Consider the following 57,671-nt stretch of genomic DNA (forward strand, 5'->3'; position numbering starts at 1 on the left):
AAGCTTCGTACCTTTAACTGCACGATCTACTGCTGCTTGAATATCACCCACACTATCTATAGCCTCTGAGCTGTAAGGATTCTCGGTGAATACCACGTCCAATGTCATCACCTTACGGTCATCAGATAAGTACGTGTCAAATACCTGCTTTATACCTTCAGCTTTAAGTGCCTCAGCCGGTACGAAGAATCCGCTCAGCTCTTCATCCTTAGCCGCTTGAATCTGATTCAAGTATTCTTGTGCCGAGCCCAGACCGCTTGTAATTTGCTTCAATCCATCAGCACTATCGCTTAGTCCAGTGGTTAAGGCTCCAATCTGACCTGTCAATTCACCAAAACCATCTGCAAGCTGCTTCTGTCCGCCTTGCAATTGATCAAGACCACTTGTGATAGATGGAATCTTTTCTACGATCTGTCCTTGACCTGCTGCCGCCTGATCGAGTCCAGATTGCAGCTGACCGATTCCAGCTACAAGCTTAGCTAAACCTTGTGCGAGCGCGGTTTGCCCAGCCGCAGCTTTGGCATAACCGGCATTCGCCTCATTTAAGCCAGTAGCTGCACCTTTAAGCTGTTCTGAAACCTGACCAAGACCGGCTGCTAGCTGCGCTGCACCCGTACTACTTTGTGCTACTGTACCTTTGATCGTCAAATAATTTACATCCTGAACAATTTCCGGATAACTGCTCTCTAGGCCAGCGAAGGAACCGTCCAGTCCTTTTAATGCCTCTGCAACACCTTGTAGCTGCTTCGGAAGCTGTCCGAGTCCTTCATCCAGCTGGGTTAAGCCTCCACCGATTTTTTTATAACCCTCAAGTAACTTCGCATTTGCATCTGCTAACTGTTTAGCACTTGTTGCTGCCTGCTGAAGACCGGCTTTGATCTCTCCTGCACCCGCTGAGCCACTCTTAATCCCGCTCTCAATCTGGGTGAGCCCAGCGCCTAAAGCAACAATTCCGTCTTTGAGATCAGCTGTGCCCTCTGTCAGCTTAGCACTCCCTGCAACAGCTTCTGTAAGTTTAGGGGCATTATCGCTAAGCTGTTTACTAGCTTCAGACAAGCCGGTCTGAATCTTGGTCAGACCTTCGTTACTCTGGTCCAGTCCATCAGAAAGAGTACCTACCTGATTCGGAATCAAGAAATCACTAATCAGCTCACCTGTTGGACGTGACATACTTCGAACAGATTTTACACTATCCACTTTTTCCAGCTCGCGGCTAATTTTCTCCGCAAGTCCCAGATATTCTGAATTGTCCATACGATCATCATTCTTGATAACGATCTTGCCAGGCATCGATTCACCTGGTCCGAAGCTCTCCGAAATAATATTAAAACCTTTTACCGAAGCATATTCCGAGCCAATTTCCTCCAAGCTGTTAAAGGACAGCTTACCGCTATAGGTGACTAGGAATGGGGATACGATTACTGCAACGATTAGAAGTGCGGCCCACGGTCTTTTTAAAGAAAAAGAACCTGCCCATCCCCAAATACGGCTCTCACTATGCTCCAGCTTGCCACGGGAGGGCCAGAATAGCTTTTTGCCTAGAACAGCCATAAAGAACGGAACAATCGTCACAAGTGCCAATAGCATAACTGCAATACCAACTGCAACAGCTACTGCTGAACGATAAAGAATAAATTTCGATAACCCAATTGCTACAAAACCTACAAACACCGCTAAGCCCGAATAGAACACCGTTCCTCCAGCTTTTCGATAAGTTGCAATGATTGCACTTTTAGTATCTTCTGCGGTCATTAATTCTTCTTTAAAGCGACTGATCAGCAGAATACAATAATCCGTACCGATCCCGAACATGACCGCAACCATAAAGATTTGAGTAAACGTTGATAAAGGAAAATCATAACGATCCACCAAAAAAGCCACGACAGATTGGGATACAATATAGCTGATACCCACGGTCAGCAGCGGTACAAAAGGCGCTACGAACGAACGAAACACGACGAATAGAATAAGTAGGATAAAGACAACTGTAATATACTCCGACTTCTTTAGCCCTGCTTCTGAGCTAGCAATCATATCCTCTGTAATCAGACCTTCACTGGTCAAATAATGATCTGCTTTAACACCTGAGAGCATCTCATCCACTTTATCTGGCAGAGCAGTAACAGCCTCTCCTTCACCTTTTACGGACAACGCCACCATAATAGTCTTGCCATCTTTGGCAATTAGTGTATCTTTAAGCTCACTTTGTGAAAAAGGATCGGTGATGGAATCTAACTGCAAAGCTTCCTTATTCGCAGCCAGCTTCTCAACGCCTTGTTGAATACTTGCTGTTTCTTCCGCTCCGATTCCCTTCGGGTTATTGAACACAAGGGCTACTTGATGGAGTGATTCGCCTCCCTTGTCACTTGACGCTTCCTTCATGATTTCTGCTGCTCTTGATGAAGGGTATCCCTCTGGAACGGTAACCTGCCCCTTCTCACGGACAAGATCAGAGAAAGACGGGGCCGTCATCACTAGCACCACCGCTACAGCGAGCCAGATTGCGATAACCGCCCATCTTGCTTTTAGAATCGTCTTCATTGGCTCTTCCCTCCATTATCATTCTGAATTAGACTTGCCAGTTTCTCAAACATCATGATGAACGTCTCAATATCCTTCTTTTCAAAATGAAACAAATACGGGGCCACTACTTCATGTACTTGCGACTCAGCGGCTTCAAATACTCTTTTACCATGCTCTGACATCGATAAATACACCTGACGACGATCATTCTCGTCACGAGTTCGCTCAATAATGCCTGCTTGCACCAGTCTGTTGATTATTGCTGTAATGGAGCTTTTACCCACGCAAAAAGTTTCTGCTAGATATGTAGAGGTACATTGTTCCTGAGCATTAATCAGACGCAGAATTTGATACTGATCATTCGTTGTATCTGCAGCAATGCTATCTTTAATTCTTGCGGCTACTTGTCGAGTCACCATCATATAAGCATCCATATAACGGTTAATCCAATGCTGAACTTCATCTTCCAAAGCTTCCTACCTCCAAATATAGTTCAACTGTAGAATAGTTTCATTGTCAAACTATAATCCCATTTATTTCAAAAGTCAACTTTACAATTCTAAGGAACTATTTAAGGTGTACCCAACAAAAAAACAGGCCGAGATTTCATCTCGACCTGCCATTGTATGTCTTTTAAAAACTGTTTATTCCTCATCCTCGATCTCTTCTACTTCATAAACACATCTCAGCGTTTCAATGCCTGCTGCATTTTCGCCGAGGCTGTACACCATGAACCCAAGACTACGGTAGAAATCTGCAGCAATCTCATCCTCTGTTTCAGCTACCAGATAACGCGGCTGACGCGTAGTAAGCAGCTCCAGAATCATCCCCCGTGCATAACCTTTTCCTCTGTTCTCTGGTAATACAGCAATATGCCGAATATCCAAGGAACCATCTTCTGTTTCTTCAAAGCCTACAAGACCAAGCAGTAATTCTTCCTCTTCCCAGCCATATAACTTTAACCCGGCTTGTTCGCTATACTCAGACGAAGTCTGCTGTAGAGCATTCGGATCATCTATCACCGCATAGGTCAACAGCTCATTCACCTCAGGTGTACCAATGAGGGGTTTAAGATCAATCAACATTCTTCACATTTCTCCTTCTTTATTCCTTTTAAAGCTAATCACTCGAAACAATCCGTAGCCTGTCCACACACCCAGCATGTTTAATAGTAAATCATCAATATCGAAGCTTCCCACATGCAGCAGCATTTGCAAGCACTCCAAAAGCAGTATGCAAGGGACAGCATATAGCGAGATCCTAAGCCAAGAAACCGGATGTATCTTTACTAATGGCGAAAGAAAACCAAATGGAATAAAAACTACAACATTTCCTAGCAGATTTACTAGCCGATTGATAAGTGATAAACCGTTATCCAAGTTGAAATAAAGTGACACCGTGCGAAATGGAACCAGATTATACTGAAGAGGACCTCCGGTATGTACCTCACGTCCAAATCCGATAAACATCCAATAGATAACAGTAGCACTATACAGAGTTAGCACTCCCCGTGTCAATCCTTTTAGCGGCCATGAACGGTAGGTTTCTTTATGTCTGCGGTTAATCAATTCTTAGGTTGAGCTTCAATAATTTCGATAGTTCCATCAAGTTTACCTACGATCGCCATCGCTGCAATCCCAATAAATAAACCGTGATCTACAACACCCGGGATGTTTTGGATGGTCAGTGCAAGCTTCGGTGCAGCTTCTATCGCTTCAAATCGGCAGTCCGCAATGTAATTGCCATTATCCGTCTTGTACAACTCTTCTCCGCTGCGACGCAATTCAGGTTGGCAACCCAGTTTGGCAAGCTCTGCCACAGTCCATTCCCACGCGAAAGGAACGATTTCCACCGGCAACGGAAATTTGCCTAGCGTGTTTACAACTTTACCTTCATCCGCAATCACAATCATTCGGGTACTATTACTAGCTACAATCTTCTCACGAAGCAAAGCGCCGCCGCCGCCTTTAATTAGTTGCAGACTGCTGTCTAGCTCGTCCGCTCCGTCAATGGTTAAGTCCAGACTATCAATATCACCAAAAGCTACCAGTGGAATTCCCAGCTCTCGTGCTTGCTCTTCGGAAGCGCGTGAAGTAGCTACTGCGGTAATTTTCAAGCCTTCACTGACGCGTTCACCGAGCTTGCGGATTGCCCAGTAGGCAGTTGATCCCGTACCCAAACCTACCTTCATTCCATCTTCTACATATTCCACTGCTTTTTCAGCTGCTAGTTGTTTAACGTTGATACTCATTTTAATACCCCCATGTTATCCATTATAAAGTTTTATAGTATTTTGCCGTAACAGAGACTATCCGGATCACCTATGTAGGGTCCAAATAAATCAATCGGTTGGTAGCCATGCTTGACGTAAAGCGCAATCGCTTCTGGCTGCTTAATTCCGGTCTCCAATCGGATCTCCTTAAACCCCGCCGCTAATGCTTGTTCTTCAAGGAATAACAGCATATTTGTAGCTATGCCCATTTTACGATAACTAGAATCTACATAAAAGCGCTTCAACTCCATCGTTGCGATCTCTATTCCGATATAATCCAGTGGACGAAGCCCACCACAGCCCACTGGTTTTCCGTTTAAGTAGGCTACTACGAAAGTCATTTCTTTTACTTTGGGATCCTCGAAATCAACAACATAGATCGTCTCATGCGGATAACGCATCTTCAGTTCTTCATCCAGAAACGTAATAAGTTCTCTTAAATCAGCGTTCTCTGGATCAACTACTTCAAAATTCACTTCTGTTACGGGCGACACTCTATTTCCCTCTTTTCTTGTATCCAAATTCGTATTATCCTTCTTGCAGCCAAAAAAATCAATATTCTTCATTCTGTCTTATGTATATTGTAATTTCACTACATCCTCTAAATTTAGGATCATCTCTTTTTCAGCGTGGTTAGCAGCCCTATGTAAGTAAGCTTTATGCTCAATGAAAGCATCTGAGGGGGCTGCCAATTTAATGTGCTCCAGCACACTGCGTTCGACATCAGCGAGAACTAGATTTCCTCTACCCGCACTTACTCTACAAAGATTAATGATTGCTAAAGGCTTATTCACAACTGCCTGCCCGCTGGTCTCCACAAAAACTGTGTATTGAACTAAAGGAATTACGTCTGGATCTTCCACACTAGCAGCGCAAGATTGGTCAAAGATAGAATACATTAGTGAAGGATTGCGTGATAAAGTTCCTAATTTTTTCTGATTAGATACCAATTTGCTGTTCTGGTAGGCCAAGAATCCGGCAACTGACAACACGAGCACAAGCAAAATAACTAATATCGAGTACATTTCATCACGTCCCACCCAATACTCCATAATAACAATACCGATTATATATTATCATGGATAACTGCATAGACCAATCCTATATTATCAACACTATAACAAGTGTAAGTGATATTCAATCTATAAAGTTATTTTGAAATATTCAAAATAACAGTTGAAACTTCGTTTGACATGTCTCATAATGAAAATATGAATATTGTTTGTCAATCCATATGGAAATCAAGGGAGGAAACTTAAAATGAAGTTTTTCTTGGACACCGGAAATATTGAAGAGATCAAACGTATTACTCGCCTCGGATTAGTGGATGGCGTAACGACTAACCCGTCGCTCATCGCTAAAGAAGGAAGATTGTTTAAAGATGTTATCAAAGAAATCGTAGCAATCGTTCCAGGTCCTGTAAGTGCAGAAGTAATCGGACTTACAGCAGAAGAAATGCTTAAAGAAGCATACGAAATTGCTGAGTGGGCTCCAAACGTTGTCATTAAACTCCCTATGACTGAAGATGGCTTGGAAGCTTGTTATGAGCTTACAAAAAAAGGTATCAAAACTAACGTAACGCTTGTCTTCTCAGCGGCTCAAGGCTTGATGGCTGCAAAAGCAGGCGCAACTTATATTTCTCCTTTCGTAGGACGTCTGGATGATATCGGTGTTGACGGAATGAAGCTGATCAAGGATCTGAAGACCATCCTAACTAACTACGGTTTGACTTCAGAAATTATTGCAGCATCCATCCGTAACATTGCGCATGTTGAGCAAGCCGCTCTTGCTGGTGCTCACATTGCTACCATCCCAGGTTCGCTCCTGCCTACCCTCTGGAAGCATCCGCTGACAGATAACGGTATCGAACGCTTCCTGAAGGATTGGGAATCCGTACCACAAGCATAAGATTGTCTTTCATTCTTTTATCAAAGGGCTATCCCGCAAGCTACGGCAACGTAGCTTAAGGATAGCTCTTTTTTCCATCTAAAGTCCTTGCAGAAGTCTGACGAACACGCTTTGACAAGAGGTGCGGATTTACCTGCTCCGTTTCTTTCACACCAGATTCTCCCTTGCTCCCCTTGCTTGGCGTTACTGCAAATAAGGTCAGCAATCCACCAATTGCGCCGACTGTAGCCATTAAAGCGAATAATACCCAATGACCACTGCTTAACAGCAGCGATACCACTGGCGGTCCTGCGGCTACCCCTATAAACCTCATACTGCTATAGAGAGCGGTTATCGTGCCACTATTCTCTTTCTCAATTCCCTCTGTGATTAAAGCATCCATACAAGGAAGCACAATCCCGATTCCAACACAACCTAAGCCCATAAACCCGACTAAGAAATAAATACCTTTATTGAACCCCGCAAAGATCATTGCTGCAGTTAGTAACACCATACCTCCAAAGCCCAGCCATTTCATTAGCGTTTTGTTCTGACCAATGATCTTTCCTGTTCCATATGAAGACAGACATAACAAGGCTAATGGTATTGCCAGCACAAATCCCTTCATTGCCCCATGCATATTAAATTTAGTTTCCAGCATTTCCGATAAATAGAATTGAACGCCAAAGGTTACAAACATACAGATACCGCCTATGGCAAAAATAGCATACAACCATCGTCCCTTTTCACGCAAAATGCTCCCAATTCCGGATAAAAATTCTTTTATACCCTGTTTCTCAGGTTGTTCCTTCGCTTCCGGCTTTCGAACCAGAAAAAGAACTAAAGCAAATGAAATTAGACATAGAACAGGAATAGCGATAAAAGGTGCAAACCAGAGCCATATTCCAAGATAAGCTCCAAGGATCGGACTGAGTACTTTACCAAAGGTATTTGAGGTTTCAATAATTCCCAGACTTTTGCTTACATCCTCTTCTTCCTTGAATAAATCACCAACGAAGGGCAGCACAATAGGAAAAGCACCAGCCGCACCTATCCCTTGTAACAAACGTCCGGCCAGAATGACCCAATAGGCGCTAACGCCCTTCATAAACCAAGCCGCCACCACGCAGACGACTCCACCTATAGCAGCAATGATCAGACTCGGAAGAATCACCTTTTTTCGTCCATAAGCGTCAGACAGGTACCCTGCAATAGGAATCATCACGATAGCCATCAATCCATAAACAGTAATCAGCATACTCACCTGAAAAGAGCTAATGCCTAGTTCTTTAGAAATCTGCGGCAAAATAGGAAGCAGCATGGAGTTACCGAGGGTCATAATTAGTGGAATGGATGCCAGTGCAAGCAGATCCCATTTTCTTTCCTTCATGAACTGACCACCTTTGTCATTGTTTGCGACGACTCTCTATATTGTGGTTTGTTCATCCCTCTTTATTCATACATATAAAAAGACCGTCCCCTCGCCAATGCGAAAGGACGATCTTATGATCAGAAGATGGTGCTTTACAGCGAATTTGTAATCATGGTCTTCGCTTTTACAGATGGAAGAAACCGGTTTGGTTCTCCTAGGCTAAAAATATGCAGTAAGTGCATCGCTCGAGTGCAAGCTGTATAGAACAGTTTACGCTCGCTTTCTCTGCCATATCGTTCAGCTGAACCATCATAAATGATGACAGCATCAAACTCCACACCTTTAGCTAAGTAAGCAGGTAACACCAATGTTCCCTTCTGGAAATTCGGCGTTTCCTTCGTAACAAGTCTTACTGGCAGCCTACTATGTAGTTCATCATGAACTCTTGCGCTTTCTTCTGCTGTTTTACAAATGACAGCCACATAATGATACCCCTTGGATTGCAAATTCCGGATATCCATTTCAACTGCATTCAGAAGCTCATCCTCGCTAGACACCACACTTAGCTGAGGTTCTTCTCCTCGTCGATTAAACGGCACAATTCTTTCCCCTCCAGGAATCATTGAACGCGTAAATTCTACAATTTCAAAAGTGGAGCGATAGCTTCGGGTTAACGAGATCACTTCTGTATTCTCTTCCCCATAAATGCTTACCAAACTAGACAAATCACCGAGCACCTCACCTTGTGCATAGATCGCCTGATTCAAGTCACCCAATACGGTCATTTTTGCCCTTGGAAATAAACGGCGCATGAACTCTAATTGGAAAGGTGAGTAGTCTTGTACTTCATCCACAATCACATGACGAATTAGCGTATTGGTACGGAAGCCTTGGCTTAACTCCTTCAAATATAGGAATGGTGTAGCATCTTCGTAGGCAAGCTCGTTCACTGCGATTGATTTTAGTGTTTGTTCACAGATCTCATCCCATATTTCCGGCAGAGAATGAACACCATTCAGACGTTCCATAAGCTCACGATCAGTAAACAGCGTACTGTACAACCCCTTAACATCCACAAAACGACCTCGTTTAGTCCATCCGCGCAGCGGTTTTAAGCGTTGGCTGACTACATACCGGGATAACACTTCTTTTTCAGTATCAAAATCATCAAAACTATCCTGCGTGGCTTTCTTCTTACGTCGCAACATCTGATATGCACGATGGTAATCACTGGAGTCCAATAACTCAATTTGATCTTCAACCCATGAAGCATTTCTTTCCTCATGGCTAAAATCAGCGATCTTCTTCAGTAACCAGCGTGTCATTAAGTCTACACGGTTCGCAAGCTTAATGGCGGGATCATAGGCATAGAAATGACGTTCCATTTCTTCTTTACTGACTACCGCTCTACCTTGAAACATTAAAGGCTTGAACAGCATGCCTTCATGTTCCAGCATCGTAGCATACCGACGAATCACATCGAGAAAAGGTACAGATGATTTATAAGCGATTCCTTCTCTGCGTATACCCACTTCAGGGCCATCAGGGGCATTCAATAGATTTTCCGTCTGACTAAAGACATCTTCCAGCTGGAATTCATGTCCTAAACGATGCTCAAGATACATCTGAAAAGTGGTTTGTTGCATATTTTCTTCACCTAGCTCTGGGAGCACAGTTGAAACATAGCTATTAAACAGCGGGTTCGGCGAGAACAACAACATCTGGTCTGCTTGCAGAACTTCACGGTATTTATACAAAAGATAAGCAACCCGCTGCAATGCTGCAGAGGTTTTCCCGCTTCCTGCGGCACCCTGAACGACCAGCATTCGGCTTTTGTCGTTGCGGATAATCGCATTTTGCTCTTTCTGGATGGTAGCTACAATACTCTTCATTCGATCATCGGCACTATGGCTAAGCACTTGCTGCAAAAGCTCGTCGCCGATCGTTACCCCAGTATCAAACATAACTTCAATAACACCATCAGAAATCACAAACTGACGTTTAAGATTCATTGTACCGGAAACAAGTCCACCAGGTGTCTCATAAGCTGTTGGGCCAGGAGCTCCGTCATAATATAAACTCGATATAGGCGCCCGCCAGTCATAGATCAAGAAGGTGCCATCATCCTCCATCAAGGATCCAATTCCCAGATAAATCTTTTCCGTTTCTCCATTTGGTGCTTCTGTAAAGTCAATACGCCCAAAGTAAGGAGAGACGAGTAGCTTTTTATATTTTTTTAGAGCCTTGCTCGACTGTAAATGATGGCGTTCACGTTCATTCAAGATTTGGGATTGTTGGCGCAGACTTGTTGAAGTTTCCCCTAAATCATCTGGACTACTGAAGTTTACTGTTACCTCTTCCCAGAAGTCTTTCCGCATATCCACCACATCACTGCGATGGAGTCCGAGCTCCTCAGATAATCGCCGGATATGGGCAGACAAAAGCTTAGTCAATCCGTCAACCCGCTGCTGTTCCTCTTTCCATTCAATTTCATGATTCTCCACTACATTTCATCCCCTTTGGAAGGTTGATATTTCAAGTGAGGATACTCTTAATAGATGAATCCTTAAGCTTATATGTTGCACATCACAAGGTTATGTTTTAAGCTTCGCGATCCGTTTCTTTTTCCTCAGTCGCTATACGGTTCATCTGATCTGCCACTTTATCAAGCCGTTCTAATTGATATCCGTAATCGTAAATAGCTGCGGCTACAACATACAATCGTAGTTGACCTATTTTCTCCGCATTATACCCCAGGATCGTTGAATTCAAAAATCCATCATTCTCGTCTCCCAAGGGTTCCGATTCATTAGTGTTTGGTTTTAGTTTATCTTCAAATTTCAGCAAGATCAGTTGATGATATTTGATTAACTGCTCCAAATGACTGTCAAACAATGCATCTGTCTCTTCACTTCGATCCGCTTGAAAATAATGCCGATCCACAGCCTCAAGAACATCGAAGCCCTTTTGCAAAGAAGATAACAGGTTCTTATAGACAACCATTTGTCTAGTCTGACTGTACTTCGCCCTCTTTAGCTGTTTCTGCTCTTCCTCAAACAAAGCGTACTTATCCGCTAAAGATTTAATAGATGACTCCAGTGCAAGTTTTTCATCACGAAACACACTTTCCTTCATCTCATGAGATACAGCCGTTCTTAGCAGCAAGGAAAGACTGGCAAAGACGTTCTCAATTTGCTTGATGTACTGTTTCCGTGGTTTCGGAGGAACTACTATAATATTGATTAGAAATGCAGAAACAATCCCTGTCAATGTTAATAAGAACCGATTCAGCGCGAACTGCCATTCACCAGAAGCCTCCATCACTGTTATAACGGTGACCAGTGTCAGGCTAATAGTATCCGCCCGGTTAATTTTCATACTGATCATAATGACAAGAATGCAGACCAACCCAACCGCAATTGGACTATTGGATAACAGCATTCCTCCCAGAAGAGCGAGTACCGCGCCCATTGTAGTCGTTGTCAGCTGATCAAGAAAATAACGCCAAGAGCGATAAATAGATGGCTGCATAGCGAAAATTGCTGCAATCGCAGCGCCCACAGAAGATGGAAAATGTAGCAGTTCGGCTAAATACAAGGCAAGCGTGACTGCCATTCCTGTTTTAAATATGCGAGCTCCAAAAGCCAAAAATATCCCCCCTAAAAATTGGCCCACTCTGCAATATGGACATCTACGAATCCCTCATTCCTCTAATTACCCAAGCCTAATGTTGATGAATTTTATGATCATTTAAGCTCTCACTTATGATTCTTTCAGCTTTCAGGGAATACTAATTCAAGTAAGTACCTATCACATATAACATACGAGGTGAGTGAATGAATAACAACATCAAAAAATTAGTGACCATCACAGCTGTTCTTTTCCTCAGTCTGTCTCCAGCACTTGCTCCTACTCGGAGCGTGTCAGCTGAGAATGTAACCTCCACTGCACCTGATTATGGGCCTTCGGAAAAAGGTCATAGACCCCCACCAGGGAAAGACGGGAAATTCAGAGCCGGCGGACATTTCATTATTTTCGAAACAGCCAAGCTGCTTGAGATGGATCGTACGGAGCTAATCAATAGCCTAAAAACAGGCAAAACCCTCCCCGAGCTTGCCCTTGAGAAGAAAGGCTGGACAGAAGATCAATATATTCAAAAGCTCAGCGAATCCGCAAGTAAGCGGCTGGATCAAGCCATCAGCGAGGGACGTCTAACAAAAGACGAAGCTCAAAAGCTAAAGGCTGGACTTCCTTCTATGCTGAAGAAAAAAATAAGTAAAATGGGTCATTTCCAAGATCATAAATCTTCGGAACATCATGTGATGAACCCTCAAGCAAAAACGCCTTCGGTGTCCTATTTAGGACGGTAAGCGTTTATGCGAGAAATATAAGGATAATGTATAGCGTGAAACATATATATTCTTATATTTTAAAATATCCCCACAAAAACGGGTATCTTCATTTCTTATGAGGATATCCGTTTTTTATAGGCTTCAAATAGACTGATGGATAACATCAGCCACGCGCCACTTGCAGCATAACCACCAATTACGTCGCTAGGATAATGAACTCCCAGGTAAATACGACTCCAGCCAATGCCCACAGTCATGAATACCGCAAACGTTATTAACAGAATTCTTTCACTTCTTCGCGGCAAATGACGCCACAGTAAATAGGCAATTACCCCATAGAGGGAGAAGGCTGCCATGGAATGTCCACTTGGGAAACTATAACCGAGCTCTTGGACAATACGATTGAAATTTGGACGCTCCCTTTGAAACCATAACTTCATAAGTGTATTCAATAGCTGTGAGCCTAGTCCAACCCATAGGAACAGAATTAGCTCAAGCCGATGTTTCAGCAGAAAATACAGCAGTGCCATCGTGCCGATAGATATGCCAATCGCTACCTTAGAGGAACCAATCAGAGATAGTCCTTTGGCGAATGTGGTCAGTCCAGGTGATTCAGCGGATTGAACAAAATGAATCAAATAATTATCAAATGATGATACCTTATTCATATGAACTAGGATCGCAATAACGACGAAACAAGCAGCAAACCCTATAAAATAACGAAAACCTCTAGACCAGTTCTGATAATAAAGCATAAATACCTCCGTGTCTAATTTTGTGCCTGTCGATCACATTTCCTGAGAAGCTATAACCCGTGCTATAATTATAGAGAAATAAATATACAAAAAGATGGAGTGCTGCCAAAGTGGAGAGTCTAAAATTGCAGGAACGTTTGTTGAATCAGTTTATTTCCACAAAGGTGCCCGTGACGATTTTTACAACAAATGGTGTAAAAATGCAAGGCGTCGTAACCTCGTATGATGCATTCACAATCACTTTACAGGGTCAAGGTGATGGCAGACAGAATGTGCTCTTCAAATCTGCAGTATCCACTATTGTACCTCTTAAGCCCGTCTCACTCAAATAGTTCACACATTCATTAAACTTCTTCATCCTATTTTCAATAATAAAGGGAACACCGGACTACATCTCCGGTGTTCCCTTTATTATTTTCTTAAATTGTCTTATTCACTCTTCAAAACGAGTTTCTTTTATACTGGGAAAATCACAGGCTTCACACACACCGGCTTGGATACATCAGCAGTATTCCCAGTAAATACGAGACGACCACTGGTTTCTTCAATAGAGAACACAACCAGGTTATTAGCGTCACGATTTGCAACAATAAGATAAGCCCCATCCGGAGTTAATGAGAAGTGTCGTGGATGCCCTCCACGAGTAGATACATATTCAATTAGTGTAAGCTTGGCAGTAGCGTTATCCACTGCAAACACTGCGATGTTATCAGCTCCACGGTTAGAAGCGTAAAGATATCTTCCATCTACTGAAGTAGCAATTTCAGCGCAAGTATTCTCTTCCTTAAAATCTTCAGGCAAGGTTGAAACTGTATCTACCGTGTGAAGAGTCCCTGTAGCACTGTCATATGTAAACGATGTTATCGTGGAATCCACCTCGTTTATAACATAAGCAGACTTTCCATCTGGATGAAATGTAAAATGACGAGGTCCGGCCCCTGGATGAAGCGCAGTATCTCCGTGAACTTCTAGTTTTTTCAAGTCTCTATTGATTCTATAGGACCGAATAATATCAAGCCCAAGATCAGAAACAAACAGATACTGTCCGTCCGGACTGAAAATAGCCGAATGGGGATGCGGGCGATCCTGACGTTCAGGATGATGACCATGACCGGAATGAATCGCAACATCCGCCAGTTGATTAGCAACTTTTTCTTCATCTAATGTGATCAAGCCTACACTGCCACCATGATAACTACATACAACAATGTATTCATCGCTCAGATCTCTTGAAATATGGCATGTGGTCGTTTGACCATTACCTGAAGCAGGCATTGAGGCTATTCGATTCAATTCGCTCAATTTCCCACGCTTAGCATCGATAGCAAAGGTAACGACTTCTCCCTCTTTTCCACCTTCACCATTTGGCTTTTCTCCTATGGCATATAAACGCAGGGCTGTAGCATCTACATTAACAAAGGTGGGGTTAGTTAGACCCTGAACCGAGTCGATTAATTTTAACGTACCTCCTGCTTCGCCATCGAATTCAAATACCTGCACACCGCTTTCCGTGGCACTTGCATAGGAACCCGTAAACAGCAATAACTTAGTCTGCTTTTCCATCTCTACATCCTCCTCCAAAGTATTGCTATTATATAATTTACAATTTTTAAACGTTAAAGACAAACTATAAAGTAAAAAGTGTGACAAATAGTTCAAAAATAAGGCTTTCCAATGATTAGGGATTGTGCTATAATGAAAGCGCTAACATTAGTCTTTTATTAAGTATAAAGGGGGAACATGAATGAGTAGCATCCTGCTGGAAGCCAGAAATGTATACGAGGACTTCGAGGTGGAAACAGACATTCTGTTCTTTAAGGTCGGGGACCATGATTTGGTCATTTTTCACGGCAGAAACTACAACATAAAAAAGAGAATGACTGCCGAGCAATTAAAACGATTGTTATCCAATTCTACTTACTATCATGTGTACGGTGGCTGTTATGTCAATCTAAACAAGATCAGTTCTATCGAAGACGACTGCATTTATTTCGGAGAAAAGGGCCTATTCGCTAAAAACGTACGGGTCCCAAGACGGAAACAAGAAAGTATTCGTCATCTATTGAAAGGACTGAAGTAAACATCTTATTCCCATAAGCCGGAAGGGCATGTTACCGATGCCATTTCCGGCTTTTTGCTTTTTATTAATAGAAACTTAAAAAGATCCTATCTTTTTTTATACTTTCTTAAGGTTTAGGATCTGGATTTCTGTTAAAGTTGTAAATAGACAAGCAACACCTATATTGAAGGGAGTCATTACTAATAATGGACAAAAAAGATCTGAATGGAAATGAGAACTTAGAAAACAACGGTACTCCGGAAGAAGAATTGAACACTACCGAGAATACCAATGAAGTAAATGAAGTGGAGGTCGTAGCTGCTGAAGAACCTGTGAATACAACAAAAGAGGAAGAAAGTGTTCCAGTAATGAACAAAGTCGGCAGCAACAATAATACGACGCCACCTGCTCCACCAGTTTCTCCTAAAGGTAACAAGGGCTGGATGATTGCCTCTGTGGTTCTGGCTGCGGCACTCATCATTGTATTGATTAAGCCTCCATTCCAAAAGGACGACAGCAGCACAGCTGTTGCTAGCGTTAACGGAACTAACATTACTAAAGAACAACTTTATGATAAATTGATCGAAGCAGGCGGAGAAAGCACACTGCAAGCTATGATTACTACTGAACTCGTTGATCAAGAAGCTAAAAAAGCCAACGTAACCGTTACTGATGAAGACATCAATGCTGAATTAGAAGACCTTAAGGCACAATTCGGCGGAGAAGCTGCATTTAATGCTGCATTGCAACAAAGCTCAATGACCGTTGATGACTTGAAGAAGCAAATGCCGCTACAAGTTAAACTGCGTAAGATTCTTGAGCCGCAAGTGACTGTAACGGATCAAGAAATCAAAGACTACTATGAAGCAAATAAAGCTACTTTCAATGAAGAAGAACAAGTTCGCGCTTCCCACATTCTCGTTGAGACTAAAGAAGAAGCAGATGCAATTCTGAAGCAATTGAAAGATGGAGCTGATTTCGCTGAACTAGCAAAAGAAAAATCTTCAGACACTGGTTCCAAAGCTAATGGCGGAGATCTAGACTTCTTCAAACGTGGAGATATGGTAGCTGAATTCTCCGATGTAGCCTTTAAACTTAAAGTTGGGGAAACAAGCGGTGCTGTGAAATCCGATTACGGTTATCACATTATTAAAGTTACCGACCACAAAGACGCTAAAAACTACACCATGGAAGAAAAGAAAGATGAAATCAAAAAGACGCTTGTGTCTCAGAAGGTTTCCACTCTTTCCACCACTTGGTTGTCAGATACAACTGCAAAAGCAAAAATCACAAATTCACTTACGGATGCCAAAAAAGAAGCAACAGCTTCTCCTGAGCCATCTGCAAGCGCAGAAGCAGGAACTGAATCTGCTAAATAATATGACTGTAAAAAGCAGGACAAGCGTTAAGCGACGCTGTCCTGCTTTTTTTGTACCTCTATTTTCGAACTTTTAATTAATGTCCTTTTTTACGGACCTGCTTATCACGATTCTCTCCCCACTCTTTCGCTTGTGCGGTAGCAATAGAAATCGCCCTTCCCTCTTCATATCCATCTTCTAGCAGTGCATTAGCAATATCAATCGCCTTATTACGAATAGGTGCAGTAAAGTTTTTGAGTGAATCTGGATAATCTTTTTTGTTCCACGGCATACAAAAAACCTCCTTAACCTGACTATATAATTAATTAGCCTGGTCTAGGAGGTTTTAAACACTCTCTTAAGCTTATTTAAAGACTTTAACGCGATCTTCAACCGGTTGGAATTGTTTCTCACCTGCTGGAGTTACTGTCTTACCAAATGGCAATTGAGCAATCAGTTTCCAGTCTTGCGGGATGCCCCAAGCTTCTTTCACTTCGTCATCAATTAGTGGGTTATAGTGCTGCAGGGATGCACCTAAACCCGCTTCAGAAAGTGCAGTCCATACTACGAATTGCAGAATGCCTGAAGATTGGTTAGACCAAACTGGGAAGTTCTCGGCATACAAGGCGAAGTTTTCTTGAAGGTTCTTCACTACCGCTTGATCTTCAAAGAACAATACGGAACCGTAACCTGCTTTGAAAGATGCTAATTTTTGTGCTGTTCCTTCAAATTGTTCAGCTGGAACGATTTTGCGCAAAGTTTCTGTCGTGATATCCCATAATTTATCATGCTGTTCACCTAAAAGAACAACCGCTCTGGAGCTTTGGGAGTTGAATGAAGTTGGGCTATGCAAAACCGCTTGCTCAACGATTTCAATAATTTGAGCATCGGCTACAGTGGATTCTTTACTGATGGCATAGATGGAACGTCTTCCTTTAACTGCTTCAAGAAAATTGTTAGACATAAAATAACTACCTCCATTTATTTAAGTAACTTACTTTTGTACATCTTATCACCTTTTTTCTGAAAACACAACATCTATTCACAACTTATTTTGTCGGATATACAATTAGCCTCGGTTAGTAACATCTCCCCTTCACTTTTCCGATATACATTTCGGCTAAAAATAAGCTACAATAGTGCAGCAAAAGTACAGAAGGAAGGTTATATAAATGAATTTTTCAACAGATAAAGTTCTTATTCTACATAAAAAAACAGTCATATTCTCTTGTGTAGTGCTCTTTTTCCTTAGCTTGGCACTTACTGGCTGTAAAGACACAAAATCGTCTAATTTAAACGCTGTGGAACTTGATCAAGCTGAGCTTAAACCTGTATCTTTCTGGGTCGCCACAGACACTCACTTTTTGGATAAGGATCTTCAGGATGGTGGGCAGGCTTTTCAGACCTATGTCACTGGAGGCGATGGAAAAATGCTGCCCTACAGTGATGAAATGGCTGAAGCTTTGGTCTATGACGCTGAACAGAAAAAACCTGCGTTTATCATCCTCAGTGGCGATTTAACTAATAATGGAGAACGCAGCAGCCATCAAAAGTTAACCGAAAATTTAAAACGAATTGAACAACAAGGAACCTCTGTATATGTCATTCCAGGCAATCACGACTTATTTAATCCTTGGGCTAGATCCTTCAGTGGCGATAAACAGCTCCTTACGGATTCAATTACAGATAAGGATTTCGTCAAAATGTATGCGGATTTCGGCTACAAAGAAGCTGTATCACGTGATAAGGAATCACTAAGCTATATCGTCAAGGCAGCCCCCAACTTATGGATTCTCATGATAGACAGCAGCCAATACCTTAATAATAAAAAATACGGTTTCCCTCAGACCGATGGGCGTATTGCTTCCTCTACGCTTTCATGGATGGATGAATCCGTTAAGCTTGCAGCCAAAGAGCACGCTTCTGTGATCACGGTGATGCATCATAATTTATTAAGTCACACTTCTATGTCTGTTTCAGGCTTCAAGCTTAATAACAGCCAGGAAGCTATAAAATCCTTACGGAAGAATGGACTTAATCTAGTTCTCTCAGGACATATTCATATGCAGGACATTCAAGTAGATCCAGCAGACACGAATGAAGATACAGCATCCTCTGAACAAATGCCAATCTATGATATCGCTACGAGTGCGATGGCCGTCAATCCGCATCAATATGGAGCCATGACCTTCGATCCCGTCTCGCGAACCGTAAATTATAAAGCAACGTCTTTGAACGTAGAAGGTTGGGCTGAAGCTAATCAGATTACAGATCACAATCTCTTAAACTTCAAGGCTTATGCCGAAGAAGCCTTTGCTACTAACTCCTATGACAAAGCTATGGATAGTCTTAAGGAAAGCCCTTTAACGGAGTCTGAAAAAGAATCCATGGCGAAGGTAATGTCCAAGCTGAATGTACGATACTTCGCAGGAACTGCAGGTACCTTTGCTAAGGATATAAAAGCGTTGCCGGGCTACAAGCTTTGGGAGGAACAGCAGGACGGTTTCTTAGGAGGGTATGTCCAAAGTATGGCTGAAGAAAAAGCGCTAAGTAATGTCGACCTAGAAGTGGTTTTAACGAAGCAATGAAAAGATGCCATATTTCATATAAAAAACCCAGCTTCACCCGCATTTCTGCGAAGTTAGAAGCTGGGTTTGTTTGTGTTATTTAGCCAATGAGGATCGAACTAACTATTTACGTGTAATAGTAATCCAACCATCTTCATCTACATACACAGTAGCATGAAGTGCTTCAGCAAGCAGACGCAGCGATACATAGGCATCACCATATTCGTCAACAAATACAGGCTCTGCAAGCTTCACTTTTTCACCGTTAATTACTGCTTCGGAAGAACCGATTTTGAATACCAGCTTATCACCGTACACACCATCAGTTACGATAATAGCACGATTGACTGTATCCCATTCCACAATAGCATCTAAATCTTCTGCAAAATACCGAAGAGGAATGTACGTCGTATTATTGTCAACGATCGGATAATAATATTCGTCGTCTGGTTCGATGACAATCGTTCTCTTGGTGATACCAAGATCGTCTTTCAATATACGATAGACGTTAGAATTTGGATCAAAATTGTTCAAAGTCTCTCCAGGAGTCAGGTCACCAGAAGAAACATCAAGTGCTCCTTCAGTACTGATTGGATCTGCCGTTACAGCACCACCAATGTTCCAAATCTGACTGGAAGCCTTAAGAGAGAAGCTCTTTAATGGCATATCTTCAGTACCTGGAAGCGCCACTTTCAGATCAACATTCTGTTTACGAACATGTAGTCCACTGTCTACAAAAATGTCGACAGCAAGCTTCGTATCCTTACTCAGAACCGTTTTAAGCTCAGGGGTAGCTTTGTAAAGACTGTCTAGTTGATTGTCATAAACCAGCAGTAACGCATCCACAGCCAATTTTGCTGCATCATGTAGTACAGTTACAACAGCTTCTTTATCACCCAGAGGAATGACTCCAATACCTGGAATTTCATAATCACCGGAGGCTTTTTCGTCCATAGCTTTAATCACAGGATATAGATAGTCATATAGACCACCAACCAATTCTGTAAAGCCTTCCGTATCTTTAGAGATCGATTTCAGGAATCCTTTTAACAATGCCGGAAGCTCATCACCCGTCACTTCGGTATGTAACTTCGTCATATTCACCTGCTGGCCATACACAGCCTCACTAACGGGTGTTACGCTAATTGCGCTTGGATTAGGAAGATTCTTCACCACAAACTTCGTTAGCAGCTTACTAAGATCTTCAGCTTTAGTCAGATCCAATCCAACTTCAGCAAAGACCTCATCATAGCCTTGAACCGGGAAGTAAAACGGTTGTTTTGCTCCTTCAACCGTAAAGACTAAAGTTTTTTTGTCCATAAACAATGAGAATGGAATATTCAATTGTTTATAGCCGATCGTTCCATTGGCAGATACATTACCATTCTCTTGTAACTTTGCATTGCTAATACTCAGGGAAAAAGAATTTATGAGATCGACCATTTCCTTATCTTCTGCGCTAATTCCTTCTGAAGGTTCAGCGTTCATAGAAAACGTCATGCTGGATTCTGATGATTTAACATCGACATCCCCGATCAATGCCTTATTAACATCGAAACCTCCAACCGATTGACAACCGGCCAGAACAAGCAGCAGTGCGACAAAAGGAATAAACCATTTTGCCCTAGCTTTCATTCTCCTCATAGCAAGTCTCCTTTTTTAAGATTTTTTGAAATCAATCCATTATCTCAGCAAAGGCAACATTTGTAAATCAAAGTATTGCTTATTGTAAAAACACTATAGATTCAACAAAGTTCGCCATTCGATAGAAACCCATTCATTGTATATTACGCCTTTAAATAATGCTAAAATCAGTAAATGCGCAGGATAAAAAGACCACCACACCCAGCGTGGTACCCGGTGACGCTCTAAATATCCCCAAAGTGCAGGCGCCAAAGCAATCAACAGCGTTGGTAAAATACTAAGCATTTGCACAACCCAATAATTATAAAACATGTAGAATAGATTAAGTGCCAAATGTGCTACAACAAGCCAATATGACTTCGTATAACGGAATATCAATACTAGCAGCAGGCCGTACGCATTATAATCTATCGGGAAATAATCCATTAACGCGATAGCTGCAATGACGACTGGTATTCCAAGCCATGGAGTAGGTAGTTTATCTAAAATAACCAATACGGTTGCGGATAACAAAAGCGTAAACACCACGTTCCATCCACCAGGATTAATCGCTAAATTGTATGGGATCTGAGCAATAATAGCGATAATGAGCAGTCGGAACAAGTATTTCGGTCTGGATGATGTATGGATATGCCCCTGCACAAGCCCGTAACAATAGATTGGAAAGGCTATTCTTCCTACATATCTCCAAGCAATATCCTCTGGAAAAAAGATATAGCCAATATGGTCGATTAGCATCGTCAGCATGGCGAGAATCTGCATATCAAACCTCCTTAAAATAAGTTGATATCATACATTCGCCAATGAATACTTCATCTCCTTCGCCTGTACACAAATGATGACTGCAATAAAAGAGAACTGAATTTCTGGTTTCTTGCCTCTTGACTTTATGGGGTGCAATTGAGTACTATGAACGAGCAACATCATATGGCAATGATCAAAGACATGATTTCCTATACGAACTGTCCAGAGAGAGAGGTCTAGGCTGAAAGCTTCTCCAGTACACGATTGTGAAGTTACCCCTTTGTAGCCGTGACGCTGAATCCGCCGATCTAAATTTTGCGGTAGTATGTGGCACCGACTTATCCACGTTAAAGGATACCAATGAGGTCCTATCCTTGTGATAGGTCGAATTAGGGTGGAACCACGAGCTGAACGCACTCGTCCCTTTCTGGGAGAGATGCGTTTTTTTGCGTTCACCACTAACAATTTTTGAGAAATGGAGGCTAACAATCATGGAGATCAAGGTAACACTGCAAAACGGAACAATTAGAGAGGTACTGCAAGGAACGACGATTAAAGAAGCAGCAGGTGCCATAAGTACCAGTCTGAGAAAAAATGCTGTAGCTGGAATAATCGATGGAAGATCCGTTGATCTAAACCAAACGATCGAACATGATTGCCAGCTCGAAATTGTTACGTTGGATAGCAAAGAAGGCCTGGAAATTTATAGACACAGTACAGCACATATCATGGCGCAGGCCATAAAACGTATATATGGAGATAAGGGTGTTCAGCTCGGCATAGGTCCAGTAATCGAAGATGGCTTCTATTACGACATTGATATTGAGACACCTCTATCCACGGATGATCTTGTAGCAATTGAACAAGAGATGGCGAGAATTATTCAAGAGAATCACCCGATTGTCCGCCGTGTCGTTCCCCGCGCTGAAGCAATCAAGCTTTTTGAAGCGATGAATGAGCCCTTAAAGCTGGAGCTTATCCGTGATCTACCGGAAGACACAGTATTATCTATTTATGATCAAGGTGAATTCTCGGATCTCTGTCGAGGCCCACATCTTCCCTCAACTGGCTTGGTCAAGGCTTTTAAGCTGTTGAATGTAGCAGGTGCCTACTGGCGTGGAGATTCGAATAATAAAATGCTGCAACGTATTTACGGAACTGCTTTTCCTAAGAAAGCTCAACTTGAAGAGCACTTACTCTTTCTTGAAGAAGCTAAAAAACGTGATCACCGTAAGCTCGGCAAGGAACTGGAATTGTTTATGTTCTCTGAAGAAGCTCCAGGTATGCCATTCTATCTTCCCAAGGGGATGACTATCCGCACAGAGCTTGAGAATTTCGCACGTGAATTACAAAGACAGAGAGATTACGATGAAGTTCGTACACCACTGATGATGAACAATCGGCTTTGGGAGCAATCCGGACACTGGGATCACTACAAAGACAATATGTATTTCACCAATGTAGACGAAACAAAATTCGCACTCAAACCGATGAACTGCCCAGGTCATATGATGATCTACAAAAATAACCTACATTCTTACCGAGAGTTGCCTATCCGAATTGCCGAATTTGGTCAAGTACATCGCCATGAGTTCTCTGGGGCACTTAACGGGATGATGCGTGTTCGTACTTTTTGTCAGGATGATGCCCATATCTTCGTATTACCAGAGCAAATTGAAGATGAAATAAGCCGGGTAATCTCACTGATTGACCATATTTATCAAGTGTTTGGCTTTGAGTACAAGATTGAATTATCTACTCGCCCGGCAGATTATATGGGATCAGAAGAACTATGGGATCTAGCTGAACAATCATTACAAAGTGTATTAGACAATCTCGGGATCGAGTATCGTGTGAATGAAGGTGATGGCGCATTCTACGGACCAAAGATTGATTTTCATATTTTAGATGCGCTAAAACGAAGCTGGCAATGTGGAACCATCCAACTAGATTGGCAAATGCCAGAGAAATTCGATCTTACTTACATCGGGGAAGATAACCTTAAGCACCGCCCAGTCGTAATCCATCGCGCTGTTTATGGGTCGATTGATCGTTTTATGGGGATTATTACGGAGCATTATGCCGGCGCATTCCCGCTATGGCTAGCACCCGTTCAAGCGAAGTTATTGCCCGTCTCTGAGAACTACGTTGCTTATGCATTTCAGGTGAAACAATCCTTAGAACAAGCTGGCATTCGTGTAGAGGTTGATATCCGAAATGAGAAGCTAGGTTACAAAATTCGTGAAGCCCAACTTGAAAAATCACCCTATATGCTCGTTCTCGGTGAGAATGAGAAAAACTCTGGCAGTGTTTCTGTAAGAAAACGTGGTGAGGGTGATCTTGGTTCAAAGAGTATACAAGAGATTATTGAACAGATTAATAAAGAAATAGTTAGCAAGTAAAAACGCCTTCGGCGTCCTTATAAGGACGGTAAGCGTTTTAGCGAGAAATATAAGAATAATTTATACGTGTAGCATATAAATTCTTATATTTTAAAAAATAAAGTTCTGCTTCAAATTAAACGTTAAAGGGCTGTCTATCGTAGAAATCTACGAACAAGACAGCCCTTTCTTTGATCACTTATTAGTATTCACAGGGACACTATTTCACGTACAGACGACTGCTTTCATCCCAATACTCGCCTGGTTTGAGACTGAATAAGCCGATCTCATCTGCTGGCAGATCTACCATTGGTGCATTAACCAAGTTGATTTGCGGCTCTGGGCAGAAGAACTGCTCAGAAGCACCATTATTCCAGATCATCCACTGCTTGTATGAAGTCCCGACGTCATAAACTAAAGTGACTCCAGCTTTGCTGTCGGTAAGCTCCATCCGGTTACGTCCATTCTGAGCTACAGCAGTGTAATGGTTGTCCATCGAAGCGAAATAAGGATTCACACCTTCATCACGAAGCTGAGCTTCACCTGGCTCCAGCTCTTGGAATTTACCAGTCGGCAGCATACGGTCATTCAATTCCCAGCGATTACCGATGGTCGCTTTTACAAGGTAGTCTTGTGGTGTGCTACCTGGTGCGAATGGTGCATTAATCGCGGTATGGAATGCCAACAAGCAAGGCATCTCTTCATCACCATCATTATGGACTTGTACCTGTTGAGATAAGCCACCTTCACCAAGGGTATAACGTAGTTTCATTGTGTATTTAAACGGCAAGTATTGATAAGAAGGATGGTTCTCATCCACTTTGATGAATACGGTTACGAAGCTTTCGGTCTTACCGCTACCGAACTCTTCCACTTCCCAAGCTGCCGTATGTAAAAATCCATGTAAATGGTTGCCTGTTGCGACTTCATTTACCGGGAGTTGATAAGTTTGACCATTCCAAGGAAATTTGCCATCTTCATAACGATTCGGAGGAAATAATACAGGAATACCATGGATGCCTGGACTTGCTTTGAAGGCTTCCATTTCCTCAGCTCCCGGTTCATGCAAGAAACGGTAACCGTTTTCGGTATCACGGAAACAGATCAAGTTGCCACCGATGCCTGGTAGGATAGCTGCCTCATAACGGCCAGCTTTCAACCAGATGGCTGCTTCTCCTTCATATTGTCCTTCATAGGCTGTGATAGACATAATAATGTGTTCTCCCTTCCAGTGTCTGATAATTGTCTCTACTTGATAGATTACCACATCTGGTCATGACGTGACATGCCCTTTTTTACAGCTGTTCCACTTCAACGCTCATGACATGATCAATTTTCTTCACATCATAATAGATCTCTGTTGCGTAATCTTTATCCGGCGCTGAGATCACCATATCGATCATTTGTCTTCCATCTTCCAAATCCTTAATTTTCATTCTGCGGATCGCCCGGGATGGACTTCTAGTACTTCGTTGGGTACTAACCTGGGGTCTCTCAATTTTTTGGATCACTTCAGTAAGTACAAAATTAGCCTCCATGATGATCCTCACCGAAACTTCATGCTTGTTAAGCACTTCAGGACCAATCGAACGAATTAAATGAGGAACCAAATTCACCGCAAACATTAGAAGAATAACCGCATATGCTGCTTCAATATAGAATCCTGCTCCCACAGCTATACCAATCCCCGAAGCTGTCCAGATGAGTGCTGCCGAGGTCAAGCCTGATATCGCATCACCGCCTCTACGCAGGATAACACCAGCCCCCAAGAACCCTATCCCACTGACAATTTGAGCAGCGAGGCGCATCGGATCCATATTTGGATGCTCAGGACCTGCAAACTTATCAAAGGCATGAATAGACACTACGGTTACAAGACAAGAGGCAATACTAATGACCATACTGGTCCGAATCCCCAGCGGTTTCTGCTTGATCTGTCGGTCAATCCCGATGAACAGCCCGAACAGCATGGCCACTAGCAGCTTAATTAATGATTCAATATGAAAATCCATAGTTCATTCTCCTTTCTCCACAGATACTCCATTATAACGGAAAACGGAGATTATGATTAGCTTTATTTTACAGCAAAAAAACGGCACTCCTATCCTCCATGTATATGCGCAGACAGCTTATAAAATCCGCATAACGAAGAGGATAGAATCCGTTTTGGTGAAAGATTATTTAACCATGAAGCAACGATTCTGCACCGTCACAATAAATCTCAGTTCCTGTAATATGATCGGAATCCTCGGAGGCCAGAAAAAGTGCCAGCTTTGCAACTTGATCAGGACGCCCAGGACCTTCCTCTAGCGGTTGATCCCCTTCCGGAAATTCGACAGGGATTTTTACCTCTTTGAGATCCTCGGATGGAAAAGTGTTGTCATCAATATTGGTCTTAATAGCCCCAGGACAGATCGCATTTACGCGAATTTGAAATTGAGCCAGTTCTAATGCTGCCATCTTCATAAAAGCAACCTGACCTGCCTTTGTCGTACTGTAAGCAGAAAAACCGATGTTAGAAAATACACGATTTCCGTTAATGGAGCTGTTAATCAGGATGCTGCCACCGCTTTCTTTTAGATGCGGTATCGCATATTTAACAGTCGCGAAGGTTCCACGAAGGTTGATGTGAATCGTCTGGTCCCAAGACTCAATATCCATCGTTTCAATGGGCGTCATGGCTCCATTAATCCCTGCGTTTGCAAAAACAACATCAAGACGACCCCATTTCGCGGCCGCCTTGTTTATGGCAGCTTCCACTTGCGGGGGTTCAGCAACATCGCATTCAATTACGAGGGCTTCTCCGCCTTCTTTCTCCACTTGTTTTCTAACCTTTTCTGCGTTCTCAACAGTTCTATCCAGCAACACAACTTTGGCCCCGTTACGAGCGAACTCAAGCACAGTTGCTCGTCCAATGCCGGAACCACCTCCTGTTACAATCGCTACCTTACCTTCCAGCTTCTTATCTGCCATGTTTAAGTATCCTCCTTCTTGTCATGCAAGCCTTCCAGTTAAGTTCTTTCCTTAACCTTAACCTCGCATACAAAAGTTGAATCGATAGATCTTTAATACCCCAAAGGATTATTTTTATTCACCCTGCCGAAGATGGATAATGAGATCATTTAAACCGGCTTCACGGATGCCCTCTACAATAAGATCAGCAAGCAGACGTGCTCCTAAAATCTGAAAATGTGTATTGTCTTGTACGCCAACTGGATGCAAGATATATTCTCCCGGATAGGACCACATGAACAGATCCTTTGTTCCTTCCACACCATAGGCTTCAAAAAGCTTACGACTCTTCTCCGCCAAATCGATTAGGGGGATCTGCTCAGTCTCAGCCAACTCTTTCATTGCCGTTAAATACTCTCCATGACTGTCTACTATAGCTTCTGCAGGATCAAATCTCCGCCTATGTACAGCGGTCACCAGTACCGGGTAGGCTCCTGCTTTCCTAGCAACTGTAATCATCCGCAGCAAATATTCTTTATATGTAGTGAAAGGTTCGGTGTGTCTATGTTCATCCCCTTTTGAATCGTTATGACCAAACTGTATGAACATATAATCTCTGGGCCGAAGCACAGTAGAAATGTTGTCCAAATGCCCTTCCTCAATAAAGCTCTTGGAGCTACGTCCTGAAATGGCTCGATTATCCACTACAAGACCTGCTTTGAAGCAGCGAGGCAGCAACTGGCCCCAGCCAGCATAGGGATAACCAGCTTCTCCTTGATCGGTCACCGTAGAATCACCAGCCAAATATAAGACAAGCGTTTCGTTGTCAGGCTCAATGTCGAGAGCATTTATTCGAGGCGCAATACCTGAGAAGGAGAGCTTTAGCTGACCACCCATGATTCGCATCGCAAATGATTCTCGTATATACTGACCTGCCGGGACGTTCAATGTATCTAATACGTACTTACCATCACCTGCTCGAATTATTGTACTCGTATCTGCTAAGGAGTCACCAAGTAACAAAGAAATCCGGTAAATCCCATCAGGAATATCTAACAGGAAGGCTGCCTTCTGCGGAATGCAGAAATCACTTCTTAATGGATCTGCTCCTCCCCTGGAACGCCCGAATACTGCTGAGTCTGAAGTAAAACCAAATCGCGCATCCGGAGAGTATCGTGAGTCCGGCCGAATTTTGGTGTAGCCGGGCGCTGTATCTTTAATCCCAAAGTCAAAATGATAGCTATCCAAATTCAGCCGCACCTTTCTTCATTAGATATTTTATCCTTTCAAACCACTGGTGCTGATTCCTTCCACAATCTGCTTTTGAAAGATAAAGAAAATAATCATGACGGGTGCCAAGCTAAGAACGGACATGGCGAACATGGGTCCCCAGTTGGACACGGACTCACTGTCGAGGAACATTTTCAGCCCCATAGAAACTGTATATTTAGATGGAGAGTTCAGGTACAACACTGGCCCAAGCAGGTCTTCCCAGCGCCAATAGAAGGAAAAGATCGCTGCAGTAGCCATAGATGGACGGATGAGTGGGAGAATGATTCTGAAATACAGTCCAAATTTCCCGCACCCATCAATCGTAGCCGCTTCGTCAAGTTCAACAGGTATTGTCCGAATAAACTGCAGCATTAGGAAAATAAAGAACGGAACACCGAAGAACTGTGGAACCACGATCGGCTTGATACTATCGAGCCATTCCAATTTCGCATAGATGATATATTGCGGGACTAGCACTACATCTGAAGGAAGCATAAGCGTCATCATCATGATACCGAACCATAAGCCATGCCCTACAAACTTATTACGTGCAAATCCGAAGGCTACCAGTGAAGAAGAAACCACCGCTCCTAGAGTGGCTACAACGACAATAATTAATGAATTCTTTATGAAGACACCAAAGGAATATCCGGCAATCCCTTCCCAGCCTTTAGCATAATTCCCCCATACCCATGGATCGGGAAGAAGCTGCTGAGCGGTAACGAATACAAGCCGGCTCTCTTTAAAAGAGCTCATGATCATCCACAAAATCGGATACAGCATAATGATAGCGAGGCCACCGATAAGAATGTGATACAGCGGCCATTTCAGTTTCATTTTCGCCATGGATTATTTTCCTCCTTCCGATTCGTAGAAGACCCACGATTTGGATGTCTTGAACAAAATTCCGGTCATGATGCCGACTAGCAACAACATCACCCACGCCATAGCTGAAGCATAACCCATATTATTAAACATAAAGGCCTGACGGAATAGATATAGAGAATACAACATTGTACCGTCCATTGGTCCGCCTTCACCTTTAGAGATAATATAAGCTGGAACAAAGGTCATAAATGCACTGATCGTCTGCATGACTAGATTGAACAGAATAACTGAGCTTAGGAGGGGCATTGTAATCTTAAAGAACTTTCTGAAAAACCCTGCACCATCTACACTAGCTGCCTCGTACATTTCACCAGGAATATTCTTTAGACCCGCCAGAAAGATCAACATAGATGAACCAAATTGCCACACGGATAAGGTGATCAACATAATAAGTGCAGCGCTCGGATTACCAAACCAACTTACTGGACCAAGGCCGAAAAAACCGAGCATGCCATTAATAATTCCAGTATCACTAAAAATATTACGCCACATGATGGATACCGCCACACTGCCACCTATAATAGAAGGTAAATAATAAGTTGTACGATAGGCTCCAATCATTCGCGATTTTGTATTTAGAATCATAGCCACAAATAATGCAAAGGTGAGACGTAAAGGCACACCAATAAATACGTAAAGCAGCGTCACCTTTAATGAATGTAAATATTTCGGGTCATTCGAGAACATTTTGATGTAATTATCAAATCCGATCCATTTAGGTGGAGCGAACAAATTGTATTTGGTAAAAGAAAGATAAAGAGAAATGATCATCGGGATCAGTGTGAAGCAAAGGAAGCCAATGACGAATGGACTGATAAAGGCATATCCTGTAAGGTTGCTTCGTAAACTCCGGCCTGTTAGCTTCTTTTTCTTAAAAGCCAGCGGATTCGAAGGAAGGGGATTCGTGGATGCCAAGGGTCTCCAACTCCTTTTTATGTGAATAATAAGGGAAACGGACTGCCGCCTAACCAAATGGCATGCCGTTTCCCATGTTAGACGCAGTATAGTTATCTATTACCTTCTATTACCGGCTGGAGAGAATAGCGTTCGCTTCTTTTCGGAACTGTGCGGCGGCGGCGGCTGGGTCAATTTTGCCGAAGTTCATTTGTTCAGCAAGGTCTGTAAGGAGTGCTACTACCTCTGGCGATCCAACTGGCGGACTCATTGGAGAAGTAGTAGGCTCCATGTCAGCTACGAATTTAAATACTTGCTTACCGGAATCCGTTAATTGTGAAGCTACAGATTCTTTGATTTTGCTTGAAATTGGCACACCACGTTCGCCTTTGATTAAATTGTTGGCTTCGGGATCATTAATCCAGAAATCAACGAACTTCGCTGCTTCTTCCTTCACTTTTGAGTTAGAAGTAACCGACCAGTACATACTTGGCTGCATGTAGAGTCCTTTTTCCATATCCGGACCAGGCATTTGTGCCAGTGCCATAGGACGATTTACAGCGATTTGCAAAGCAACATATTGGTTAGACCATTGCCATACGCCGATACCTGTTCCTTTTACAATATCCGACTCCTCGATAACGCCTTTGTTTTGGCTCAGTTTGTCTTGGGATGGAACCGCTCCATCTTTAATTAAACCAGACAGCATTCCGAAAAAGTCAGTGAACAAGGCATCATCCTCATATCCAAGCGCTGAACCATCATTGTTATAAAGTGCCAGCCCTTTTGTACGCAGATAATAGTTGAAGAATACGTCAGCTGCCATAGAACCGTCGATATACAGTCCAGCTGATTTAGCTTTCGCAGCAATTTCTTTGTATTGATCCCAAGTCCAGTTCTCAGGAATGGAATCCACCCCTGCCTTCTTTAGCAATTCTGGGTCATATTGAAAACCAAGTACGTTAACGCCTAATGGAATTCCGAATTGCTTCTCATTGATTACCCCAGTACTAAGGACGTTCTCATTCACATCGCCGACTTGGATCTGAGAGTTCAAATAAGGCTTCAAATCTTCGAGCTGTCCGTTAGACCCATATTGATTAATATAAGAAATATCCATTTGAACGATATCAGGAAGTCGATTCGCTGCTGCTTGAGGCGCAAGCTTCTTCCAATAATCATCGAATGAAGCATATTCAGGCTCAATCGTTACATTCGGGTATTTGGCTTCATACATATCAATCACTTGTTGTGTATAAGAATGCCGTGTATCTCCACCCCACCAAGCTATACGCAAAGTTACGGGTTCTGCTGAAGTCGTAGCTGCGGGTTTCGTTTCTGAAGGCGTGTTTGTAGCGGAATCCGTAGCGGCAGCACTATTATTGTTATTACCTCCACCACAACCAGCTAACATCGATGACAACAACAATGGTACGGCTAGTAAAGCGAATCTCTTTTTCAAATTCATGTCCCCTTTTCCTATAATAGTATAAAGGCTCTGATCCCTTTAGGTAGCGCTTTCATGTATAAATCTTCTCAAATATTCAGTGATTGTTGAATACAAAAAACCGTCTTGTTTGTTCAATAATCAGTTCCCTTGAGAGGGTTTCATAAATTCTGTGGGTGTCTGCCCAGTTACTTTTTTGAACACTTGACTAAAATACTGTGCATTCCCACCGAAGCCGAACATTTCAGCGAGCTCAAATACTCTTACATCACCACTATGCATAATGTGTTCTGATGCTTTAGTAATCCGGTAATTGGTAACGTAATTAGAGAATTTCTCCCCCGTGATTTTCTTGAATATTTTCCCGAGATAATCAGGATTCATATATAACATCTCAGCAGCGACTGAGCTAAGTGACAGTTCCGCATTCTTATAATCATCCGCAATAATTTTGAACATTTTATCTACGATTAAGGATTGGCGACAGCGAAAATGACGATCATACATCGCTGTCAAACGAGCAGCAGCATCTTTTACATAGGCTTTAAGACCACTTAAAGTCCTGATCTCAGCCAGTTCCACCATACTTGAAGTAAAGGTATTTCTTTCATCAGGGACGGCTAGACGTATCATCGCAGAATACAATTGTAAAACATAAGATCGCGTTACATTAATATCCACACGCTGTTCAGCTAGCAGATTAAATAACCTCTCTAATTCAAACTCTACTGCACTTTGTTCACCCGCCTTAATCAGCAGACAGATTTGCTCTTCATCTAATTCAATGTCATTTCTTCCGCTTAGTTCATCACTAGGAATATCACTTCCTGTGATCAAACCTCCCTCTTCCATATAAAAACAGTGGTTAAGGCATTGCAGAGTCTGACGATATAATCTCCGTGAATGTATCATGAAGTCCGCGTCACTAATCGCAATGGTTACATCCACTTTATAAAATTTGTAGAACATTTTCCGTACATCAGAAATTCGTTCAAGCAGTGTACTATTCAGCGCAGTCTCTCCTTCGACTTCCATTAGTGTCAGAATAAATCCGCCTATCCTTGTACTAAGCAGCGTTTCTTGCAGCATATCCTGTGCAATATTTTGCAAAGCAAATAGTTGCTCATATTCATAAGAACCTTCCAGTCTGAACAAGATCAAACGCACCACTTTGTCATTTAATTCGATGCCTAGCAGCTCCTGATAATACTCTAAATCTTGACTCCCGTACGTTTTGTTAGAGATCCATTCCTTCAAAAATTGTTCCTTTACATGCGGTAGTACTTTAGTAAAACGTTGCTTCATGTCATTTACAAATTCCGTCCGGCCCTTAAGTTCATCGAGCTCTGCTACCAGTTCAACTAACGCATCATGAATTTGATTCTCGTTGCACGGCTTAAGCAGATAATGTTTCACTCCATGCTGCATAGCGATACAGGCGTAGTCAAAATCCTTATACCCCGTCAACATAACGAACTTTACCTCAGGAAACCGTTCACTGCATTTCTGCACCAAGCCTAGTCCGTCCAATCCGGGCATGGAAATATCAGTAATCACTATTTCAGGGCGAAGCTCCTCTATTTTCTCTAAGGCTTCTATCCCGTTTCGCGCAGTACCCACAAGTTCCGTTCCTGCCTGTGCCCAGTCCACTACCTGAGATATGCCTTCTAGTATCAACCGTTCATCATCAACCAGCAGTAACTTATACATTCTCTTGCACTCCTTTTAAATAAGGTATACGTACATGTATTGTCGTTCCTTGACCTGGCTCACTTTCAATCACTGTACCCCATTCTGGGCCAAATACGATTTGAATACGCTCTGCGATGTTCGCTAACCCAATGCCTTCGCCACGTGTCTTAACTCTTCCCTGCTGTAAATCTTTGATGAACTCGGCACTCATCCCCGGCCCATTATCACTAACAAGAATATCAAGGCCCTGTTCTTCCTCACTTACGGTTATAGAAATCGTGCAAGGCTCGATATTAGGCTCCAATGCATATCGGATCGCATTCTCGATCAACGGCTGAAGCGTCAGCTTCGGAATTAAAGCGTCATGCAAATGCTCTGGAAAATCCATGCGGAAATCAAGTCTCTCGTCAAATCGTGTCTTCTGGATAATGACATAATTGCGCACAATGGTGAGCTCTTTTTCAATCGTAATCAACGGGTCTTTAAGACCAATCGAACTGCGAAACAAATAGCCAAGCGCTTCTACCATTTCTGAGATTTTAGCTTGCTTGTTCATCTTCGCTAACCAATTGATCGATTCAAGTGTATTGTACAAAAAATGCGGATTGATCTGTGCCTGCAGTGCTTTAAGCTCGGTCTCTCTAATAATGAGCTGCTTCGCATAATTCTCATCGATAAGTTCTCTGATTCTGCGGATCATCATTTTAAAGGTCCTGTTAAGCTGACTTACCTCGTCCTGCGCAGTTTGTGAAACGACACCTAGCGACTGTTCCTCCAGATTATCCAGATCACCCTTCTCGATTTGTTTCATTTTTTTGGTCAGCTTTGAAATCGGGCGTACAATACTTCGGGCTAATCGATAGCCTAAGAGCAATCCAATTAGTAATATGAGCGCGAATATGATGACGACCAATTTTTTTACAAAAGTAATATGTTTGAACATCTCATTGAAGGGGGTCGCATTGATATACATCCATTCCATATAAGATGATTTAGTCTTCGTTATAAAATATGTTCCTTCTTCATACTTAGCCGTACGATAAAGCTCGGAACGTTCCGTTTCCGCTTTAAGCTCATTTGGCAGCAACATCGGAGTTTGGGGATAAACCGCTAGCCCTGAAGTCGCATCTGCAACAATCAACTGATCGCCATCCGAAGTGTTACTAGTGCTATCTGCAATAATACGATCAATCCGAATTCGAATGACTAACGTCCCTAAATCGTCCAGCGTAAAGGTTGATCCGGTGTAAGATTTAATCTGCCGAACAGCCAGGAGTGAATTCTTATTCCCTTGGGGATACCACACAATACTACCGCTAGCTTCCTTAGCCAGAGGCTTTAATTGATCCTGGAGATCCTGTGATACACCTTCCCGATTACCCGCAGTCATAGCTCCGCCATTCGTATCCAACAACATCATGGAATAAACGTATTTCTCTGCTCCTGCAAAGGCAACTAACCTGTTGATGATTTTATTATGTAGGACCTGCCGTTCATATGGTTGAGGATCATCCTGTAACTGGCGAAGACATTCCTGAATTTGCTCATCAGAGACCACTGTAAAAGAAAGTTGTTCCAGCTCTCTCAAAGTACTCTCTATACTGATAGATGACATTCCCAGCACTTCAGATGCCTTTTCATAGATTTGCTTGTCATAAATTCGATAAACATACTGCAGGACGGTTAAAGAGAACAGAAAGGACAGCAGCAGCAAAAATGAAATGATCAATATCATTTTATTAAAAATACCCGAACTCCTGTAAGCGCTAACATTCTTCCAAAACATAAGCATCCTCCAATTCACTCCAAACCCTTATTATGGGAATAATATTTATCGTCACTATATCCTATCATAAATGATATTGAAGCATTTGGGAAAACTTACAACAAAAAGGACTTAAAGTGAAATCCAGAGTCAGAATTCACTTTAAGCCCCTATCCTGAGCCTAAGATACTCCTATACAAAACTAACCAAGCATCATTCGATCATCCGCCAGTTTATGACCACTGATGGTCTCAAATTCTCCCAGCAGGCGTTCTACCGTAAGATCCTTTTTCCTTGTTTCATCAATATCAAGGATAATACGGCCTTTATCCATCATGATAAGACGATTGCCAAGACGTATAGCCTGCTCCATGTTATGGGTAACCATAAGCGTAGTCAGCTTCATCTCACGGACGATAGACTCTGTCAGTTTAGTAATCAGCTCCGCTCGTGAAGGATCAAGTGCCGCTGTATGTTCGTCTAACAGCAAAATTTGCGGCTGGGTAAAGGTTGCCATTAGCAAACTCAGTGCTTGTCTCTCCCCACCAGATAATAATCCTACCTTAGCTCGCAGACGATTCTCCAATCCAATCCCGAGACGACTTAACTCCTCACGAAACATCGTCCGTCTCGCTGCATTTACACCAAACGATAATCCTCTACTCTTCCCTCTTTTAAAAGCCATCGCTAAATTTTCTTCAATCGTCATCCGTGGAGCCGTACCTGCCATCGGGTCCTGAAAAACCCGTCCGATCCAGCGACTGCGCTGATATTCTGCTAAATGGCTAATCGAATTCCCTTCAATACTAGCTGAACCAAGATCCGGCTTCATCACACCAGAAATAATGTTCATTAGCGTTGATTTACCAGCACCATTGCTTCCAATAATGGTAACAAAGTCACCAGGAAGAAGCTCCAAATCAATGCCAAGTAGTGCGATCTTCTCATCCGGTGTCCCAGGATTAAACAGCTTAGATACGTTATCTAGTTTAAGCATCGATGGTGCCTCCTCTCTTGCTGCTAAGCGCTTGTTCAGCTAATTCAAGCGAACGTTTACGCGCCATATTCTTCTGCTTCAAGAAACGCTGAATCGATGGGAATACAAGTGCGAAAATAACGATAATCGCCGTAATCAGCTTAAGATCCGAAGGTCTCAACCATGGTACATACAAGGCTAATGCAACTACGATTCGGTAAACAATAGATCCCAGAACAACTGCCAACGTCGCAAGGAATACATTTCCAGCACCGAAAATGGCTTCACCAATGATTACCGAAGCTAAGCCGATAACAATCATCCCTATACCCATTGAGGAATCCGCAAAGGTAGAATACTGAGTGATCAATGCACCTGAAAGTGCCACCATTCCGTTGGATAAACTGACGCCGAGAATTGTCGTGTTATCTGTGTTTACACCCAGACTACGGATCATTCTTGCATTATCTCCGGTAGCCCTTAAAGCAAGCCCAAGATCAGTACGCAAGAATAAATCCATTAGAATTTTCACAAATAAAACAATAAAAGGAAGAACAAGAAGCGGATTGATGGACGAGAACAACGTGGTATCACCCATTAGTGACCAGTTAGGCTTACCGCCAAAAATTCTCAGATTGATGGAATAAAGTGCGATCATCATTAGAATCCCGGATAACAATCCATTAATCTTGCCCTTCGTATGTAGTAGACCGGTGCACATTCCTGCCAGCATCCCACCTGCAATAGCAGCAAGCGTGGCTAACCAGGGTGCATAACCATTGGTAATCATAACGGCCGCAATAGCACCGCCAGTAGTAAAGCTTCCATCTACAGTCAAATCAGGAAAATCCAAAATGCGAAAAGTAATATACACCCCTAAAGCCATAAATGCATAGAGCAACCCCATTTCCACAGCCCCGAGCATTGAATCATACATAGAAGTCTTCTCCTTTCAAGCATCAAGGGGCGCCCTCATGGAATCGCCCCTATAGAATGTCTTATTGAATAATATTGTTAGCTTGATCAGCAACTTCTTTTTTCATCGCATCCGTCACTTCTATGCCTTGTGCGGCAGCCGCTTTAAGGTTAAGGATAAGATCGAGCTTTTCTTGCATCGTTACTTTCATATCTGCTGGCTTTTTACCATTCTTCAGAATGTCCACTGCCATTTGTCCAACTTGGTAACCATGGTCGAAATATTTGAAGCCAACGGTTGCAAATGCGCCTTTTTCAACGGTATCCCGGTCGCTGGAGAAGAACGGAATTTTCTTATCATTAGCTGTTTGAATAATCGTATCAACAGCACTCACTACTGTGTTATCCAAAGTAATGTAGAATGCATCTACACGACCAGCTAGTGATTCAGCAGCTTGCTTCACTTCAGAAGTATTTGTGATGGCTGCCTTCACAAGCTCAATACCATGTTTATCCAGCTCTTTCTTAGCAATATCCGCCATAATTACAGCATTCGGTTCACCTTCATTGATAACAATGCCCAGCTTCTTCACATTAGGAAATTGAGTAGCAATGAATTGCATTAATCTATTAATAGCTTCAGGATTCGTATCTGATACACCAGAAACATTTCCACCTGGGTGCTCCAGATCAGTTACGATCTTTGCATCGAGTGGATCAGTCACTGCTGCGAACAGTATCGGAGTGTCCTTACTTGATTTACTAAGCGCTTGAACAACCGATTGAGCAGAAGGTGTTGCAATAGCCAATACCAAATCATTAGTGTCAGCTGCAATCTTCTGAGCAATGGTCAAGTTATTCGCAGGGTCAGCTTGAGCATTCTCAAGGTCAACCTTCAGGTTCTCTCCTTCAACAAGCCCGGCATCCTTCAAAGCAGCAAGAATACCTTCGCGTGTAGCATCAAGTGATGGATGTTCTACGTATTGGGAAATTGCGATTTTGTACGTTTTGGAATCAGCGGTTCCAGCATTCGTTGGCGCATTTCCAGTGCTTGTTGCGTTTCCTGAGTTTACAGCGGCATTATTGTTGCCACAGCCAGCAGCTACTAGCATGAAGCATAAGCTTAAACCTGCAAAAATGTTTCTCTTTTTCATTAAAGTACCCCATTTCATTAGATTATTAACGCGTGCATCAAAGTGAGCGACTCAGCATTATCACTTTTATCGATAAAAGCATTAAAGCATAAGCTTACACGTACCTCACAATAATGATGGAAATCTATTAAACCTATATTATATGGAGGTTGTTTATCCGTCAATCACTTATCCTACTTCCATAGAATACAAATTTTATAGCGCATAACTCACCAATATAGGAAGGACTTGGTTATGTCTTACAGTGATTGCCTTGGTCCTCATTACATAAAAAAAAGCCCCCTGCACAAACTTAAACTACAGTTTGAATATGGAGCGTGTCATATGCCTAATAACCACAAAAAATTACTATCCACTGCTACTGTATTGCTCGCTGCCGTTTTATCAAGTACCGCATGCGGTTACTCTTCACAATCACAAAAACCCAAGGTAAACGCCGTAACTCCCGATGGCATGCAAGCCTCAAGTTATTATGAAAAGTCCGCCATCACCGATGCTCAAGGAAAGTACTGGATTCCACTCAAACCTGCGATTACATCACTCGGCTATCGAATGAAAGATGATGCTACTCATGGTGGATACACCAAAATTGGCTACAGTGATGTTATGTATATGCTGCGCCCTGGTTCTACTCATGTCTTCTCCCTAGGTGAGAAAATCACATTACCGCAGGCACCTAGACGACAAGAAGGTCAAATCTATATCACACCTTTAGCCCTATCCAAATTTCTTCAAACGGAGGTGGGTTGGAATCCTCAGTCTGGTGAAATCAACATAGCCACACCGACCGACCATGAGGCTATTATAAAAACACCATCTGCTAAATCACTGGATGGATCAAAACCATTTCACATCCAAAGCATTTCTGAAGCAGACAAGAAGGAATTAGTTACTTATGCCAAAAAATTCTTAGGTGTACCTTATGAATTCGGTACCGGGCCTTATGAAGAGACTAAGAAATTTGATTGCTCTTCTTTTACAAGGCATGTATTCAAACAATTCGGTGTAAACTTACCGCGTCTAGCCAAGGATCAAGATAATATAGGTTCTCGCGTGCAACGCAGTGCACTAGATGTCGGCGATCTTATATTCTTCACTGTCCCAGGTCGGTTTGAAAGTGATGCTATACCCGGACATGTCGGTATCTACATTGGGGATGGAAAGTTCATTCATACCTGGGGTGATCCCGGGGTTCAGATCAGTGAGCTCGACTCAGGGTATTGGAGCAACGTAATCCTGCATATGCAGCGCATTCTGTAACCTACATTCACTGACTAAAGGCACCCATAAAGAAAGCCTGAATCCTCCGCTATGGAAGGGTTCAGGCTTCTTTGTTGCAGCATAAAGCGGTATTCTTAATCCCAATTCTTGCCCTTGCCACTTAAACGTACAAACAGCTTTACTAACTCTACAATCACTATAATTGCCAGTGCTGCAGCAATTACAATTCCCCACTGTAACCCGCTTAAATGTGAGACACCAAACCAGTCATTCAGTCCTGGGATGATAATCACCAGCACCAGCATAAGTGTAGAGATCAGTGATGCCCACAGCATATACCGGTTGCTGAACCAGCCAATCTGGAACAACGATTTCGTATTGGATCTGACGTTAAATGCATGAGAAATTTGCAGCAATCCTAATGTGGCGAATGCCATCGTAACCGCAATTCCCTCATTGTAATGGGTATGTGCCCACTGGTATACAAACAGCGTAAGCGCGGCCTCTAATATACCCTGGTAGATGATCCCGATTCCCACGCCTCCAGCAAAGATACTGCTGCTGGCTTTGCGTGGTTTCTTCGACATCAAATCATCCCCCGCCTTCTCAAGCCCAAGAGCTAGTGCCGGTAGGGTATCGGTAACAAGATTAATCCACAGAATATGAATTGGCTCGAGTATCCGCCAGCCGATCATGGTTGCAATGAATAGCGTAAGCACTTCCCCAAGATTGGCTGAGAGTAGGAACTGGATGGCCTTACGGATATTGCTGTAAACCTTCCGTCCTTCTTCAACAGCAACAACAATGGTCGTAAAGTTATCATCTGCTAGCACCATGTCTGAGACGCCCTTTGCTACATCCGTTCCTGTGATCCCCATCCCGACGCCGATATCTGATGATTTAAGCGCAGGAGCATCATTCACACCGTCACCCGTCATGGCAACAATCTTCCCTTTTTTCCTCCACGCCTTAACGATCCGAACTTTATGTTCAGGAGATACACGTGCATAAACCGAATAATTAGTGACTTTCTCAGCAAATTCCTCTTCACTGAATTTATCCAGCTCACTGCCGGTCAATACGCCCGTCTCATCTTCGATAATACCTAATCTTTTAGCAATGGCCGCTGCAGTATCTCGATGATCTCCTGTAATCATTACAGGTCTAATCCCCGCTTTACGGCAGATAGCTACCGCATCCCGTACTTCCTCTCGTGGAGGATCAATCATACCGACTAAACCGATAAATACAAGTTCTTTCTCCGTAGCTTCCGGGGAGAGGTTAGTCGGTAGCTGCTGTTCATCTCTGAAAGCAAATGCCAACACCCGCAGTGCATCATTCGCAAGCATTGTATTACTTTCCATGATATGTCGTGAATGTTCATCATTAAAAGGAACGATCTCTCCATCCACGAAGATATGGCTGCATTTGGACAAAAGCACATCTGGTGCACCTTTCGTTAATACACGATAACGTCCGTTCTCAACTTCATGAATCGTTGTCATCAGCTTGCGATCGGAGTCAAATGGCAGTTCATTTTTACGTGGGAATTTCTTTTCTAAATCCCTTTTGTCAGTACCTATACTGAGCGCGTAGTCTACTAACGCTGTTTCCGTAGGATCCCCGATAATCGCTTTACCACTCTTAGTTTGCGGGTCCTTAGCTCCATCATTCCCTCCAGGTTCTTCAGAGGAATTCCCTTCATCAATGCTGGAATCATTACAAAGCGTCATAGCCTGAAGCAATAGTTCACCACCCGGTGTCCCTTCAAGACCTTCAGCAGCTTCTTTCGTAGTTCCATTGACATGCACTTTTTCGACAGTCATCTTGTTTAGAGTCAAAGTACCTGTCTTATCAGAGCAAATAATTTCGGTGCTTCCGAGCGTCTCTACAGCAGGGAGTTTGCGAATGATCGCTTTACGTTTAGCCATCCGCTGCACTCCGAGTGCCAAGATAATCGTCACAATTGCTGGCAGCCCTTCAGGAATCGCTGCTACTGCAAGTGAGATCGAGGTGAGAAGCATATCCAGCAGCTCTCTACCCTCAAATATACCGACGGCAAAAATGACTACACAGACACCAAGAATAATAAAGGTGAAATATTTTCCTAGTTCATCCAGTTTCTTTTGCAGCGGTGTTACATCATTCTCTTCCTCCGAGATAAACCCAGCAATCCTGCCGACTTCAGTCTGCATTCCTGTAGCTGTGACGACACCAATCGCTCTACCGTAAGTTACATTGCTGCTCATATAAGCCATATTGGTGCGATCCCCGATAACAATATCGCTTCCTTCAAGCACACCTATCTTCTTTTCTGAAGGTAATGATTCTCCGGTCAATGCGGCTTCCTCTGTTTTCAAAGAAGCAGCTTCTAACAGTCTAATATCCGCCGGAACTACATTTCCAGCTTCCAGCAATACGATATCCCCAGGTACGAGATCTTCACTTTTAATCTCTGAGACCTGACCTCCACGCCGCACTCTGGCATGCGGAGAGGACATACTTTTCAGGGCATCTAGCGCCTGCTCTGCCTTATTTTCCTGAATAACACCAAGTACCGCATTCAGGATGACTACCAACAAAATAATGACTGTATCTGTCCATTCTCCCAAAACCCCAGACAATACTGCCGCCACTAGCAAAATAAAGATCATTACATTTTTAAATTGTTCAATAAATTTTCCTAGCAGAGATTTGGTTTTTGCTTCTTGAAGTACGTTCTTCCCATACTGCTCCAGAAGTTTAGCGGCTTCACCGGAAGACAAACCATCTTTCCTTGTTTCCAGCCTTTTGAGCACTTCTTCCTCACTTAGTGTATGAAAAGGTACCTGCCCCTGCGATTTTGGATCATTTGAGTTCAAGACAATAGCCTCCTTCCGGGATTGAGATTCTGGTAAAACCTCTCATATGAGTCTTACCCAAAAAAGGCATGGTGATTCTAGAACGTTATGTACAATTTTAGAAATTAAGCTGTTCCGTCTGCTTGACTCGATCAAAGCTCTTGAATCTAGTCCCTTGATAAAGGAGTTCTCCTCTATCCCCTTCTACAATCAGACCAAAATCCCGATCTCTAACCTGCAATTCCAAGCGTCCACCATCTTCAAACTCAAACGTCACATAATAACTAGTATGTGCGCTCGATTCACCCGATCTACCCCATACCTCAGTCCGTTTCGTTACAGCTTTAGAGCTAGCTTTTATCAAGGGACTTGCGTTGTTGGCTATCCAGCTTCTCACTGATTTATAAATTATAAAGACGAAAACACCTAGAATAAACAAAGCAAATAATTTAAAAAATAGGGGCATCTCATGAATGAAACTTCCGAAAAAGCTTCGTTTATCAAAACCGTTAAAATCCTGCCATTCGCTCAAATTCATTCCTCCTGACTGATACAAGATAATAAAAGTCTTCTTTTCTACGAAATACGTCATTTTTCCCGTCCGGTTTCTTGTTTTCATCGTTTTCAAATGAATTTTTTTCACAAAACAATTTGGAATCAAATGATAAGGTATGGTATGCTTTTTATACTACATACAGTTGGGAGGTGTTATTTCGGTGCAATATATAGCGCGCTTGTCACTACTTTGGTTTCTTCGTATAGTCCTAATTCTAGGAATGATGTTTTCTTTTCCACCGGTTTGGTCTGGAGGATTATTCACTACGGAGCAAGAATCAAAGACAACCGAAATTGAACGCTACGAGCGAAAGTTTATAGCTCCCGTAAGGACGGTACCCCAAATAACTCCTCAAATAGGAGCCATCAAAATAACTGAACAGTGGGGAACTAAATCTATTGCGGTAGCCGCGATACTCCCTGTGCTTTCTTTTGTATTCCGTCCTGTGATCTATAAATTCTTGCTTCGACTGCGGCTGTACCTGTTAAAATTCACTTCTCACTTTCTAATATCACGCAATGCGAATTTCATATCTACCTTAAATGATTGTTACTGAAGGTCATTTAGAACTTCCATTGATAAAAATTCGAAGAAAGCGAAATAATTATAAGACACCTAAATGCAGGGTAGACTTTCGTGGATTATAGAGAATCGGATTTACCAGGAATCGGTAAAAATTTGTTATGCAAACTTACTTCTAGCATAGGAATCAAAATGGATCTATAAATTATTGGATACAGTATATAAATTAAAGAAGTGACATGCTGCTAAAATTATCCCAAAAAAAGCTGTCGCTCCCTACGAAAATGAATACGGTTGTTTCCCCTGCTAAAGGAGGAAAAACATTGCAGACAAAGACAACACAACATAAACAATTACGTAAAAATTCAGTATTCCGAGTTCTAACCGTTATTGCAGGAGCACTACTTGCCGCAGTAGGATTAGAGTTATTTCTCATACCACATGGGCTTGTAGTTGGTGGAATCACAGGTTTATCGGCATTATTCGCTCATACCACTGAAATGCGGTTGGGATTGTTTCTTTTTCTATTCAATCTACCTTTTATATTCATGTCTCGAAAGCAAGTGAATCTTCGCTTTGCTCTGTATACCGTTCTAGGATTAGCTTGCTTGACCATCGCTTCTCTTGCTCTACACCGTTTTCCTGCAGTGATTAGTGATCCTTTACCTGCTGCTATGGCAGGTGGCATATGTTTAGGACTCGGTATCGGTATATCTGTCCGATTCGGTGGTGTGAACAAACATGCAAGTGATCAAGGATATTCACTTCTGAGTGGTGGACCGCCAAAGTCAACCGAAGTCGTCATCATGATTCTAAACTGTGCTATTTTGCTTATAGCAGGCACACTATTTGGCTGGGAGCAAGCCATGTACTCCATTATTGCTTACTTATTGGCCTTCGAAGGTGTGAGATTCTCACTCCGAGGGTTATCCGATTCACGCGCTGCATGGATTACCAGCAATAGTTGCATGGATATCCAGGAAGCTCTCGAAAACTCATTAAATCGAGAAGTTGGGCTTGCTGAAGGCTCCGGGCAAAATGGAGAGCTGAGCACATTGTTTTGTCTCATCAACAAAATGGAAGAACATCAATTGCGGACCATCGTCCTTAATTGTGATCCTGACAGCCAAATTGTGCTCAAATCAGCTGCCAGTGATCAAAGATTGAGTAATCTGCCATCCTAACTATTAGGTCAGAATGATGAGCATAGTGAGTAGGATGATTACGTCTTCTTTGTTTGAAGGTAACCTTTATGATTCTACGTAAGATAAATAGCGTTTCTCCCGTGTATGGGGGGAGCGCTACTTTTGCGTTATCAACCGGGGTTCTTTCGCTGGAATTACGATATCCTGCAAAAGTACATCTTTTGGCTCAGACATCCGCTCCATTAAGCCCAAATCCTGCAAATGTACAGGAATATCCTCATTTATGGCTCGAAAGCTTCTTCTGATGCAAGAATTCCTGCAGATTTGCAGGAATCAATACATTAACCCTCCTCGTATCATCTAAAGATGTACTATTGCAGGATTCTCGCCGGAAAATTATTGGTTAGTCTACGTTCGTTAATCAGTGTTCGTCAGTCAGCGTTCATTAATCAACGTTAATGAGCCAGTGTTTGTTTGTCTGCTTTTCACTAGAATTCATCCTTGATTCACACAAAAAAAGCTGTCTCAAAAGCAGCATTCACTACTTTTGAGACAGCCTCTACTCCTTTAGCTAGCTGAGAATTAGACCTAAGATCTAGCCTATACTCGCTAGCACACTTTCCTAACGGAACATTCCCCACAAACGGATCAAGTGGAAGGTGTTGTTTGGATCAATTTTCTGAGCGATAATAAATTTCACAATTTGGTCTTCCTGCGTCGAGGTCAATTTCTCGTTCAGTACACCAGACGCATTCCGTACCAACCTGCGAACAACTGCCGTGTCCTGTAGCTCTTGTTTCGAGACGCCGTTAATCATATTTTTAATACGATCTTTGACAGTCGCGTTTTTCATCTTCAGCTTGATGCGTTCCACGAGCTGAGGGCTAATTCCGAATTGTTGATAACCCAAGTGTAGCACCTCCCGTCATATCCAATCTTTCACAGTATATGAGGCTTAGGAGCTAGATGTGCCTACTTAGTCAATTAATTCCCCTTGGAAAATTTGCTCGCCTTGTAAATAATGCCGAAGAGGTGCATATTCAGGAGATGTCCAGAACTTCTCATCCTTAAGCAGCTCTGCCACATCATCACGCGCCTGCTCCAGCACTTCAAAGTCAGCCGTCATATCCGCCAAGCGAAACTCCGGTAATCCACTCTGCTTGGTTCCAAAAAAATCACCTGGACCACGCAGCTCCAAATCTCTCCGCGAAATCTCAAATCCATCATCGGTGTCCGTCATAGCAGTCATTCGTTCACGCCCGATTTCAGATTTCGGATCAGCCACTAGTACACAATAAGAGGCATGCTGACCTCTACCAACCCGTCCACGAAGCTGGTGCAGCTGTGATAATCCGAACCTGTCTGCATCCATAATAATCATCAACGTGGCATTAGGAACGTCTACACCCACCTCTACAACCGTTGTGGATACTAAGAGTTGCAGTTCATTGTTGTAAAATGCTCGCATCACTTCATCTTTTTCAGCTGGAGACATCTTTCCATGCAAAAGCCCAACTTTATAGTTAGGAAAAGCTTGGCTCATCTGAATATGTAAATCTATAGCATTCTGTACATCCAGTTTCTCCGATTCTTCAATGAGCGGACAGATCAGATAAGCCTGACGTCCCAGCTCTATTTCACGCTTAATCAGATTTAGGACACGATCCATGAGATCATGCTTGACCCAATAACTAGTTATTGGCACTCGGCCTTTCGGTCTTTCCGACAGCGTGGATACATCCATATCTCCAAAAACAGAGATCGCAAGTGTACGTGGAATAGGTGTTGCAGTCATCGTAAGTACATCCGGATTATATCCTTTACGCCGCAATACACCTCGCTGGTTTACACCAAACCGATGCTGCTCGTCCGTAACTACAAGACCCAGATCACGGAAAAATACATCCTCCTGAATCAATGCATGCGTTCCTACAACAATATCGAGCATCCCCATTTGTAGTGAAGCTAACAATTCTTTACGTTTCCGTCCAGTTACGCTCCCTGTTAACAGACCAACCGTAATTCCAAACGGCTCAAACATCTTCGTAAGTGAACGCATATGCTGCTCTGCTAAAATCTCAGTGGGCACCATAAGCGCACCCTGAAAACCAGATCGCACGGTGGCAAAAAGCGCGACGGCAGCTAGTACCGTTTTGCCGGAACCCACATCACCTTGAAGCAGTCGATTCATGCAATATGGTGATCGCAGATCATGTAAGATCTCCAGCTCCACTCGTTTCTGAGCATCTGTAAGCTCAAAAGGTAAGCTGCGAACAAACTGGCGCACGGTTGCGTTATCTACGGTATGGACTACACCATCCATCCTACCGCGATTGAGTACCCGGAATGCCTGCATCTTCAACTGGAACAGAAACAACTCCTCATACACCATCCTGCGGCGTCCCTGCTGCCCTTCACGCGTATCCTCTGGCCTATGAATGGTAGCAATCGCCCGTTTACGGGGCATAAAATCATATTGCCGCATAATAGAATGTGGTAGTATCTCGGGAATTAAATCTCCATACTGTTGAAGCGCCTGATTAATACTTTTCCTGATCCACGACTGCGTGATCTTTCCACCGACGGAATAGACCGGCTGTAGAGTCCCTGTCTTCCCTTCCCCACGATCGGGGAATTCAAAATCCGTCACTGTAATTTGATTTCGCTTCTGATCCCATTTACCTGTGAGTACAATTTCTCTTCCCACAGTAAGTTGCTCACGCACGTAATGACGATTAAACCATGTAGCTGTGAACATCCAAGGCTCAGCAACCATTTTACAACTAAGTCGTGACTTGCCTCCAAAACGTTGCAGTACGGGGATACCGATCACTTTAGCCTCTGTAGTCACTTTATCCCCATGTTTGGTTTCACTCAGCGAGCGCGGGCGATAATCCTCATAACGGAACGGATAATACTCTAACAAATCCTTTACTGTAAAGACGCCAAAGGCGTGAAGCTCGCTTTGCTTTTGAGCACTCACGCCAGTTATGTTTTTTACTTCAATTTGATTTAATGACAGTGTCATATTCATCCCTCATTTTGCAGGCCAAATGAATACAGCTAACGTACCGTTTCCGACATGGCTGCCCACGACAGGGCCGACGTTCGTCAGCACTTTCTCTTCTAGTGTAAAATGTCCTGACAGCTCTTTCAGGAACTCTTCACCGGAAGCCGGTTCAGCCGTATGACCCACGGCCACATTGATTTTGTCTACACCTTGAATATCCTTCTTAAATAATTCAATCATACGGGCAATAGCCTTCTTACGGCCTCTAACTTTCTCCACCGCATATATTATTCCTTCTGCATCAATAGACAGGATCGGCTTAATATTAAGAAGCGTTCCCAGAATGGCCGAGGCCTTTCCGATTCTCCCGCCTTTTTGTAAATATTCAAGTGTATCTACCAAGAAGTAAAGCTTACGAGATTGGCGCAGACTTTCTACAGCTTCAAGAATCGCTTCGGGACTCTTATCTTCAGCAGCCAATCTGGCGGCTTCCACCACCATAAATCCAAAACCGTAAGAAGCGGAGAGAGAATCTACTACAGTGATCCCTTCTCCCTCTTCCTCCAACATCGATTTAGCCAATAGTGCTGATTGGTACGTACCGCTTAGTCCAGAAGAAATATGAAACGAAAGGATAGGACTTCCCGGGTAACGTTCCAAAATATCTCGATACACATTCATGTATTCAACCGGTGAGGGTTGAGAAGTAGTCGGCAACTGTGACGAGCGGGGAAGTCGCTCATAGAACTGCTCCGGCGTCATATCCAGATTGTCCCGGAAAGCCTCTTCGCCGAACATCAAGGTCAAAGGGACGACCTCAATGCCATACGTTTCCGCCATTGCTGGCGGGATATCAGATGTGCTGTCGGTGACGATAATGGTACGATTCATGGATTATCTCCCCCATACTATAATTTTGCCAACTACGTAATTAGCAAGTTGCTCCTGAACTGTTATAGAACCCTCAGCATCTACCTATGGCTCTACGGAGAAAAGATAATAATAAAGGGGTTGGCCACCCTCATGAATCTCTACTTCCACATTCGGGTAAGTCTCTTCCAGCCACTCGCTTAAGGAATCTGTGACCTCAGAATCAGTTTCTGCTCCAATAAGGATCGTGACGATTTCATCGCCATTCTCAAGCATATTGGACAGCAGCGCCTGACTTGCAGCTAACAGATCATCTGCGGCAGCGACAATTTTGGAGTTCGAAATTCCGATAAATTGCCCGGATTTAATCTCCAGATCATCAAAGCTTGTATCACGGACAGCATTTGTTACTTGTCCTGACTTGACCTGTGAGATTGCTTCTAGCATGTTCCCAGAATTAGTCTCCACGGAATCCTCTTCTTGGAACGCGAAGGCTGCAGCGATTCCTTGAGGAATGCTTTTGCTTGGAATAACCGTAATCTCACGTTCGCCTTCCAAGAGCTCCTTAGCTTGCTGAGCGGCAAGAACAATATTAGAGTTATTCGGCAGAATGTAAACATGCTTCGCAGAGATGGAAGAAATCGCGTTCACGAAATCCTCTGTGCTAGGGTTCATAGTCTGACCTCCAGCTAGGACTACGTCCACACCGAGGCTTTTGAAAATATCTGCAATCCCAGCTCCTGATGATACTGCGATGAAGCCGTAAGGCGCCAAATCATCTGCTGGTGGTTCGGCTGGAGCTGATTGTACACGGCTCTGCTCATCCGGCATATCCGCGAAAACATCTGGCATAGGTGCAATATCCATACCTGCAGTTAACAAGTCGCGGTGTTGCTCACGCATATTGAGAATATGAATCTGCGTAATTTCCCCATAGAGGAGTGCCAGATTCAAAACTTCACCTGGAGCCTTGGAATGCACATGCACTTTAATGGTTTCATCATCCGAAATTACAATAATGGAATCTCCATTTACTGACAACGCTTTCCTAAAGGTTTCCTCATCAAAGTCCGTTCTCACGTTACCGCCTAACTGGCGATTAATGAAGAACTCCATATCATATAGAAATTCTATGTCCTCTGTTGAAAGCTGTGATTGCGCAGAAGACTGTACAGAAGACAGTTCGCTTTCTGGTTTCTTTAACACCGGTACCGGTGTTGGCACGACTGGTGCCTGAGGTTGTCCTTTTACAGGTTCAGATACACCGGAGCTTCCGCTCGTCAGATGCTGGTGAAACCCTTCATAAATATAGACCAGTCCTTGACCGCCAGAGTCTACGACACCGACTTGCTTCAAGACAGGCAATTGTTCCGGTGTATAGGCTAAGGCTTCCTTTGCTTTGGCCAATACCTCTGTCATGAGCTCTGTAACATCTGTAGTTCGGCGAGCATAGTAGACAGCATGTCTTGCAGCCTCTTTAGCCACTGTAAGAATAGTTCCTTCTACAGGCTTTACAACTGCTTTATAGGCTGCGTCCACTCCGCTTTGCAATGCAGCAGCAAATTGCTGTGTGTTCAGCTCATCATGTTGAGCTGCAGATCTGCTAAACCCTCTGAACAATTGAGATAAAATAACTCCGGAGTTCCCCCGTGCGCCCATTAACAAGCCCTTAGAGAGTACACCTGCACATTGACCGACAGACGTTGTATTATTTTTCTTCAATTCATTCGAACCTGCGGTCATCGTCAAATTCATGTTAGTTCCGGTATCTCCGTCTGGAACCGGAAAAACATTTAGGGAATTGACGTGTTCTGCATGCTGTTGCAGCTTATCCGCTCCAGCCAATACCATAGCGGTAAAATCTGTTCCGTTTATAGAACGCTTACTCAATTGAGAATTCCCCTTCCTAACTTCATGCCTAATCATTCTATGATTAACAGGACATAATGCACTAATTTACATTGTACTATAAGTATTAAAAGAAATAAATGTTTTTGAATCGGTTGACGTAGCAAAATTTGCTGTGATATTATAGATAAGTATTGTTTTATGCAGGTGTTAGGAATAAGGAGGTGTAATCTATGTCCCGCAAATGTGCAGTAACAGGCAAGAAACCGAGCAGCGGCAACCACGTGTCTCACGCCAATAACCGCAACCGTCGTTCTTGGGGAGTTAACGTTCAGAAGGTCCGTATCCTCGTGAACGGTAAACCAAAACGCGTGTACGTCAGCACCCGTGCTTTGAAAGCCGGTAAAGTTGAACGCGTTTAGTCTTTTGCAATTTTAAAGACCGAGCGATCACTCATATGAAGCAAAAAGCACCCTTTACATTTGTAAGGTGCTTTTTTTCATGTTTTCTTTTCTGTTCCAAGCCCAAGATCAACTCTTCTGAAATGTGTTCAAAATCGCTTTAACAAAACCTCCCAAAAACCTTGGCAGCTTAAACGTGTAAAATTTCATGGTTTACCCTCCCATCAATTCATGCCGTACGCAGGAGACTTTCTTCTTGTTCTAACGGTAACGTACTGCAGTCCTCCCTGCCAAAACAAAAAAGGCTACATGAGATTTCTGCTCATGTAACCATATTTATGCGTCGAGGACTTGGCCTATACCTTTAGTCGTAATAGCCTATTTTTTTAACGAAGTGCCGCTTCCGCTGCTTCTCGAATCTCAAGGATCGCTGCAGCACGATCACTCCGGCCAAAAACTGCATTTCCTGCAACCAAAACATCCGCCCCTGCACCGACAACCAATGGCGCTGTAGCTTCCGAAACACCACCATCGACTTCAATAAGTAGATCTGGATTAACTTCATTCGCCCATTCTCTAATTTGAGTAATTTTGCGCAAAGTGTTAGGAATGAATGCTTGACCTCCAAAGCCAGGATTGACGGTCATCACGAGAACCATATCCACATCCTCAAGCACCTCACGCACCGCTGATGCCGGAGTGCCAGGATTAATAGCTACTCCTGCCTTAAGACCCAATTCCTTGATCTGATGCACCACACGGTGTAAATGAACGCAAGCCTCAGCGTGAACAGTAATCACACTAGCGCCTGCGGCAGCAAAATCAGAAATATAACGTTCTGGAGACTCAATCATTAAGTGAACGTCTAGTGGAAGCTTGGTATGTAACGAGACCGCTTTTACGATTGGTGGACCAAGCGTTATATTCGGCACAAAATGACCGTCCATTACATCCACATGGATCCAATCCCCGCCACTGACCTCAGCTTCTGCTACCTCTGAACCTAAACTTGCGAAATCGGCAGACAATATAGATGGTGCTATTCGTATCATGACTTAGTACCTCCGCTTTTTATCTTTCATTTCATTAAAAAATAATTTGTAATGTTCATACCGGCTATCAGCGATATTCCCAGCTTTCCATGCCTCGATGACTCGGCAGCCTGGTTCATGCTGATGACTACAACCACGGAATTTACAATCCCCAGCATAGTTTGCAAATTCACGGAAACAAGTAGAGAGCTCTTCAACACCAAGCTCAAGAAAATCAAGCTGACTAAAACCAGGGGTATCCGCTACAAAGCCGCCCCCGCCAATATCCATCAATTCTACATGGCGGGTAGTATGACGACCACGGCCCAAACGTAAGCTGATCTCACCTGTCTCCAGTTTAAGTCCTGGCACAATACGATTCAATAAGGTCGACTTTCCTACCCCAGATTGTCCGGCAAATACACTAATACCACCAGTAAGCCGCTCTCTTAGTTCATCACTGCCAGCTCCTGTAATTGAGCTTGTAACCATCACTTCATAACCAATATCTTCATAGAGCTCTTTAACATACTTAGTGGCTTCACCATTATCATTAGCCAAATCCTGTTTGGTCAGAACGATTAAGGGTTCCAGTCCCGAGTGCTCAATATGAACTAGGAACTTGTCCAATAGATTCAGGTTCATATCAGGTTCCCGTACAGAAAATAATAGAACGGCAAGGCTTACATTCGCTACAGGTGGACGAATTAACTCAGATTCTCTAGGGAGAAGCTCATCCACCATCCCTTCACCATGCTCAGTCAGCATATAGATCACGCGGTCACCTACAAGAGGAGCGATCCCCTTTTTCTTAAGTATGCCTCGGCCTCTGCATTGAACTGAAACTTCCTCTGTTGCAATTAATCCTTCACGAAGCGGTTTTACGTAATAATATCCGCTTAACGCCTTTACTATTATTCCTTCAGGCATACATAGTGAGCCTTCCTCTCCTGATTTTGCGAAAATGACCCAAGTTTGAACATCCCCGGGTCACTTCGCTGCCACAACTATTCAAGCACTTCTGTCCTGATTAGTTATCGCTTTTATCTTTAGATTTGTCTTTGTTTTTATTATTATGCTTGTCACCATTTTTATTACTGTTCTTGTTGTTACCACTATTGGTCGATTCATTATTCACCGAATTGTTAGTAAGGAATCCCGTCTGATTGGCTGATCCAGTATTAGTAGACCCTTCGTTGTCTGAACTTGGAGGCAGGATCTCAGGCTCAATGGTCGGTTCAGCAGTAGGTGTAGGATCTATCGGTGTCTGAGTCGGCTGCGGAGTCGGAACCGTCGGTGGTTCAGGTTCTTGCACCGTGCCATTCTTCGCATCAATATATGGAATCACATAAGTGTCTAAAAGCACACCATCTCGGGTAACAATAACAGAGCCATCTTTATTCGGAGCAAGCACTAGATTAACGGACAGCACTTGGCTCTTTCCAATGGTACGCGTTCCCCAATCTTGTTTCTCACCATTATTGCGCGCATCAACGAACTCAATTCGAATCTTGCTCTTCTTTCCATCCTGTGCAGGAGCTACTGGTACATTAAAGGTATAATTCAGGGCTTCAGGTGGATAACCTGTACTTAAGTAAATCGTAATCGCTGTTCCAGGTGGAACAGAGGTACCTTTCTCATAAGCCCAAGTTTTCGTTACCTTACCTTCATCAACTGTGAAGCTGGATTCTTCCTTTACATCTCCGAGGACCAGTTTGGATTCTTCCAAAAGCGCCTTAGCTTCACTCTCCGTCTTACCGATGAGGTCTGGCATCGTGACACTTTCTTCTCCTTTACTAACGTAGAGGGTGATTGAAACCGTCTCAGGATCAAACTCGCTGTCAAAGGCTGGGTCTGATTTTACAACCTTACCCACCGCCGTATTTTCATCGAAGAGAGGTTCATTCTTAATTTGATTTTGAGGTACACCCTTTGCCATCAGCGCTTTAACAGCTTCGTCGAAAGTGTAATTCGTTACATCTGGCATCTTAGTTAATGGTTTCGCCGTATTCACAGTTAGTATTAGGGAGGCTCCCTTTTTCACTTTGGCGTCCTTTTCCCTACTTTGCTTCATGACCACATTTTCTTCGAAATTCGGACTGTAGTCATACAGTATAGGATCAGCAACCTCAAGCCCCAAATCCTCAAGTTCAGTCTTCGCTTGTTCCAGCTGTTTACCGACCACGTAAGGAACCGATACCTCGGGAACAACTAATTGGGATTTAACGTACCACACGAGACTGGCCATAGCCAGCAGTAACACTAAAGTTAAACCAATCCATAATGCAGGTTTAGTCCATTGTTTTTTACCTTTTTTCACAGGTACCGGATCGTCATCATCATCTTCATCATTATCCATCCGGTCGTGGCGATGATTACGATTTCCATTGCTTCTTTGGATCGGTTTAATCGCTGGTATTACCCGCGTTCGATCCTCGTCTTCCTCATCGTTAAAAAGAACTTTTGCTTCACTACGGCGCTCAGGCAACAAGCAGGTTTCTAAATCCTGCAGCATTTGCTTTGCAGACTGATAACGCTCTTCCGGATTTTTACGCATCGATCTTAGAATTACATTCTCAACGCTTTGCGGAATAAGTGGATTTATGAGCCTTGGCTCTTCAAACTCTTCTTGCAGATGCTTTAGAGCTACGCTAATCGGACTCTCCCCTAAGAATGGAAGACTTCCGGTAAGCATTTGATAGAGTACAATCCCTAATGAATACAGGTCGGATTTCTCTCCTGTTGAGACACCTTTGGCATGCTCTGGTGAGAAATAATGAACGGAACCTACTACAGAGCCTGTCTGAGTAATGGTAGTAGATGTTACCGCACGAGCAATACCGAAATCCGTTACCTTCACCCGGCCATTGCGCCCGATCAATATATTATGTGGTTTAATATCCCGATGAATAATTTGATTCTGATGAGCGTGATCAAGTGCATCACAGATTTGTGAAGCGATCCTTACGGACTCGTCAACCTGTAATGGCGCTCGTTCTTTTATAATTTCATTAAGATTCTTGCCCTCAATATATTCCATGACAATATAATGAATTTCGTCTTCTTGTCCTACATCGTAAATACTAACCACATTCGGATGAGACAAAGATGCAGCTGATTGCGCCTCACGCCTAAAACGGCGGATAAATTCCTCGTCATGAACAAATTGATTACGCAATACTTTGATGGCGACGTTTCGGTTTAAAAGAATGTCATGTGCTCTATAGACGAGCGCCATTCCACCTCCGCCGATCCGTTCGATGACTTGGTAACGGCCGCCCAGTTCGTGACCGATCATCAATCCCACTCCTTTGTTTCGGGCACAGCGGCCTCTCCATGATGTTCTAACAAAGCGACGCTAATATTATCGCCGCCGCCAGCAAGCAGTGCCAACTGAAGTAAGCGGTCCGCTCTTTCCTCTAACGGTATCTCATGTATTCCCGCTACCTTGCCCAAATGCTCATTGTTAACAAAATTACTTAAACCATCACTGCAGAGAAGCAAAAGTTCCCCAGGTAGCAGGGTAACAGGGGCTAAATCAACCAGCACCTCAGCATCTGTTCCAAGTGCTCTCGTCAGCACATTCCGTCTCGGATGATTATCTAATTCCTCCACACTGATCTGACCGTTCTTGAACAGCTCATTGACTAGCGTGTGATCTTCGGTTAATTGAACTGCTGCACTGTCCTTTATTAAATAGGCTCTGCTGTCTCCGATATGGCCAATATATCCGTTTGAACCATTCATCAGGGCAGCAACGACAGTAGTACCCATATTGTGGTACTTATCGTTGCTGGAAGCCTCCTTGAAGACAGTGCTGTTAGCTTCCAAAATAGCAGCTGATAACGCATCACGCAGTGCTTCGTCCTGAAGCTCAGGCAGGAGCCCGTCTAGGGTATTCCTCATCGTCTCCAAAGCAAGCCTGCTCGCGGTTTCACCAGCCTGATGTCCACCCATCCCATCGGCAATTATGCCGAGTGTATAACCGTGGCGCGTCGCGCCGATCCAGACCGAATCCTCATTGACAGAGCGCACTCGGCCAATATCGCTGGCATGAACTGTTCTGATCAAATATCCTCACCCCAACTCCATATGTTTGGCACGCAGCTGTCCGCATGCGGCCGCGATATCATGGCCTTGCTCACGGCGAATGGTAACATTCACTCCGTTGTCAGCCAAAATACGTTGAAACTCAAAGATATCATTGCGTGAAGTACGTACATATTTCCGCTCTGGCACGTGATTTACTGGAATCAAATTGACGTGGCATAGCATGTTCTTGAGCACACCTGCTAATTCCTCAGCATGCTCCGGCTGATCATTCACCCCGCCGATCAATGCATACTCAAAGCTGACCCGTCGCCCCGTCTTAGCTTGATAATAACGTAAAGATTCAATCACATCATCAAACGGAAAGCGGCGGTTAACTGGCATTAGCTTCGAACGCAGTTTGTCGTTAGGTGCATGAATCGAAATCGCCAAATTTATTTGTGTATCTTCTTCTGCAAATTTATAAATGCTCGGCACAATCCCGCTAGTGGAAACAGTAATATGCCGTTGTCCGATATTTAGACCTTTCTCATGAATCATAAGACGCAAGAATCTCATTGTTGCATCATAGTTCTCAAACGGCTCACCAGTACCCATGATAACAATACTGCTGACACGTTCACCCCGCTCATCCAAGATCTGTTGAGAGCGTACAACCTGAGCTACAATTTCACCCGCTGTCAAATCACGTTTCAATCCACCAAGCGTAGAGGCACAGAAGGTACAGCCGATTCGGCAGCCTACTTGAGTTGTTACACAAACGCTATTTCCATAATTATGTTTCATGATAACTGTCTCGATCGCATGATCATCATGCAATCCAAACAGGAATTTCACTGTTCCATCTTTCGATTCCATTTTAGTAATCTCAGTGAGCGCTGCAATGGAGAATTGCTCGTTCAGCTTCTGACGAAGTCCTTTAGACAAATTGCTCATGGATTCGAAGTCACTTACACGTTTTACATACAACCAATCAAAAATCTGTCCACCACGAAAAGCAGGCTCACCGTTATCTTTCGCCCACTGCTGTAACTCTTCTAAAGAAAAATCATATATTAAAGGTTTCATAATTATTAGCACCTGTTCTTTCATAAGGATATGCGTATTATTTCTCATTCTTCCTATTTTAACACAAATTTCAGAGACGGTAAAAGAAATAGCCCACCGTACGTTAGCCCGGCGGGCGGAAGATACAACGATTGTCAGTAAATTTGCTATATTACAAGACTCTTTGAAGCTTGGAGATAAAGAACCCATCACTGCCATAATGATGTGGCAATAACTGAATCCCCTCACCTGCAGCCAGCGCAGTACCTTCCAATCTCCCCCACAGCGGGGAAGCAAATGTTATAGAAGTGAAATCAGGATTTTGCTCCAAAAAAGCAGCTACAACCTCACTATTTTCCGTTTGTTCAGTCGTACAGGTACTATAAACCAGAACACCGCCCGGTTTCAACAGTTTAGAAACCGACTGCAGCAGCTGACCCTGCAGTGATGCTACACTTACAACATCCTCAGGCTGCTTACGCCATTTGAGATCTGGCTTACGGCGGATTACACCAAGCCCAGAGCAAGGCGCGTCCAAAAGAATTCTATCGTAGGAATGATGCTCTAAGGTATGCTCCAGCTCCAGTGCATCTGCACTGCCTGTTACTACGCTTTCGAGACCTAACCGTGCAGCTTGATCCGAGATAAGCTTAGCTTTATGTGGATGCAGATCGTTAGCGAAAATAGATCCTTCATCTTTCATCAGCTCGCCCATGTGGGCCGTTTTGCCCCCAGGCGCGGCGCAGCAATCAAGCACTCTCATTCCAGGCTCAGGTGCAACAGCTTCAGCTACAAGCATGGAGCTTTCATCCTGAACAGATAGATATCCATCCCGGTACCAGGATGAAAGAGCCAGATTACCTCCGCCTTTTACAACAATACCATAAGGACTTACTTCAGAAGCAGAAGCTTGCAGACCTTGTTCAATCATCTGACTCAATAGGGCTTCACGGCTAATCATCGTAGTATTTACGCGTACACTGACAGCGGGTGGCTCATTGTTAGCAGCGCAAATAGCTTCCGCAGTGTCAACACCATACTCCGTAATCCAGCGCTTCACTAACCATATAGGATGGGAATACTGAATAGATATCCGTTTCGCAGGACCCAATCCATCAGGTATTATCGGCAGATTTCCAGCGCGCAGCACACTACGAAGCACGCCATTAACCATACCCGAAATTCCTTGATGGCCCTTTTTCTTAGCTATATTAACAGCCTCGTTTACAGCTGCATGAGATGGTATGCGATCCAGGTACAT

At 43.2% G+C, this 57,671-nt stretch carries 51 protein-coding genes (2 of these 51 running past the window's edge); 10 read left to right on the plus strand and 41 right to left on the minus strand.

The genetic code is table 11. The features are described 5' to 3' along the window. The 7 genes from ACFWMP_RS02400 to ACFWMP_RS02430 all read right to left on the minus strand — a co-directional run. Positions 1-2,541, minus strand: the 5' portion of a protein-coding gene (locus ACFWMP_RS02400; protein WP_379421815.1) for an MMPL family transporter. It extends 621 nt beyond the left edge of the window; 2,541 of the gene's 3,162 nt are visible here — the first part of the coding sequence; it begins with the start codon at positions 2,539-2,541; its stop codon lies beyond the left edge, outside the window. Then, positions 2,538-2,993: a MarR family winged helix-turn-helix transcriptional regulator gene (locus ACFWMP_RS02405; RefSeq protein ID WP_076282879.1), complete on the minus strand. Its 456-nt coding sequence runs from the start codon at positions 2,991-2,993 to the stop codon at positions 2,538-2,540. Before ACFWMP_RS02405 ends, ACFWMP_RS02400 begins: the two co-directional genes overlap by 4 nt. A 174-nt stretch (positions 2,994-3,167) precedes the next feature. Next, positions 3,168-3,608 (minus strand): GNAT family N-acetyltransferase, encoded by a 441-nt coding sequence (locus tag ACFWMP_RS02410; RefSeq protein ID WP_283911593.1) that lies wholly within the window; start codon positions 3,606-3,608, stop codon positions 3,168-3,170. 3 nt (positions 3,609-3,611) lie between these two features. Next, positions 3,612-4,091 (minus strand): VanZ family protein, encoded by a 480-nt coding sequence (locus ACFWMP_RS02415; protein ID WP_379421816.1) that lies wholly within the window; start codon positions 4,089-4,091, stop codon positions 3,612-3,614. Then, positions 4,088-4,768: a ribose-5-phosphate isomerase RpiA gene (gene rpiA / locus ACFWMP_RS02420; RefSeq protein WP_143764014.1), complete on the minus strand. Its 681-nt coding sequence runs from the start codon at positions 4,766-4,768 to the stop codon at positions 4,088-4,090. The genes ACFWMP_RS02415 and rpiA overlap by 4 nt, the downstream gene beginning before the upstream one ends. 38 nt (positions 4,769-4,806) lie before the next feature. Then, complete coding sequence (locus ACFWMP_RS02425; protein ID WP_076283366.1) at positions 4,807-5,289, minus strand: GNAT family N-acetyltransferase; 483 nt, start codon at positions 5,287-5,289, stop codon at positions 4,807-4,809. A gap of 78 nt (positions 5,290-5,367) precedes the next feature. Further along, entirely contained in the window at positions 5,368-5,847 is a 480-nt protein-coding gene (locus ACFWMP_RS02430; protein ID WP_379421817.1) for a hypothetical protein, read from the minus strand. 208 nt (positions 5,848-6,055) lie between these two features. Between ACFWMP_RS02430 and fsa the strand changes: the two genes are divergently transcribed. After that, the gene (fsa, locus tag ACFWMP_RS02435) at positions 6,056-6,703 is read left to right on the plus strand and encodes a fructose-6-phosphate aldolase (RefSeq protein ID WP_379421818.1); all 648 of its coding nucleotides are present in this window, start codon (positions 6,056-6,058) and stop codon (positions 6,701-6,703) included. A gap of 55 nt (positions 6,704-6,758) precedes the next feature. On the opposite strand, the gene bcbE is transcribed toward fsa, so the two are convergent. The 3 genes from bcbE to ACFWMP_RS02450 all read right to left on the minus strand — a co-directional run bounded on the left by bcbE (position 6,759) and on the right by ACFWMP_RS02450 (position 11,702). Continuing rightward, positions 6,759-8,072, minus strand: a complete 1,314-nt coding sequence (gene bcbE, locus ACFWMP_RS02440; protein WP_379421819.1) for a bacillibactin exporter BcbE — start codon at positions 8,070-8,072, stop codon at positions 6,759-6,761. A gap of 134 nt (positions 8,073-8,206) precedes the next feature. Continuing rightward, positions 8,207-10,558, minus strand: a complete 2,352-nt coding sequence (helD, locus tag ACFWMP_RS02445) for an RNA polymerase recycling motor HelD (protein WP_339247505.1) — start codon at positions 10,556-10,558, stop codon at positions 8,207-8,209. A 97-nt stretch (positions 10,559-10,655) separates the two neighbouring features. Beyond that, positions 10,656-11,702, minus strand: coding sequence for an FUSC family protein (locus tag ACFWMP_RS02450; RefSeq protein WP_042187452.1), 1,047 nt, complete (start codon positions 11,700-11,702; stop codon positions 10,656-10,658). A 188-nt stretch (positions 11,703-11,890) separates the two neighbouring features. Between ACFWMP_RS02450 and ACFWMP_RS02455 the strand changes: the two genes are divergently transcribed. Beyond that, complete coding sequence (locus ACFWMP_RS02455; RefSeq protein WP_379421820.1) at positions 11,891-12,424, plus strand: hypothetical protein; 534 nt, start codon at positions 11,891-11,893, stop codon at positions 12,422-12,424. Between the two features lie 95 nt (positions 12,425-12,519). On the opposite strand, the gene ACFWMP_RS02460 is transcribed toward ACFWMP_RS02455, so the two are convergent. Then, the gene (locus ACFWMP_RS02460; RefSeq protein WP_379421821.1) at positions 12,520-13,161 is read right to left on the minus strand and encodes a phosphatase PAP2 family protein; all 642 of its coding nucleotides are present in this window, start codon (positions 13,159-13,161) and stop codon (positions 12,520-12,522) included. Positions 13,162-13,271: 110 nt separating this feature from the next. Between ACFWMP_RS02460 and hfq the strand changes: the two genes are divergently transcribed. Then, positions 13,272-13,493 carry an RNA chaperone Hfq gene (hfq, locus tag ACFWMP_RS02465; RefSeq protein WP_042126951.1) on the plus strand — a complete coding sequence of 74 codons (222 nt, stop codon included), beginning with the start codon at positions 13,272-13,274 and terminating at the stop codon, positions 13,491-13,493. Between the two features lie 124 nt (positions 13,494-13,617). Here hfq and ACFWMP_RS02470 read toward each other — a convergent pair whose 3' ends face one another. Continuing rightward, entirely contained in the window at positions 13,618-14,724 is a 1,107-nt protein-coding gene (locus ACFWMP_RS02470) for a lactonase family protein (protein WP_379421822.1), read from the minus strand. Positions 14,725-14,905: 181 nt separating this feature from the next. Between ACFWMP_RS02470 and ACFWMP_RS02475 the strand changes: the two genes are divergently transcribed. Continuing rightward, the gene (locus ACFWMP_RS02475; protein ID WP_042126947.1) at positions 14,906-15,241 is read left to right on the plus strand and encodes a hypothetical protein; all 336 of its coding nucleotides are present in this window, start codon (positions 14,906-14,908) and stop codon (positions 15,239-15,241) included. 185 nt (positions 15,242-15,426) lie between these two features. Continuing rightward, positions 15,427-16,599, plus strand: a complete 1,173-nt coding sequence (locus ACFWMP_RS02480) for a peptidylprolyl isomerase (RefSeq protein WP_379421823.1) — start codon at positions 15,427-15,429, stop codon at positions 16,597-16,599. 76 nt (positions 16,600-16,675) lie between these two features. Here ACFWMP_RS02480 and ACFWMP_RS02485 read toward each other — a convergent pair whose 3' ends face one another. Then, complete coding sequence (locus ACFWMP_RS02485) at positions 16,676-16,870, minus strand: DUF2188 domain-containing protein (protein ID WP_042187441.1); 195 nt, start codon at positions 16,868-16,870, stop codon at positions 16,676-16,678. 72 nt (positions 16,871-16,942) lie between these two features. Next, positions 16,943-17,542 (minus strand): nitroreductase family protein, encoded by a 600-nt coding sequence (locus tag ACFWMP_RS02490; protein ID WP_042187439.1) that lies wholly within the window; start codon positions 17,540-17,542, stop codon positions 16,943-16,945. Between the two features lie 208 nt (positions 17,543-17,750). Here ACFWMP_RS02490 and ACFWMP_RS02495 point away from each other — a divergent pair, with 208 nt between their 5' ends. After that, positions 17,751-19,166 (plus strand): metallophosphoesterase, encoded by a 1,416-nt coding sequence (locus ACFWMP_RS02495; protein WP_379421824.1) that lies wholly within the window; start codon positions 17,751-17,753, stop codon positions 19,164-19,166. 102 nt (positions 19,167-19,268) lie between these two features. Here the strand turns inward: ACFWMP_RS02495 and ACFWMP_RS02500 are convergent, their stop codons facing one another. Both ACFWMP_RS02500 and ACFWMP_RS02505 read right to left on the minus strand, forming a co-directional pair. Further along, a complete protein-coding gene (locus ACFWMP_RS02500; RefSeq protein WP_339247488.1) occupies positions 19,269-20,789 on the minus strand; it encodes a copper amine oxidase N-terminal domain-containing protein in 1,521 nt (506 codons plus the stop codon). A gap of 93 nt (positions 20,790-20,882) precedes the next feature. Further along, positions 20,883-21,551, minus strand: coding sequence for a TraX family protein (locus ACFWMP_RS02505; RefSeq protein WP_076282892.1), 669 nt, complete (start codon positions 21,549-21,551; stop codon positions 20,883-20,885). 473 nt (positions 21,552-22,024) lie between these two features. Between ACFWMP_RS02505 and thrS the strand changes: the two genes are divergently transcribed. After that, positions 22,025-23,935 (plus strand): threonine--tRNA ligase, encoded by a 1,911-nt coding sequence (thrS, locus tag ACFWMP_RS02510; protein ID WP_379421825.1) that lies wholly within the window; start codon positions 22,025-22,027, stop codon positions 23,933-23,935. Between the two features lie 199 nt (positions 23,936-24,134). Here thrS and ACFWMP_RS02515 read toward each other — a convergent pair whose 3' ends face one another. The 12 genes from ACFWMP_RS02515 to ACFWMP_RS02570 all read right to left on the minus strand — a co-directional run bounded on the left by ACFWMP_RS02515 (position 24,135) and on the right by ACFWMP_RS02570 (position 37,869). Next, positions 24,135-25,124, minus strand: coding sequence for an aldose 1-epimerase (locus ACFWMP_RS02515; protein ID WP_149644204.1), 990 nt, complete (start codon positions 25,122-25,124; stop codon positions 24,135-24,137). Between the two features lie 85 nt (positions 25,125-25,209). Beyond that, positions 25,210-25,926 carry an MgtC/SapB family protein gene (locus tag ACFWMP_RS02520; RefSeq protein ID WP_042126933.1) on the minus strand — a complete coding sequence of 239 codons (717 nt, stop codon included), beginning with the start codon at positions 25,924-25,926 and terminating at the stop codon, positions 25,210-25,212. Positions 25,927-26,095: 169 nt separating this feature from the next. Beyond that, entirely contained in the window at positions 26,096-26,887 is a 792-nt protein-coding gene (locus tag ACFWMP_RS02525) for an SDR family oxidoreductase (RefSeq protein ID WP_042187431.1), read from the minus strand. A 114-nt stretch (positions 26,888-27,001) separates the two neighbouring features. Further along, positions 27,002-28,114, minus strand: coding sequence for a rhamnogalacturonan acetylesterase (locus tag ACFWMP_RS02530; protein ID WP_379421826.1), 1,113 nt, complete (start codon positions 28,112-28,114; stop codon positions 27,002-27,004). A gap of 30 nt (positions 28,115-28,144) precedes the next feature. Continuing rightward, the gene (locus ACFWMP_RS02535) at positions 28,145-28,984 is read right to left on the minus strand and encodes a carbohydrate ABC transporter permease (RefSeq protein WP_042126927.1); all 840 of its coding nucleotides are present in this window, start codon (positions 28,982-28,984) and stop codon (positions 28,145-28,147) included. A gap of 3 nt (positions 28,985-28,987) precedes the next feature. After that, complete coding sequence (locus ACFWMP_RS02540) at positions 28,988-29,908, minus strand: carbohydrate ABC transporter permease (RefSeq protein WP_042132108.1); 921 nt, start codon at positions 29,906-29,908, stop codon at positions 28,988-28,990. 142 nt (positions 29,909-30,050) lie between these two features. After that, positions 30,051-31,388 carry an extracellular solute-binding protein gene (locus tag ACFWMP_RS02545; protein WP_149644202.1) on the minus strand — a complete coding sequence of 446 codons (1,338 nt, stop codon included), beginning with the start codon at positions 31,386-31,388 and terminating at the stop codon, positions 30,051-30,053. 120 nt (positions 31,389-31,508) lie between these two features. After that, positions 31,509-33,077 (minus strand): response regulator transcription factor, encoded by a 1,569-nt coding sequence (locus ACFWMP_RS02550; RefSeq protein ID WP_379421827.1) that lies wholly within the window; start codon positions 33,075-33,077, stop codon positions 31,509-31,511. Further along, positions 33,070-34,845: a sensor histidine kinase gene (locus ACFWMP_RS02555; RefSeq protein ID WP_379421828.1), complete on the minus strand. Its 1,776-nt coding sequence runs from the start codon at positions 34,843-34,845 to the stop codon at positions 33,070-33,072. Before ACFWMP_RS02555 ends, ACFWMP_RS02550 begins: the two co-directional genes overlap by 8 nt. A gap of 181 nt (positions 34,846-35,026) precedes the next feature. Then, positions 35,027-35,821 (minus strand): ABC transporter ATP-binding protein, encoded by a 795-nt coding sequence (locus ACFWMP_RS02560; RefSeq protein WP_042187421.1) that lies wholly within the window; start codon positions 35,819-35,821, stop codon positions 35,027-35,029. After that, complete coding sequence (locus ACFWMP_RS02565; RefSeq protein WP_379421829.1) at positions 35,814-36,737, minus strand: ABC transporter permease; 924 nt, start codon at positions 36,735-36,737, stop codon at positions 35,814-35,816. Before ACFWMP_RS02565 ends, ACFWMP_RS02560 begins: the two co-directional genes overlap by 8 nt. 61 nt (positions 36,738-36,798) lie before the next feature. Beyond that, complete coding sequence (locus tag ACFWMP_RS02570) at positions 36,799-37,869, minus strand: ABC transporter substrate-binding protein (RefSeq protein ID WP_042187416.1); 1,071 nt, start codon at positions 37,867-37,869, stop codon at positions 36,799-36,801. Positions 37,870-38,193: 324 nt separating this feature from the next. On the opposite strand from ACFWMP_RS02570, the gene ACFWMP_RS02575 reads away from it, so the two are divergent. Continuing rightward, complete coding sequence (locus ACFWMP_RS02575) at positions 38,194-39,129, plus strand: C40 family peptidase (protein ID WP_379421830.1); 936 nt, start codon at positions 38,194-38,196, stop codon at positions 39,127-39,129. A 95-nt stretch (positions 39,130-39,224) separates the two neighbouring features. On the opposite strand, the gene ACFWMP_RS02580 is transcribed toward ACFWMP_RS02575, so the two are convergent. After that, entirely contained in the window at positions 39,225-41,951 is a 2,727-nt protein-coding gene (locus tag ACFWMP_RS02580; protein ID WP_379421831.1) for a calcium-translocating P-type ATPase, SERCA-type, read from the minus strand. 97 nt (positions 41,952-42,048) lie between these two features. After that, complete coding sequence (locus ACFWMP_RS02585; RefSeq protein ID WP_379421832.1) at positions 42,049-42,462, minus strand: DUF2500 domain-containing protein; 414 nt, start codon at positions 42,460-42,462, stop codon at positions 42,049-42,051. Positions 42,463-43,331: 869 nt separating this feature from the next. Between ACFWMP_RS02585 and ACFWMP_RS02590 the strand changes: the two genes are divergently transcribed. After that, a complete protein-coding gene (locus ACFWMP_RS02590) occupies positions 43,332-44,192 on the plus strand; it encodes a YitT family protein (protein WP_339247458.1) in 861 nt (286 codons plus the stop codon). A gap of 583 nt (positions 44,193-44,775) precedes the next feature. Here the strand turns inward: ACFWMP_RS02590 and ACFWMP_RS02595 are convergent. From ACFWMP_RS02595 to ACFWMP_RS02610, 4 genes are all read right to left on the minus strand, one after another. After that, on the minus strand, positions 44,776-45,063 hold the full coding sequence (locus ACFWMP_RS02595) for a stage VI sporulation protein F (protein WP_042187408.1): 288 nt from the start codon (positions 45,061-45,063) through the stop codon (positions 44,776-44,778). A gap of 66 nt (positions 45,064-45,129) precedes the next feature. Then, positions 45,130-47,181, minus strand: coding sequence for an ATP-dependent DNA helicase RecG (gene recG, locus ACFWMP_RS02600; protein WP_076282907.1), 2,052 nt, complete (start codon positions 47,179-47,181; stop codon positions 45,130-45,132). A 9-nt stretch (positions 47,182-47,190) separates the two neighbouring features. Further along, a complete protein-coding gene (locus ACFWMP_RS02605) occupies positions 47,191-48,054 on the minus strand; it encodes a DegV family protein (protein WP_042187404.1) in 864 nt (287 codons plus the stop codon). 84 nt (positions 48,055-48,138) lie between these two features. Next, entirely contained in the window at positions 48,139-49,923 is a 1,785-nt protein-coding gene (locus tag ACFWMP_RS02610; protein WP_042187402.1) for a DAK2 domain-containing protein, read from the minus strand. A 191-nt stretch (positions 49,924-50,114) separates the two neighbouring features. On the opposite strand from ACFWMP_RS02610, the gene rpmB reads away from it, so the two are divergent. Further along, positions 50,115-50,303, plus strand: coding sequence for a 50S ribosomal protein L28 (gene rpmB / locus ACFWMP_RS02615; protein WP_036686205.1), 189 nt, complete (start codon positions 50,115-50,117; stop codon positions 50,301-50,303). 108 nt (positions 50,304-50,411) lie between these two features. Here the strand turns inward: rpmB and spoVM are convergent, their stop codons facing one another. The 7 genes from spoVM to rsmB form a co-directional block, all read right to left on the minus strand. After that, positions 50,412-50,492 (minus strand): stage V sporulation protein SpoVM, encoded by an 81-nt coding sequence (spoVM, locus tag ACFWMP_RS02620; protein ID WP_020431362.1) that lies wholly within the window; start codon positions 50,490-50,492, stop codon positions 50,412-50,414. 176 nt (positions 50,493-50,668) lie between these two features. Next, positions 50,669-51,334 carry a ribulose-phosphate 3-epimerase gene (gene rpe / locus ACFWMP_RS02625; protein WP_060622282.1) on the minus strand — a complete coding sequence of 222 codons (666 nt, stop codon included), beginning with the start codon at positions 51,332-51,334 and terminating at the stop codon, positions 50,669-50,671. A gap of 3 nt (positions 51,335-51,337) precedes the next feature. Beyond that, positions 51,338-52,243, minus strand: coding sequence for a ribosome small subunit-dependent GTPase A (rsgA, locus tag ACFWMP_RS02630; RefSeq protein ID WP_042187397.1), 906 nt, complete (start codon positions 52,241-52,243; stop codon positions 51,338-51,340). 100 nt (positions 52,244-52,343) lie between these two features. After that, complete coding sequence (gene pknB / locus ACFWMP_RS02635; protein WP_339247452.1) at positions 52,344-54,611, minus strand: Stk1 family PASTA domain-containing Ser/Thr kinase; 2,268 nt, start codon at positions 54,609-54,611, stop codon at positions 52,344-52,346. Continuing rightward, positions 54,611-55,384, minus strand: coding sequence for a Stp1/IreP family PP2C-type Ser/Thr phosphatase (locus ACFWMP_RS02640; protein WP_042187392.1), 774 nt, complete (start codon positions 55,382-55,384; stop codon positions 54,611-54,613). Before ACFWMP_RS02640 ends, pknB begins: the two co-directional genes overlap by 1 nt. 6 nt (positions 55,385-55,390) lie before the next feature. Continuing rightward, a complete protein-coding gene (gene rlmN / locus ACFWMP_RS02645) occupies positions 55,391-56,431 on the minus strand; it encodes a dual-specificity RNA methyltransferase RlmN (RefSeq protein ID WP_042187390.1) in 1,041 nt (346 codons plus the stop codon). Between the two features lie 151 nt (positions 56,432-56,582). Continuing rightward, positions 56,583-57,671, minus strand: the 3' portion of a protein-coding gene (gene rsmB, locus ACFWMP_RS02650) for a 16S rRNA (cytosine(967)-C(5))-methyltransferase RsmB (RefSeq protein ID WP_379423481.1). The gene runs 306 nt beyond the window's last position; only the last 1,089 of its 1,395 coding nucleotides appear in the window; the start codon falls outside the window, past its right edge; its stop codon occupies positions 56,583-56,585.

Source organism: Paenibacillus sp. NPDC058367 (assembly GCF_042723305.1).
Lineage (GTDB): Bacteria > Bacillota > Bacilli > Paenibacillales > Paenibacillaceae > Paenibacillus_AQ.

Bases quoted from the DNA above. Each gene is read 5' to 3' on its own strand.
- bcbE (WP_379421819.1), bottom strand. From the start codon at position 8,072: ATGAAGGAAAGAAAATGGGATCTGCTTGCACTGGCATCCATTCCACTA.
- ACFWMP_RS02515 (WP_149644204.1), bottom strand. From the start codon at position 25,124: ATGTCTATCACAGCCTATGAAGGACAATATGAAGGAGAAGCAGCCATC.
- ACFWMP_RS02480 (WP_379421823.1), top strand. From the start codon at position 15,427: ATGGACAAAAAAGATCTGAATGGAAATGAGAACTTAGAAAACAACGGT.
- ACFWMP_RS02430 (WP_379421817.1), bottom strand. From the start codon at position 5,847: ATGGAGTATTGGGTGGGACGTGATGAAATGTACTCGATATTAGTTATT.
- ACFWMP_RS02525 (WP_042187431.1), bottom strand. From the start codon at position 26,887: ATGGCAGATAAGAAGCTGGAAGGTAAGGTAGCGATTGTAACAGGAGGT.
- ACFWMP_RS02535 (WP_042126927.1), bottom strand. From the start codon at position 28,984: ATGGCGAAAATGAAACTGAAATGGCCGCTGTATCACATTCTTATCGGT.
- ACFWMP_RS02460 (WP_379421821.1), bottom strand. From the start codon at position 13,161: ATGCTTTATTATCAGAACTGGTCTAGAGGTTTTCGTTATTTTATAGGG.
- fsa (WP_379421818.1), top strand. From the start codon at position 6,056: ATGAAGTTTTTCTTGGACACCGGAAATATTGAAGAGATCAAACGTATT.
- ACFWMP_RS02455 (WP_379421820.1), top strand. From the start codon at position 11,891: ATGAATAACAACATCAAAAAATTAGTGACCATCACAGCTGTTCTTTTC.
- ACFWMP_RS02485 (WP_042187441.1), bottom strand. From the start codon at position 16,870: ATGCCGTGGAACAAAAAAGATTATCCAGATTCACTCAAAAACTTTACT.
- ACFWMP_RS02505 (WP_076282892.1), bottom strand. From the start codon at position 21,551: ATGCAGATTCTCGCCATGCTGACGATGCTAATCGACCATATTGGCTAT.
- rpe (WP_060622282.1), bottom strand. From the start codon at position 51,334: ATGATACGAATAGCACCATCTATATTGTCTGCCGATTTCGCAAGTTTA.
- rlmN (WP_042187390.1), bottom strand. From the start codon at position 56,431: ATGAAACCTTTAATATATGATTTTTCTTTAGAAGAGTTACAGCAGTGG.
- rpmB (WP_036686205.1), top strand. From the start codon at position 50,115: ATGTCCCGCAAATGTGCAGTAACAGGCAAGAAACCGAGCAGCGGCAAC.
- ACFWMP_RS02560 (WP_042187421.1), bottom strand. From the start codon at position 35,821: ATGCTTAAACTAGATAACGTATCTAAGCTGTTTAATCCTGGGACACCG.
- ACFWMP_RS02545 (WP_149644202.1), bottom strand. From the start codon at position 31,388: ATGAATTTGAAAAAGAGATTCGCTTTACTAGCCGTACCATTGTTGTTG.
- pknB (WP_339247452.1), bottom strand. From the start codon at position 54,611: ATGATCGGTCACGAACTGGGCGGCCGTTACCAAGTCATCGAACGGATC.
- thrS (WP_379421825.1), top strand. From the start codon at position 22,025: ATGGAGATCAAGGTAACACTGCAAAACGGAACAATTAGAGAGGTACTG.
- ACFWMP_RS02495 (WP_379421824.1), top strand. From the start codon at position 17,751: ATGAATTTTTCAACAGATAAAGTTCTTATTCTACATAAAAAAACAGTC.
- ACFWMP_RS02410 (WP_283911593.1), bottom strand. From the start codon at position 3,608: ATGTTGATTGATCTTAAACCCCTCATTGGTACACCTGAGGTGAATGAG.
- ACFWMP_RS02490 (WP_042187439.1), bottom strand. From the start codon at position 17,542: ATGTCTAACAATTTTCTTGAAGCAGTTAAAGGAAGACGTTCCATCTAT.
- spoVM (WP_020431362.1), bottom strand. From the start codon at position 50,492: ATGAAATTTTACACGTTTAAGCTGCCAAGGTTTTTGGGAGGTTTTGTT.
- rsgA (WP_042187397.1), bottom strand. From the start codon at position 52,243: ATGCCTGAAGGAATAATAGTAAAGGCGTTAAGCGGATATTATTACGTA.
- ACFWMP_RS02555 (WP_379421828.1), bottom strand. From the start codon at position 34,845: ATGTTTTGGAAGAATGTTAGCGCTTACAGGAGTTCGGGTATTTTTAAT.
- ACFWMP_RS02520 (WP_042126933.1), bottom strand. From the start codon at position 25,926: ATGGATTTTCATATTGAATCATTAATTAAGCTGCTAGTGGCCATGCTG.
- ACFWMP_RS02475 (WP_042126947.1), top strand. From the start codon at position 14,906: ATGAGTAGCATCCTGCTGGAAGCCAGAAATGTATACGAGGACTTCGAG.
- ACFWMP_RS02550 (WP_379421827.1), bottom strand. From the start codon at position 33,077: ATGTATAAGTTACTGCTGGTTGATGATGAACGGTTGATACTAGAAGGC.
- ACFWMP_RS02500 (WP_339247488.1), bottom strand. From the start codon at position 20,789: ATGAGGAGAATGAAAGCTAGGGCAAAATGGTTTATTCCTTTTGTCGCA.
- ACFWMP_RS02565 (WP_379421829.1), bottom strand. From the start codon at position 36,737: ATGTATGATTCAATGCTCGGGGCTGTGGAAATGGGGTTGCTCTATGCA.
- ACFWMP_RS02605 (WP_042187404.1), bottom strand. From the start codon at position 48,054: ATGAATCGTACCATTATCGTCACCGACAGCACATCTGATATCCCGCCA.
- ACFWMP_RS02575 (WP_379421830.1), top strand. From the start codon at position 38,194: ATGCCTAATAACCACAAAAAATTACTATCCACTGCTACTGTATTGCTC.
- ACFWMP_RS02470 (WP_379421822.1), bottom strand. From the start codon at position 14,724: ATGGAAAAGCAGACTAAGTTATTGCTGTTTACGGGTTCCTATGCAAGT.
- recG (WP_076282907.1), bottom strand. From the start codon at position 47,181: ATGACACTGTCATTAAATCAAATTGAAGTAAAAAACATAACTGGCGTG.
- ACFWMP_RS02570 (WP_042187416.1), bottom strand. From the start codon at position 37,869: ATGAAAAAGAGAAACATTTTTGCAGGTTTAAGCTTATGCTTCATGCTA.